The sequence below is a fragment of the Desulfonatronum sp. SC1 genome, assembly GCF_003046795.1.
GTDB lineage: Bacteria > Desulfobacterota > Desulfovibrionia > Desulfovibrionales > Desulfonatronaceae > Desulfonatronum.
Genome location: NZ_PZKN01000004.1, coordinates 113,901 through 161,786, shown reverse-complemented (window position 1 = coordinate 161,786; position 47,886 = coordinate 113,901). Strand labels below are relative to the sequence as shown.

42 protein-coding genes and 1 tRNA gene are annotated in these 47,886 nt (G+C 60.2%); 19 read left to right on the top strand and 24 right to left on the bottom strand.

What is annotated here, in order from left to right:
- Positions 1 to 509: 509 nt before the first annotated feature.
- Genes cimA through C6366_RS03745 form a run of 5 tightly spaced genes read right to left on the bottom strand, consistent with a single transcriptional unit; the run spans position 510 to position 5,959 of the window.
- On the bottom strand, positions 510 to 2,111 hold the full coding sequence (gene cimA, locus C6366_RS03765) for a citramalate synthase (protein ID WP_107736002.1): 1,602 nt from the start codon (positions 2,109 to 2,111) through the stop codon (positions 510 to 512).
- Positions 2,108 to 3,352, bottom strand: a complete 1,245-nt coding sequence (locus C6366_RS03760) for an aspartate kinase (RefSeq protein WP_107736001.1) — start codon at positions 3,350 to 3,352, stop codon at positions 2,108 to 2,110. The genes cimA and C6366_RS03760 overlap by 4 nt, the downstream gene beginning before the upstream one ends.
- Positions 3,340 to 3,888 (bottom strand): tRNA (adenosine(37)-N6)-threonylcarbamoyltransferase complex ATPase subunit type 1 TsaE, encoded by a 549-nt coding sequence (gene tsaE / locus C6366_RS03755; RefSeq protein WP_107736000.1) that lies wholly within the window; start codon positions 3,886 to 3,888, stop codon positions 3,340 to 3,342. The genes C6366_RS03760 and tsaE overlap by 13 nt, the downstream gene beginning before the upstream one ends.
- A gap of 55 nt (positions 3,889 to 3,943) precedes the next feature.
- Positions 3,944 to 4,402, bottom strand: coding sequence for a CBS domain-containing protein (locus C6366_RS03750; protein WP_107735999.1), 459 nt, complete (start codon positions 4,400 to 4,402; stop codon positions 3,944 to 3,946).
- A 30-nt stretch (positions 4,403 to 4,432) separates the two neighbouring features.
- Complete coding sequence (locus C6366_RS03745; protein ID WP_107735998.1) at positions 4,433 to 5,959, bottom strand: NAD(P)H-hydrate dehydratase; 1,527 nt, start codon at positions 5,957 to 5,959, stop codon at positions 4,433 to 4,435.
- A gap of 351 nt (positions 5,960 to 6,310) precedes the next feature.
- Here C6366_RS03745 and C6366_RS03740 point away from each other — a divergent pair, with 351 nt between their 5' ends.
- The 5 genes from C6366_RS03740 (at position 6,311) to folD (ending at position 11,459) form a co-directional block, all read left to right on the top strand.
- Complete coding sequence (locus tag C6366_RS03740; protein ID WP_107735997.1) at positions 6,311 to 6,784, top strand: NapC/NirT family cytochrome c; 474 nt, start codon at positions 6,311 to 6,313, stop codon at positions 6,782 to 6,784.
- Positions 6,777 to 8,327: an ammonia-forming cytochrome c nitrite reductase subunit c552 gene (locus C6366_RS03735; RefSeq protein ID WP_107735996.1), complete on the top strand. Its 1,551-nt coding sequence runs from the start codon at positions 6,777 to 6,779 to the stop codon at positions 8,325 to 8,327. Before C6366_RS03740 ends, C6366_RS03735 begins: the two co-directional genes overlap by 8 nt.
- A 164-nt stretch (positions 8,328 to 8,491) precedes the next feature.
- Positions 8,492 to 9,295 carry a type III pantothenate kinase gene (locus C6366_RS03730; RefSeq protein ID WP_107735995.1) on the top strand — a complete coding sequence of 268 codons (804 nt, stop codon included), beginning with the start codon at positions 8,492 to 8,494 and terminating at the stop codon, positions 9,293 to 9,295.
- Entirely contained in the window at positions 9,292 to 10,605 is a 1,314-nt protein-coding gene (eno, locus tag C6366_RS03725) for a phosphopyruvate hydratase (protein ID WP_107735994.1), read from the top strand. The genes C6366_RS03730 and eno overlap by 4 nt, the downstream gene beginning before the upstream one ends.
- Positions 10,606 to 10,610: 5 nt before the next feature.
- The gene (gene folD, locus C6366_RS03720; protein ID WP_255412076.1) at positions 10,611 to 11,459 is read left to right on the top strand and encodes a bifunctional methylenetetrahydrofolate dehydrogenase/methenyltetrahydrofolate cyclohydrolase FolD; all 849 of its coding nucleotides are present in this window, start codon (positions 10,611 to 10,613) and stop codon (positions 11,457 to 11,459) included.
- Between the two features lie 192 nt (positions 11,460 to 11,651).
- On the opposite strand, the gene C6366_RS03715 is transcribed toward folD, so the two are convergent.
- The 13 genes from C6366_RS03715 to C6366_RS03655 all read right to left on the bottom strand — a co-directional run bounded on the left by C6366_RS03715 (position 11,652) and on the right by C6366_RS03655 (position 24,546).
- Positions 11,652 to 12,008, bottom strand: coding sequence for a hypothetical protein (locus tag C6366_RS03715; protein ID WP_107735993.1), 357 nt, complete (start codon positions 12,006 to 12,008; stop codon positions 11,652 to 11,654).
- A 1-nt stretch (position 12,009) separates the two neighbouring features.
- Complete coding sequence (locus C6366_RS03710; protein WP_107735992.1) at positions 12,010 to 12,618, bottom strand: hypothetical protein; 609 nt, start codon at positions 12,616 to 12,618, stop codon at positions 12,010 to 12,012.
- 63 nt (positions 12,619 to 12,681) lie between these two features.
- On the bottom strand, positions 12,682 to 14,265 hold the full coding sequence (locus C6366_RS03705; protein WP_107735991.1) for a glycosyltransferase family 9 protein: 1,584 nt from the start codon (positions 14,263 to 14,265) through the stop codon (positions 12,682 to 12,684).
- Positions 14,266 to 14,334: 69 nt separating this feature from the next.
- Complete coding sequence (locus C6366_RS03700; RefSeq protein ID WP_107735990.1) at positions 14,335 to 14,916, bottom strand: Fe-S-containing hydro-lyase; 582 nt, start codon at positions 14,914 to 14,916, stop codon at positions 14,335 to 14,337.
- Positions 14,880 to 15,719 carry a fumarate hydratase gene (locus C6366_RS03695; protein WP_107735989.1) on the bottom strand — a complete coding sequence of 280 codons (840 nt, stop codon included), beginning with the start codon at positions 15,717 to 15,719 and terminating at the stop codon, positions 14,880 to 14,882. The genes C6366_RS03700 and C6366_RS03695 overlap by 37 nt, the downstream gene beginning before the upstream one ends.
- 10 nt (positions 15,720 to 15,729) lie before the next feature.
- The gene (locus C6366_RS03690; RefSeq protein ID WP_031388122.1) at positions 15,730 to 16,476 is read right to left on the bottom strand and encodes a fumarate reductase iron-sulfur subunit; all 747 of its coding nucleotides are present in this window, start codon (positions 16,474 to 16,476) and stop codon (positions 15,730 to 15,732) included.
- Positions 16,477 to 16,700: 224 nt separating this feature from the next.
- Positions 16,701 to 18,530: a fumarate reductase flavoprotein subunit gene (locus C6366_RS03685; RefSeq protein WP_107735988.1), complete on the bottom strand. Its 1,830-nt coding sequence runs from the start codon at positions 18,528 to 18,530 to the stop codon at positions 16,701 to 16,703.
- A gap of 12 nt (positions 18,531 to 18,542) precedes the next feature.
- Positions 18,543 to 19,199 carry a succinate dehydrogenase/fumarate reductase cytochrome b subunit gene (locus tag C6366_RS03680; protein WP_107735987.1) on the bottom strand — a complete coding sequence of 219 codons (657 nt, stop codon included), beginning with the start codon at positions 19,197 to 19,199 and terminating at the stop codon, positions 18,543 to 18,545.
- 104 nt (positions 19,200 to 19,303) lie between these two features.
- Positions 19,304 to 20,107, bottom strand: a complete 804-nt coding sequence (locus C6366_RS03675) for a tetratricopeptide repeat protein (protein ID WP_107735986.1) — start codon at positions 20,105 to 20,107, stop codon at positions 19,304 to 19,306.
- Positions 20,108 to 20,117: 10 nt separating this feature from the next.
- Positions 20,118 to 21,269, bottom strand: coding sequence for a glutamine-hydrolyzing carbamoyl-phosphate synthase small subunit (carA, locus tag C6366_RS03670; protein ID WP_107735985.1), 1,152 nt, complete (start codon positions 21,267 to 21,269; stop codon positions 20,118 to 20,120).
- 42 nt (positions 21,270 to 21,311) lie between these two features.
- Entirely contained in the window at positions 21,312 to 22,070 is a 759-nt protein-coding gene (gene kdsB, locus C6366_RS03665; protein WP_107735984.1) for a 3-deoxy-manno-octulosonate cytidylyltransferase, read from the bottom strand.
- Entirely contained in the window at positions 22,067 to 23,371 is a 1,305-nt protein-coding gene (locus C6366_RS03660) for a homoserine dehydrogenase (RefSeq protein ID WP_107735983.1), read from the bottom strand. The genes kdsB and C6366_RS03660 overlap by 4 nt, the downstream gene beginning before the upstream one ends.
- Complete coding sequence (locus C6366_RS03655; RefSeq protein ID WP_107735982.1) at positions 23,356 to 24,546, bottom strand: aminotransferase class I/II-fold pyridoxal phosphate-dependent enzyme; 1,191 nt, start codon at positions 24,544 to 24,546, stop codon at positions 23,356 to 23,358. Before C6366_RS03655 ends, C6366_RS03660 begins: the two co-directional genes overlap by 16 nt.
- A gap of 246 nt (positions 24,547 to 24,792) precedes the next feature.
- Here C6366_RS03655 and C6366_RS03650 point away from each other — a divergent pair.
- Positions 24,793 to 24,887, top strand: a tRNA-Ser gene (locus tag C6366_RS03650).
- A 258-nt stretch (positions 24,888 to 25,145) separates the two neighbouring features.
- On the opposite strand, the gene C6366_RS03645 is transcribed toward C6366_RS03650, so the two are convergent.
- The 5 genes from C6366_RS03645 to C6366_RS03625 form a co-directional block, all read right to left on the bottom strand.
- Positions 25,146 to 28,226 (bottom strand): efflux RND transporter permease subunit, encoded by a 3,081-nt coding sequence (locus C6366_RS03645; RefSeq protein WP_107735981.1) that lies wholly within the window; start codon positions 28,224 to 28,226, stop codon positions 25,146 to 25,148.
- 28 nt (positions 28,227 to 28,254) lie between these two features.
- Positions 28,255 to 29,259 carry an efflux RND transporter periplasmic adaptor subunit gene (locus C6366_RS03640; RefSeq protein ID WP_146164762.1) on the bottom strand — a complete coding sequence of 335 codons (1,005 nt, stop codon included), beginning with the start codon at positions 29,257 to 29,259 and terminating at the stop codon, positions 28,255 to 28,257.
- A 128-nt stretch (positions 29,260 to 29,387) separates the two neighbouring features.
- Positions 29,388 to 29,957 carry a TVP38/TMEM64 family protein gene (locus C6366_RS03635; RefSeq protein ID WP_107735979.1) on the bottom strand — a complete coding sequence of 190 codons (570 nt, stop codon included), beginning with the start codon at positions 29,955 to 29,957 and terminating at the stop codon, positions 29,388 to 29,390.
- Complete coding sequence (locus tag C6366_RS03630) at positions 29,954 to 31,138, bottom strand: AI-2E family transporter (protein WP_107735978.1); 1,185 nt, start codon at positions 31,136 to 31,138, stop codon at positions 29,954 to 29,956. Before C6366_RS03630 ends, C6366_RS03635 begins: the two co-directional genes overlap by 4 nt.
- Positions 31,139 to 31,200: 62 nt before the next feature.
- Complete coding sequence (locus tag C6366_RS03625) at positions 31,201 to 31,410, bottom strand: cold-shock protein (protein ID WP_028571366.1); 210 nt, start codon at positions 31,408 to 31,410, stop codon at positions 31,201 to 31,203.
- Between the two features lie 286 nt (positions 31,411 to 31,696).
- Here C6366_RS03625 and C6366_RS03620 point away from each other — a divergent pair, with 286 nt between their 5' ends.
- The 4 genes from C6366_RS03620 (at position 31,697) to C6366_RS03605 (ending at position 36,646) form a co-directional block, all read left to right on the top strand.
- Positions 31,697 to 32,920, top strand: coding sequence for a response regulator (locus tag C6366_RS03620; RefSeq protein WP_158269629.1), 1,224 nt, complete (start codon positions 31,697 to 31,699; stop codon positions 32,918 to 32,920).
- A gap of 29 nt (positions 32,921 to 32,949) precedes the next feature.
- Positions 32,950 to 34,590: an ATP-binding protein gene (locus C6366_RS20545; RefSeq protein ID WP_107735976.1), complete on the top strand. Its 1,641-nt coding sequence runs from the start codon at positions 32,950 to 32,952 to the stop codon at positions 34,588 to 34,590.
- A gap of 133 nt (positions 34,591 to 34,723) precedes the next feature.
- Positions 34,724 to 35,917: an HD domain-containing phosphohydrolase gene (locus C6366_RS03610; protein ID WP_158269628.1), complete on the top strand. Its 1,194-nt coding sequence runs from the start codon at positions 34,724 to 34,726 to the stop codon at positions 35,915 to 35,917.
- Between the two features lie 216 nt (positions 35,918 to 36,133).
- Positions 36,134 to 36,646 (top strand): nitroreductase family protein, encoded by a 513-nt coding sequence (locus tag C6366_RS03605; protein ID WP_107735974.1) that lies wholly within the window; start codon positions 36,134 to 36,136, stop codon positions 36,644 to 36,646.
- On the opposite strand, the gene C6366_RS03600 is transcribed toward C6366_RS03605, so the two are convergent.
- The gene (locus C6366_RS03600) at positions 36,601 to 37,752 is read right to left on the bottom strand and encodes a LeuA family protein (protein WP_107735973.1); all 1,152 of its coding nucleotides are present in this window, start codon (positions 37,750 to 37,752) and stop codon (positions 36,601 to 36,603) included. The two genes, C6366_RS03605 and C6366_RS03600, sit on opposite strands and share 46 nt — an antisense overlap.
- A 422-nt stretch (positions 37,753 to 38,174) precedes the next feature.
- Between C6366_RS03600 and nifH the strand changes: the two genes are divergently transcribed.
- The 9 genes from nifH to C6366_RS03550 all read left to right on the top strand — a co-directional run bounded on the left by nifH (position 38,175) and on the right by C6366_RS03550 (position 47,774).
- Positions 38,175 to 38,999 carry a nitrogenase iron protein gene (gene nifH / locus C6366_RS03595; RefSeq protein WP_107735972.1) on the top strand — a complete coding sequence of 275 codons (825 nt, stop codon included), beginning with the start codon at positions 38,175 to 38,177 and terminating at the stop codon, positions 38,997 to 38,999.
- A 248-nt stretch (positions 39,000 to 39,247) separates the two neighbouring features.
- Positions 39,248 to 39,607 carry a P-II family nitrogen regulator gene (locus C6366_RS03590; protein ID WP_107735971.1) on the top strand — a complete coding sequence of 120 codons (360 nt, stop codon included), beginning with the start codon at positions 39,248 to 39,250 and terminating at the stop codon, positions 39,605 to 39,607.
- Positions 39,604 to 39,978: a P-II family nitrogen regulator gene (locus tag C6366_RS03585; protein WP_107735970.1), complete on the top strand. Its 375-nt coding sequence runs from the start codon at positions 39,604 to 39,606 to the stop codon at positions 39,976 to 39,978. The genes C6366_RS03590 and C6366_RS03585 overlap by 4 nt, the downstream gene beginning before the upstream one ends.
- A 181-nt stretch (positions 39,979 to 40,159) precedes the next feature.
- Positions 40,160 to 41,803: a nitrogenase molybdenum-iron protein alpha chain gene (gene nifD, locus C6366_RS03575; protein ID WP_199221416.1), complete on the top strand. Its 1,644-nt coding sequence runs from the start codon at positions 40,160 to 40,162 to the stop codon at positions 41,801 to 41,803.
- A gap of 70 nt (positions 41,804 to 41,873) precedes the next feature.
- On the top strand, positions 41,874 to 43,253 hold the full coding sequence (nifK, locus tag C6366_RS03570; RefSeq protein ID WP_107735968.1) for a nitrogenase molybdenum-iron protein subunit beta: 1,380 nt from the start codon (positions 41,874 to 41,876) through the stop codon (positions 43,251 to 43,253).
- Positions 43,254 to 43,302: 49 nt separating this feature from the next.
- A complete protein-coding gene (locus C6366_RS03565; protein ID WP_107735967.1) occupies positions 43,303 to 43,602 on the top strand; it encodes a ferredoxin in 300 nt (99 codons plus the stop codon).
- A gap of 97 nt (positions 43,603 to 43,699) precedes the next feature.
- The gene (nifE, locus tag C6366_RS03560) at positions 43,700 to 45,115 is read left to right on the top strand and encodes a nitrogenase iron-molybdenum cofactor biosynthesis protein NifE (protein WP_107735966.1); all 1,416 of its coding nucleotides are present in this window, start codon (positions 43,700 to 43,702) and stop codon (positions 45,113 to 45,115) included.
- On the top strand, positions 45,112 to 46,482 hold the full coding sequence (locus C6366_RS03555) for a nitrogenase component 1 (RefSeq protein WP_107736014.1): 1,371 nt from the start codon (positions 45,112 to 45,114) through the stop codon (positions 46,480 to 46,482). The genes nifE and C6366_RS03555 overlap by 4 nt, the downstream gene beginning before the upstream one ends.
- 14 nt (positions 46,483 to 46,496) lie before the next feature.
- Positions 46,497 to 47,774, top strand: coding sequence for a radical SAM protein (locus C6366_RS03550; RefSeq protein ID WP_107736013.1), 1,278 nt, complete (start codon positions 46,497 to 46,499; stop codon positions 47,772 to 47,774).
- Positions 47,775 to 47,886: the final 112 nt, after the last annotated feature.

Below are 47,886 nucleotides of genomic sequence, written 5' to 3'. Positions count from 1 at the left end.
ACAATGCAGCAGATGCGCACACTCCATTCATGTCTTTGTTGGAATGCCGGGGCACGAAAAGCGACCCGCAAGCTTGAGGAACCAAGCGACGCCCAGGCCCAGATACTGAAGGCCATGGGCTACGGAGTGAGCAGTGGGGTCTTACAGGAATTGGCGACTTAACACACCGAAATCACTTGCGTTTTCAAAAAAAATGACGTTCAATCTGTTAAACTCCTGTGTGAAACTGGTTGGGATACTGCCAACTTGTTACCGAAGAGAATTCCATGGTCGCCCCATCTCGCCGTCTATATGGAGGTTTAGTTAATTATATTAATTTATTGCGATAAATGTGAGTCTCAAGGTTGACGAAAAAAATATGATTTTGGCCTTATTGTGAGTCAACTGGGGATAATATCGAAAGATCAAAAAAGGGCCGAGGAGATACACCCTCGGCCCTTTCTTTTCGCTATACTTCCACGTTGCAGGGGCACGGCGCGCCGTGCCTCTGCCATGCCAGGGAAAACACCCTATTTCCCCGTGGTGATCTGCTCCAGTTTGCGTTGGTCGTCCTTGAACAGCTTGTAGTTCATGGAATCTTCCAGGGCCTGCCAGCTGGCTTCGATGATGTTGTGGGACACGCCGATGGTGATCCAACTGGAATGGGCGTCCCCGGATTCGATGAGTACCCGGACATGGGAGGCCGTGCCGGAGCGTCCGGAGAGCACCCGGACCTTGAAGTCCACGAGGCGCATTTCCTTGAGGTTGGGATAGAAGCGTTCCAGGGCTTTGCGCAGGGCATGGTCAAGGGCGTTGACCGGGCCTTGCCCGGCGGCGGCGGTGTGTTCCACCACCCCACCCACCTTGAGCATGACCGTGGCTTCGGCCCAAGGCTGGGCCTGGTCCTCGTGGCGGGCGTCGATGACCCGGAAGCTGAGTAGGGAGAAGTAGCGGCGCATCCGGCCCAGGGTCTGGTTCAGGAGCAGCTCGAAGGAGGCCTCGGCCGCGGCGTATTCGTAGCCGGTGCTTTCCCGCTGCTTGATCTCGGCCAACAGCTCGGAGACGAACGGGTCGTCCTTTTCCAGGTGAAAGCCGAACTGTTTGGCCTTAAACAGGATGTTGCTACGTCCGGCCAAGTCCGAGAGCAGGATGCGCTGTTTGTTGCCCACCAGTTCCGGCTGGATGTGCTCGTAGGTCATGGGGTTGCGGGTCACCGCGCTGACATGGATGCCGCCCTTATGGGCAAAGGCGGAATTGCCCACGAAGGGCTGGCGCAAAAAAGGCTTCAGGTTGGCCACTTCGGAGACGAAATGGGCAGTGGCCGTGAGTTGTGCCAAGTGCCCTTCGGGCAGGCAAACGCAGCCCATCTTCAGTTCCAGGTTGGGAATCACGGAACAGAGATTGGCGTTGCCGCAGCGTTCTCCGTAACCGTTGATGGTTCCCTGGACCTGAACCGCGCCATTGCTCACGGCGATCAGCGAGCTGGCCACCGCGGTTTCGGAATCGTTGTGGGTGTGGATGCCCAGCTTGGCCTCGGGCAGGGCCTCTTGGACCCGTGTCACGATTTCCCCAATTTCCTGGGGCAGGCAACCGCCGTTGGTGTCGCAGAGCACCAGGATGTCCGCACCGGCCTCCCAGGCCTTGCGCAGGCAATGCAGCGCGTACTCGGGTTGGGCCTTGAAGCCGTCGAAGAAGTGTTCGGCATCGAAAAACAGCTCCTTGACCTCCGGGCGGACATGAGCCAGCGAGCCGGCGATGATTTCCAGGTTGTGCTCCAGAGTGGTGCGCAGGGCCTCCTGGACGTGGATGTCCCAAGTCTTGCCGAACAGGGTGACCACCTCGGTCCGCGCCTGGAGCACGGCCTTCAGATTGGGGTCATTGCCCGGAGTGCCCTTGGGGTTATGGGTGCTGCCGAAACAGGCCACCCGGGCGGTTTTCAGGTCGTAATTCTTGATGTCCTTGAAAAAAAGCAGATCCGTAGGGTTGGATACGGGCCAGCCGCCTTCAATGTAGGCAATGCCCAGCTCGTCCAGTTTCCGGGCGATGCGGATCTTGTCCTCTGTGGAGAGGTGCAGGTCCTCGGACTGGGCCCCGTCGCGCAAGGTGGTGTCGTAGATGCTGATGGTGGTCATGTCTGCTCACAGTGAAGAGAGGCTTCCGTTTTGTCCAAGCCAAAGGTCTCGTGCAGGGTGCGCACGGCCAGCTCGGTGTATTTTTCGTCCAACAAGATGGAAATTTTGATTTCCGATGTGCTGATCATCAGGATGTTAATGCCTTCGTTTTTTAATGCCGTGAAGGCCATGGCCGCAACGCCGGAGTGGTTGCGCATGCCCACGCCGATGATGGAGACCTTGCTGACATGGGCATCGGATACCACGGCCGGGGCGCCGATCTCGGTTTTCAGACGCTCCAGGATGCGGATGGTCCCGTCCAGGTCGCCCCGAGGCACGGTGAAGGTCATGTCCGTGCGGCCTTCCCGGCTGGGGTTCTGGACGATCATGTCCACGACGATGTCCGCGTCGGAAATGGGCGCGAAGATCGTCGCCGCCACGCCCGGTTCGTCGTACACGTCCATCAGGGTGACCCTGGCCTGATCCTTGTCGTAGGCGATGCTGGACACCAGCGCTTCTTCCATGCCTTCTTCCTCCTTGGTGACAATGGTTCCCGGTTCATCGGAAAACGTCGAACGGACATGCACCGGGACCGAATATTTTTTGGCGAATTGCACGGACCTGATTTGGAGCACTTTGGCCCCCATGCTGGCCATTTCCAGCATCTCGTCATAGGTGATCCGGTTGATCTTGCGGGCCTTGGGACAGATGTTCGGGTCCGTGGTGTACACGCCGTCCACGTCCGTGAAGATTTCACACAGATCAGCATGCAACGCGGCGGCCATGGCCACGGCCGAGGTGTCCGAGCCTCCCCGACCCAAGGTGGTGATCCGTTGGCGAATGTCACAGCCCTGAAACCCCGCGACCACCAGGACGTCGTGCTTTTCCAGCAGTTCCATGAGTCGCTCGGTGTTGATTCCTAGAATCCTGGCCCGACCCGCGGAGCAGTCGGTCAGGATTTCAGCCTGATGGCCGAGCACGGACCGGGCCCGGATACCGTGATCCTTGAGCAGCATGGCGAAAAGAGCCACGGAGACCTGCTCTCCGGTGGCCACCAATGCGTCCATCTCCCAGGGGTCGGGTCGGGTGCTCCATTGTTTGGCCATGCCCAGTAGGCGGTTGGTTTCACCAGCCATGGCCGAGAGAACCACGACCAGCTTGGCCCCCTGGTCCAGGACTTTTTGGTTTTTGGCCATGACCTGGCGCATGCACTCCAGGTTGGCCACGGACGTGCCGCCGAATTTTTGAACTACGATCCGCATCTCGGATCTCCTCCTTGCAGGGCGTCGTGAAAAAAATAATGCGTGGGCAGCAGGTCCCGCAACCGCCGAAGCACTGCCTCGGCCATGGTTCCGTGGGCCTGGACCGCGGCTTGACGACCGTCCGGGACCACGCTGAACCGCACGCCCAGATGGTCCGCCGGCAGGTCGTCGGGCCGACAATACGCGGTCCATTCCGCGATGATCAGCCGGGCCGGTTCGTGCAGGGCGCAGAATAATTCGTCGTCCACCCCCCGGCCTTGCAGTCGGTAAAAGTCGAAATGATACGTCTCCGGCTCGGTGGGGTAGACGTTCAGGTAATTGAAGCTGGGGCTGGCCACCTCGGCCTCATCTCCGCCGGGCAGGGCCTGAACCGCGCCCCGGGTGAACGTGGTCTTCCCAGCCCCCAACTCGCCGTCCAGCAAGAGCGCCGGATACACGCCCAAGGCGCGCATGACCTCGACGAAGCTGACGCCAAGGGCAATGGTGGCGTCGCTATCCTTGAGGTACAGATGAAGCGGAGTTGACGGTGAAGGCATTGGGCGCGCGCCTCGGTTTGAGGCGGGATACACGATTGGCTTGGATCTGATTGAGTTATTCCTCAGAACTGGCCAGAAGACGAAGAATGTCCTTCTTGCCCACCACGCCGACCAGTTTTTCTTCTTCCAGCACCGGGATAGTGTGATATTTCTTTTCGGCCATCAGGTCGGCCAGCTTGTTGACCGGCGTATTCGGGGAGACGCTGACCGGATCGGGGGTCATGGCCTGGCTGACCTTGGTGGCGGCCATTTTGTCCACGGCACGCTGGAGTTGGCTCAGGGAGGTCAGGGCCACGAAGCCGCCCAGCAGGGTGAAAAAGGAGGGCAAGGGGAATTCACGTTGTTGGACCACGAGATCGCTTTGGCAGAGTACGCCCACCAGCTTGCCTTGCTCATCCAGCACGGGCAGGCCGTTGAAGTCCTTTTCCAAAAGAATTTTGGCCGCTGCGCTGACGTCCGTATCCGGCGTAACGGTGACCACGTCCCGGGTCATGATGTCCTTGGCTGTCCGCATCCTGTGCGCCTCCTCTCTGCTCCGTATTGTTCAGGCCACTACATGTGGCAGCATATCCGCGATCTCCCGAGCCAGATTGCCTCGCCGGGGAAAGCGTTTCCTCAATTCCATACCCGTCAAGCCGTGCCAGTACACGCCCGCGTTGGCGGCGGACAGCGGGTCGAGTCCGGCGGCCAGCAGGGCGCCCAGGACGCCGCAAAGCACGTCGCCGGAACCTCCCACCGCCAAGTTTGAGCAGGCAAATGGTGATACATACACGGCCCCTTCGCGGGAAGCAATGACCGTTCCGGCACCCTTGAGCACCAGGATGACGTTCCATTTCCGGGCGTACTCCCGAGCTGTTTCAATTCGGTTTGCCTGGATCTGCTCGATGGTCAGCCCGCTGAGCATCGCCATTTCGCCAGGGTGGGGGGTGAGGATGGAGTTCAGCGGAAGTTGGGCAAAAAGGTCCGGATTTTGGGCCAAAGCGTAAAGGAAGTCCGCGTCGCCAACCAGAGGAGGCAGGTCGAGGGCTAAAAGGGCTTGGCAAAAGGCCGCCGCCTCCGGAGAGCGTCCGAGTCCCGGGCCGAGAATCAGCGAGTTGAAGCGGGCTAGAGCTTCGGACAGGTCGTCGACACAGTCCCGGCTCCAGGAGGTTCCGCAGCCCAGGGGCAGGAGCATCACCTCGGGCCATCCGGCCTTGATTTCACCCGCCAGTTGAGCCGGACAGGCCGCGGAGGACAGTCCGGCTCCGCAGCGCAGGGCGGCCAGAGCCGAAAGCAGGGGAGCCCCGGTCAACCCTGGAGACCCTCCGACCACCAGCACATGGCCGGCCGTGCCCTTGTGCAGTAGATCGTCCGAGTGCGAGAGGAGGCTCATAACGCTTGGCTCCAACAGGAATTGTCCCGGCGGCTGGGCCTGTTTGATCCGAAACGGAATCCCGATGGAACGGGCGTGTTCCCGGCCCACGAACAGGGTGGCTTCCGGCAAGGCCACGCCGAGCTTGGTTGCCTCGAAGCTGACCGTGGCCGAGGCCCGGACCGCGACCGGCGAGGGGCGTCCGGTCAGCCCGTTCAGGCCCGTGGGGATGTCCAGGGACAGGACGAAGACTTCTTTGGGCAGACGGTTGATGTATTCGACCCATTGCCGATAGTCCGGTCGAAGTTCGCCCTGGAAACCGGTGCCCAACAAGCCGTCCACCAGAATGTCCGGTCGGCGCAGATGGTCGATGTGGGCGTCGGGCAACGGGACCAAGGGCAGGCGCAGTTTGTTCAGCAGGTCCAGGTGGTAGGCCGACGCGCCGGTATAGGCCTCGGGCGGCTTGACGTGAAACGTGCTGACCCGGGCGCCGCGGTCTGCCAGATGCCGGGCCAGGGCAAAAGCGTCTCCGCCGTTGTTGCCCGGACCGGCCAACAGTACGACCTGTTTTCCCTCCACCGGTCCGTATTCTTGGAGCAGCACGCCCAAGGCCTCTCGGGCGGCGTTTTCCATGAGCAGTTCCTGCAACAAGCCGTAGTCGCGCTGGGCCGCGGCGTCCCAAAGGGCCATTTCATCCGGGGTGGGCAACGGACGGTACATGGTGATTTCTCCTGGCTTTGAAAAAGTCTGGAAAGACGGTGCGCTGGGGAGCATGTGCCAGTATGTAAGCCAATACGTTCGCTTGCTACTTTGCCGAAGATCGGCGCGCCTAACAAGCCCGGCGGGTGCCCCTGGCTCCCCAGGACCAGAGGAAGTTTGTCAAAATATCCAACGAGAAAAATGGCCGAGTGAAATAGAGGGTAAAATGGTTTGTACCAAATTTTCGATACTAAATTTCTCCTTGACCTACATTTTTGTTTCATGCTTAGTATTGAATAAACTGAAATTGAGTCGTCTGCTTTTGTCAATAGGCATGAGAATCATTTCACCCGTCATCCTTGGAGGTGGATCATGGTACAACCCCCCGGTAGAGGGAAGGTGGCCGTACTCGTGCTGCTGCTCGTCGGTGCCGGGCTGTATGCCGGTATGGCCTTTTCCATGAAGGTCACGGATCAGCCGGAGTTCTGCGGCGGTTGCCACGTGATGTACGAGGCCGTTCGGACGCATCAAGTCTCGCCCCACGCCAACCTGGCCTGCAACGAATGCCATGCCCCGGAGACGGGGGTGTCCAAGATTGTATTCAAGGCCAGAGCTGGGACCAAGGATTTTTATCAAAACACGTTGGGAGATGTTTTCGACGTCATCCACACAACGGACAAAACCAAGGACGTGGTCAACGACAGCTGCATCCGGTGTCACTCCATGACGATTTTGAACGTTTCCGAGAAGATGGTCGAAGCCAAGCCGTACTGCACGGACTGTCATCGCTCCGTGCCGCACATGTCCAAACTACCGATTTCCGAAAGGAGGGTGGCAGATGAATAAAATGCTTGTCGCAGCCTGTTGCGCGGCCGTGGTCCTTGGAGTCTTGGTTCTGGTGAGCTGTACCGAGGTGTCTGAGCCGGTCACGCCGTCTTACACGACCACGCTGGCGGCCACGGAAATCAAGAACAGCGCGTTTGAAGAGTTTTTCCCCGTTCATTACCGGACGTTTCTGGAAAACAACGACGATAGCCAGATGACCGAGTATTCCGGCTCGATCCCCCATGAAAAACACTTGTGCGAGGATCCGCCCAAAGGCTGGAAATACTGTCAGCCCTATCTGAAAAACCTTTGGATGGGCTATCCCTTCAGCTACGAATACAATCGGGCCCGCGGGCATACCTACGCCTTGCACGACGTTTTGGACATCGACCGGATCAACCGCTACAGCGAGCAAGCCGGGCTGCCGTCCACCTGCTACAACTGCAAGACCACCAAAATGGTGGAGTGGATTCCCGAGTACGGCGACGATTTTTGGGCCATGGAATTCCACCAGTTTCGCGAGGAAGTGGACATGGACGACCATACCATCGGTTGCGCCACCTGCCACGATCCGGAAAACATGGACCTACGGATCACCAGCGTCCCGTTGGACGAGGCCCTGAAGCGCCAGGGCAAGGATTGGCGGGAAGCCTCACGCAACGAGATGCGTTCCCTGGTCTGCGCCCAGTGTCACGTGGAATACTATTTCCAGGACAAGAAGTTCGGTGCTCCGGCCAAGCCGATCTTTCCTTGGGACCTGGGCATGGATCCGGAGAATGTCTACGAATACTACAAGGATCACGGCTCTACGACCCGCGAAGGGTTTGAAGGCCATTTCATCGACTGGACCCACACGGTTTCCGACACGCCAATGATCAAGATCCAGCACCCCGAGTACGAAAATTGGTATGACGGCCCGCATGGGGCGGCCGGCGTGGCCTGTGCCGACTGCCACATGAATTATCGTCGACTGGACGGGAAGAAGAAGATTTCCTCGCACCGCTGGACCTCCCCACTGAAATCTCCGGAAATGATCAAGAGCGCCTGCGGTCAGTGCCATGCGGATAAATCCCCAGAGTACCTGAAGGAACGGGTGATCTACACCCAGAAGCGGACTTGGGATCAACTGCTGGCTGCTCAGGAATTTTCGGTGAAAGCCCACGAAGCCGTGCGCTTGGCCAGTGAATACGAAGGCTTCAAGCGGCCGGATTTCGACCAATTGATGATCCAGGCTCGCGAGCGAGTCCGCAAGGGCGGCATGTTCTGGGACTGGGTCTCCGCGGAAAACAGCGCCGGCTTTCATAACCCGGCCAAGGCCCTGGAAACCCTGGCCCGTTCGCAGCAGGCCAGTCAACAGGCCGTGAACTACGCCATGCAGGCCACCAACTACGGCATAGCTCGGAACCTGGAAGGCGACATCAAGGACATCGTCCCGCCGATCAAGGAGCATAGCCGCAAGTTGCAACAAAGCCAGGAGCACCTAGATTCCCACAAATGGTTGGGGTATCTCCCGTTGCTTCCGGAAGCGGATCTGGTCTGGGATCTGAACCGTCGCGCACAATAAACGTGAGGCCCGACAATCGGGATTCATGAACCAGCGGCCTCGGCACGGTTTCGTGTCGAGGCCACTTTGTTTTGGCGTGTCCGAGGCGAGCCGCCCCTTGTCATTTCCCAGCTTTTCATTCATTGATTTTTCTTCCGCAACCATCAATCCCGCCCTCTTTCCCCATGCCTCATCTGCTTTTGCTGGACATCGGCAACACGAACACCAAGATCGGCGTGGTGCGCGACGATACGATCCTTGGGACTTACAGCCTACCCACCAGTCGTGACTCCACGGCCGACGCCTGGGGGTTGCGGATCGTGCAGATTCTTGGGCTGCACGGGTTGCGCTCGGGGGACGTATCGGGGTGGGTGGTCTGTTCCGTGGTTCCGCCGGTGGGCGAGTTGGTTCGGGCCGCCGGGGAGCGGTTCTGCGGCTGCCCGGTGTTCTTCGTGCCCGAGGACCTACCTTTGCCCCTGGAAAACCGTTATGCCCGGCCCCACGAGGTGGGCGCGGACCGGCTGGTGGCCGGGTACGCGGCCCGTTCGCTTTTTTCCAGCCGTTCGTTGATCGTGGTGGACTTCGGCACGGCCACGACCTTTGACTGCATTCAGGATAGCGCCTATTTAGGTGGGTTGATCTGTCCCGGGCTGTATTCCTCGGCTGCGGCCCTGGCTTCGAAAACCGCCAAGTTGCCGACCATCGCCCTGGACGACGTCCGGCACGGCCCGCGCATTGGCCAGAGCACCGCGGAAAGTTTGCGCAACGGGATGGTTTTCGGGTTCGCAGCCATGGTGGAGGGGCTCTGCGTCCGCTTGAAGGCCCAACTGGCGTCGCCCGTGGAGGTGGTGGTCACCGGCGGGCCGGCAAAGGCGCTGGTGGAGGTTTGTTCCGGGATCGATCACTACCAACCGGACTTGTTGATGCGAGGACTGATGAAGACCTCTTTGGATAATGCACACATGTTACGAAAAGGAGTATTTGTATGAGTAGCACCATTGTCGGCGTTTGGGCCAGGGAAATTCTTGATTCTCGCGGAAACCCCACGGTGGAGGTGGAAGTCTCCCTGGAGTCCGGTGCCACCGGGCGTTCGGCCGTGCCTTCCGGAGCTTCCACCGGTACCAGGGAAGCCTTGGAGATGCGCGACAACGACCCGCGCCGCTACGGCGGCAAGGGCGTAATGACCGCGGTGGAGCACGTGCGTGAGGAAATCGCGGACTCGGTGATCGGTCTGGATGCCTTGAGCCAGCTCAGGGTAGATCAGGCCCTGTTGGATCTGGATGGCACGGAGAATAAATCCCGGCTGGGGGCCAATGCCCTGCTGGGCGTGTCCATGGCCACAGCCCGGGCCGCGGCCAATTATCTGGGTCTGCCTCTGTTTCAGTACCTGGGCGGGGTGAACGCCAAAATTCTGCCGGTGCCGATGATGAACATCATGAACGGCGGAGCCCACGCGCCCAACAACCTGGACATCCAGGAATTCATGATTTTGCCCCTGGGAGCCGAGTCCTTTTCCGAAGCCCTGCGCATGGGCGCGGAAACCTTTCATGCCCTGAAGGGCATCCTGACCAAGGACAAGCACATCACCTCGGTGGGCGACGAGGGCGGTTTCGCACCGAATCTCAAGAGCCACAAGGAAGCCTTCCAGTACATCATGCGGGCCATCGATGCCGCCGGGTACCAGCCGGGCGTGGAGATCGCCCTGGCCATCGACTCCGCGGCCTCGGAGTTCTACAAGGACGGCAAGTACGTGCTCAGCGGGGAGAATCTGCGATTGTCCTCGGAAGAATTGATCGACTACTACAGTCAGTTTACTCAGGAATTTCCTTTGATCTCCATCGAAGACGGCCATGCAGAGGGCGACTGGGACGGCTGGCGGAAGATGACCCTGGCCTTTGAGGATCGAATCCAAATCGTGGGCGACGACATCTTCGTGACCAATCCGGATATCCTGGCCGAGGGCATTCAGGAAGGCATCGCCAACGCCATCCTGATCAAGCTGAACCAGATCGGCACGGTCACCGAGACCCTGGACACCATTGAACTGGCCAAGTCGGCTTCCTACGGCACGGTCATTTCCCACCGCTCCGGGGAAACCGAGGACGCCTTTATCGCCGATTTGGCCGTGGGCTTGAATTCCGGTCAGATCAAGACAGGCTCCCTGTGCCGCTCTGACAGGCTGGCCAAGTACAACCAGTTGCTGCGCATCGAAGAGGTGCTGGAAGAACAGGGCGCGTACTTCGGCCCGAGCATGATCGCCCAGTGGCTGGACGTTGAATCGGAAGAGGGCGACGCGTGAGCGCAGTGATTCTGGACGGCAAGCGCACGGCTGCGGCCATGCGTGAGGAATTGCGGCGGGAAGTGGCCGATCTGGCCGCTTCCCGCGGTTTATCTCCGGGTTTGGCCGTGATCCTGGTGGGCGACGACCCGGCCTCCCAGGTCTATGTGCGCAATAAGGAACGGGCCTGCGCCGAGGTGGGGATTGTTTCCCGAAGTCTGCGCCTGCCCGGGGACGTGACCCAGGATCACCTGGAAGGGCTGATTCGTGATCTGAACGCAGACCGGACCATCCACGGCATCCTGCTTCAACTGCCGTTGCCGCGAAGGCTGGAAGCCCAACGCTGTCTGGAGCTGATCGACCCGAAGAAGGACGTGGACGGGTTTCACCCAGAGAATATGGGCCGACTGACCCTGGGTCTTCCGGGACTGCGACCCTGCACGCCCGCCGGGGTTCTGGAGCTGCTGGCCCGGTATGACCTTAGCGTAGCCGGGAAAAAAGCCGTGGTCGTGGGCCGCAGCAACATCGTGGGCAAGCCGCTGGCCTTGCTGCTGGCTCAGCCTCATGCCCAGGGCAACGCCACAGTGACCTTGTGTCACTCCCGGACGCCTGATCTGGCGGGTGAAATGCGCAGGGCGGATTTTTTGTTTCTGGCCGTGGGTCGGCCCCGATTCGCCACCGCGGACATGGTCGCCCCCGGAGCCGTGGTGGTGGACGTGGGGATCAACCGCACGGATCAAGGGCTGGTCGGTGACGCGGATTTCGACGCGTTGCGCGACCAAGTCGCCGCGATCACCCCGGTTCCCGGCGGGATCGGCCCGATGACCATCGCCCAACTGCTGCGCAACACGGTTCAGGCGTACGCTGAAAAATGAGTTTTTGCAGAGCCTTTGCACTGTGAACGGAAGAATACCGTGCCCGTGAGATCGAAAAGTTCTTTCGGTTTTTGGAGGTTCTGGATTCTCGCCCGATCGGCAAGGGGGCCACTGAAGGCGTTTCTCCCGCGCATGCGGGAATCCAGACTTCTTTGCCCTCGAAACTTTTCGTAAGTCCGGGGCTGCTTCCAATTACCCCTTCATCTGAACGAACTTGGCCTCCGACGCCGCGGTGGGCATGCTGTTGCGATATCCGGAATATCCCTGGCTTTGGCGGCGGGTGCGGAGCAGGTCGTCCTTGAGCAGCTTGTGCAGTCGCCTAGCCTCGGCGCTGACTTGGTTATGCACGGCCTGCAACTTTTCCATCTTGTTCAGGAAGGTATCCTGGGATATCCGTCCACGACCGTTCCAGGCCATGTCCAGGAGTCGGCCCCGGTCATTGGCCAGGGCCTCGGCCTGTTCGATATTGCCCTCGGTGAGCATGTGTAGCTCGATTCGTCCGAGGTCCAGAGCCTCGTCCAGATAGGATTCAACTTCAGAAGTATGCATTTTAACCCTCTCGAATGGACTTGCGGACGTCTTCCCGGAGTTGGGCCACGATGCTTTTCCAGCGTTCCACCAGCGGATGAAATTCGTATTCCAGCAGGTCGGAGAGAAGAATCCAGTCTTCGTTTTCCTGGACTTCCAGCATTTCAGTGAACAGCTCGGAAAGCTCGTTGATCGCGTCCTCGAACTGCGGGTTGGCCGAAAGGGCGAACTCGTCGCGCAACGCGCCGATCATTCCCAGGAAATCGCGGGTTACGTCCAGAAGGTCCTGGTACATTTCCAGGGCTTCGGCGTCGTCGGCCCGGCGAAAGAGGTCGGCGACTTGCTTGGAGCCATCGCTCATCAGGCGAATGACCTTGTAAAGTTCGCGGGCGATGTTCACGCCCATCTCCGGGACGCCCATGGTCTTGATCTCAACCTTCTGAATGTCTCGGCAATCCACGTCTTCGGCCTGATGGGGATAGATCTCCGAGAACGCCTCGTCGTTGACGAGCACGTCGGTTACGATCCGATTGTCCAGGTGCTTCATGCTCATCAGACCGATGAGCAGTTCATCCAGATTGGTAAAATTTGTGATGTTGAAATCAGATTTTTGACCGTCGATAATAATCATCGCAGGAACCTCCTTGAAGGTGGGTAGGGATTTCTCACTCCAATTCAAGATTCGTGCCGAGAGTTATTGACGGTCGAAGGCATCCTTCCAGGCCAAAGTCAGGGTCAGGTAGCGGCGTGTGAGCCGGAGGATCTGGGCGATGTCCCGGCCTTGATCCTGTGACTCCGTCAGCCATAATCGGCCCAGGACCGCAAAGAACGGGTCTGCTTGCCAGTGGGCTTGAAGGCGTTCCCAATAGGCCATGAATTTTTGCTTGATCTTGGGCAGGGGGGCCGTGGCCAGCACCTGGGCCTGGCTTTCCAGAATACGCAACATGGCCACGGCCTGTTCCAGGGAGGCCAGAATTTGGGCCCGGGCTTCGGAGGGCAGGGAAACAAGGTGGTCGGGGGGGCGAATGTCGGACTGTTGGTCAAGAAATTGACGATAATAGTGTCGCTGGATGCGGATCCATTGGGTGCGCGGGTCTGTTTCCTGGCCGGTGAGTGCCGTTAAATCCAAAAAAACGTGTGCGTCCCGACAGGTTTTCCAGGCTCGGACGGATTTCGGATGAGCCGTGGCTGGTTGGTCCTCATCTGATTGGGGCAGGAGATGGGCGCGGATGAGCTCAAAGGCTTGTTCCGGAGTGATGGCGTGGCGGCATTCTTCCTGGCGGTCACAGGTTGTACCGAAGGCGCAGGGGTGGCAGTCCAGGTTCGGTTCCAGGCAAAGGCTGTTTTCTTGGTACGGCCCGGTGTCCCAAGGTTGGGCCGTGGCCAGGAAAATGGCGGCCACGGGGCGGCCAAGACCAGCGGCCAAATGCATGGTGCCGGTGTCGTTGGTCACCAGCAGATCGGCGTGACACAGGGCCGCGGCCAGTTCGGGCAGGCTGGTTCGGCCGGTTAGGTCGATGAACGGGGCGGACGTCTTGGCCGCGTAACCGTCCACAAGACGACGCTCCGCTGCCGTGCCCAGGAGCACCGGGCAGAGTCCAAACCGCTCCCAGAGCAAACCGCCGAGCTGGGCAAAATATTCCTCCGGCCACTGCCTGCGCGGCTCGCTGGCCCCGAGTTGCAGGGCCACGTAGCCCCGGCGGGAGGAAGCGGCGGTGGTCGAAGCGGCCCCCTCCAGCATGGCTTGGAGGTGATCCAGGACATCCTGGTCAGGGCGGGCCAACTCCAGGTCGCGGCCTGATATTGGCAAATCCGCCCCGCGCAGCATCAGGTCCACCAGGTTGAATGGGCTGCATCCCCGGTTCATGGTGGAAGTTTGCAAAAAAGCGGCCCAGGCGTTGCCGTAGTATCCGAAGCCTTGGTCATCCAGGCCGAAGCCGGAGACTGGAGCTGTGGTCAGGACTCGGGCCAGCAGGCGAGCGCTTTGGACAGGAGTCAGGTTCAGCAGCGGCGACGCGGAATGATCTCCGACAACCGTCCGTTTCCAGGCGGCGAGGCGCTCCAGGGCCGTGGGCCAGCTGCGGTCCAGGTCCGCCAGTAGGCCGGCCCCGGGCAGGGCGAAGACCTCTTCCGCATCCGGCAAAAACTGAGTCGCCCCGGCAAAGTTGTCCAGACAGATCAGGGCCGCGGAACGCCCTTGGTCCCGCAACCCGGCAATGACCGGCTGCGTCTGCAACAGGTCGCCGAAGCGGGTCAGATTCATGACCAGGGTGCGCATGGCTGGAATGAGAGTCCGGCGTGGACCTCTTTTTTGACGTCCATGGGCGACCCTCCGAATGATGAAAGGTTAGTCGGGCAGGTTCGGCTTGGCGTAGAGTTCGCCGCCAAAGGCGTCGTTGACCACCAGCAATGGAAAGTCCCGAACCACCAGTTCGCGGACGGCTTCCGGGCCGAGGTCTTCGAAGGCGATTATCTTGGAGGATTCAATACGTTGGGAGAGCAGGGCCCCGGCTCCGCCGGTGGCCCCGAAGTAGACCGCGTTGTGACGGACCAGGGCGTCTTTGACGTCCTGACCGCGTTTGCCCTTGCCGATGGTCGCCTTGACCCCGAGGCTGTGCAGCCGGGGCGTATAGCTGTCCATGCGGTAGCTGGTGGTGGGACCGGCGGAGCCGATGGGTCGGCCTTCCGGGGCCGGGGATGGGCCGACGTAATAGATGACCGCGCCCTTGAGGGGGAAGGGCAGCTCCGATCCGCTTTCCAGGGCCTGGATAATTTTTTTGTGCGCCGCGTCCCGGGCCGTGTAGATAATGCCGGAAAGCAGCACCCGATCCCCTACCTTGAGTTGGATCACGTCCTCGTCGCGTAGAGGGGCCTGCAATCGATATTCCTTGCTCACAGTTCCACCTCCTCGTGGCGTGCGGAATGACATTGAACGTTCACGGCCAGGGGCAGGCTGGCGATATGGCAGGGGGCCATGCTGATGCGCACTCCCAGGCAGGTGGTGTCCCCGCCCAGGCCCATGGGGCCGATGCCCAGGGTGTTGATCTCGTCCAACAGTTCCTGTTCCATTCGGGCGATTTCCGGATCCGGATGGAGCTGGTTCAGAGGGCGGAGCAAGGCTTGCTTGGCCAGCTTGGGGGCTAGCTCGAAGGAGCCGCCGATGCCGATGCCGAGCATGGTCGGCGGGCAGGGGTTGGGACCGGCCTCGGCCACACGGCCCAGGACGAAGTCCTTGATGCCTTTCCAACCCTGGGCCGGGGAGAGCATGGTCACCCGGGACATGTTTTCACTGCCCCCGCCCTTGGCCATGAAGGAAATTTTCAGGCCGTCCCCCTCCACGATATCCACATGAATCACGGCGGGGGTATTGTCGCCGGTGTTCTTGCGGGTCAGGGGGTGGCACATGGATTTGCGCAGCAGGCCGTCCTGGTAGCCGCGAACCATGCCTTGGGTAATGGCCTCGCGCAGGCTCGCGCCGTCCACACGGCACTGTTCGCCCAGTTCCACGAAAAAGACGGCCATGCCCGTGTCCTGGCAAAGCGGCAGGCCGCTTTCCCTGGCCAGGGCCGCGTTTTCCTCGAGCTGTCCGAGGATTTCACGCCCCGCAGGGGAGCTTTCCTGCTCCTTGGCCTGGCTGATGGCGGTCAGGACGTCCGGAGGCAGAATGCGGTTGGCCCGGACCACCATTTCCGCGACCCGGTCCGCGATGTCGGATGATTTGACGGTACGCACGGCTGTCTCCTTATTTCCTTTTCCACGGCAACAGATTCATTATCCCGGCCCAACCCATCTTCCAGCGCAGCATACCCAACTGGTCCTGCAATGGCAGGTGCTTGGGGCAGACGTCCTCGCAGGCCAGCAGGCCCATGCAGCCGAAAATACCCTGGTCGTTGCCCACAATGTCGAAATAGTCCTGTTCCGTGCGCTTGTCCCGCGGGTCGAGAACAAAGCGGGCCAGGCGGTTCAGCCCGGCGGCGCCCAGAAAGTCGGGACGCATGATCGCGGTGCCGCAGGCGGCCACGCAGCAGCCGCACTCGATGCAGCGTTCCAGTTCGTAGATTTCCTCGGCCACGGCGTTGTCCATGCGTTCTTCCAAGGCCTTGGGGTCGAATTCCTTGTCCGTATGCACCCAGGAGCGGACCCGCTGAGCCATGTTCCGAAACCACGTTCCGGTGTCCACGGACAGATCGCCCACCAGGGTGAAAAAAGGCAGAGGCATCAAGGTGATGGCATCCGGGAGATCCTTGGTCTTGGTATGACAGGCCAAACCTGGGCGACCATTGACGACCATGGCGCAGGCCCCGCAGATTCCGGCCCGGCAACAGAAATCAAACTGCAGGCCGGGGTCTTGTTCTTCACGGATTCTGTTCAGGGCGATGAACAGAGTCATGTGATTGGTCTCGTCCAGGACAAAGGTGTCCGTGTGCGGCACGGAAACCGGGTCCTGGGGATTGTAACGGAAGATGGAGAAGGTCAGATTCCTGGCCATGCGGTTCCTCGTTTTACGTGATGAAAGTATGGATGCGGCCTTGGGCGTTGTTGAGAAGCGATTTTCAGCCTAGCTGAGTGTTGAAAAAGTCCTTATCCATCAGTCCGTTCAAAAACCCCAAGTGCAAGGAGCGAAAAAAGTTCAAGGTCGAAGCGTATTTATTCATACGTGAGAGTTTGAACTTTTTGCAGCGACGCAGCAATTGGGAGTTTTTCAACGGACTGCTATTCCTTGGGGTCCGCCGGGATGATCTTGCCGCCGCCGTAGCCGCGTTCGCCCGGGGGGATGGACCAGACTTGGGAGACCGGTTCATAGTTCAGGGTCGGTAGGGGCGCGCCGGGTTGCCAGGTGGCCAGGGTGCGCACCAGCCAGTCGCGGTCGTTGCGCTCCGGGTAGTCTTCCCGGGCATGGCTGCCCCGGCTTTCCGTGCGTTGCAGGGCGCCCTGGGCCACGCACAGGGCTAGGCGGACCATGCCCGGCAGGCGCAGGGCCAGCGCCAGTTCCGGGTTCGCGCCCCGACCGTTGGAGCGAAGACCGATCTTGTTGGTCCGCTCATGGACTTCCTGGAGGGTTTGGACGCAGGCTTCCAGATCCTTGCCGTTGCGGAAGATGCCCGCGCCGTGCATCAGAGCGTCGTACATGGCGTTGCGCACGGTGAAGACGTTTTCCTTGCCGTCGGCCTTGGAGATCAAGCGTTTGATCCGATCTTGCTGGTTGGCGGCAAAATCCCGGATCAGGCCGGTGGGATAGGAAACCTGATGGTCTCGGAGATAGTCCACGACCTTTGCGCCGACGATCATTCCGGCGACCACGGTTTCGGCCAAGGAGTTGCCGCCCAGGCGATTGAAGCCGTGCATGTCCCAACAGGCCGCCTCTCCGGCGGAGAACAGGCCTTTCAGACCGTAGGCCAGACCGTCCTTGTCCGTGCGCACGCCGCCCATGCTGTAGTGCTGGGTGGGGCGGACCGGGATCAGGTTTTTGGAGGGATCGATACCCAGAAAATTTTTGCAGATTTCATCCACTTCCCGCAGCTTGGTAGCCAGGTGCTGGCAGCCAAGATGGCGGATGTCCAGCCAGAGGTGGTCGCCGTAGGGGCTGGGAACGCCCAGGCCTTGACGCATGTGGTGGGTCATCCAGCGGGAGACCACGTCCCGTGAGGCCAGTTCCGACTTGTCCGGCTCGTAGTCGGGCATGAAGCGGTGCTCGTTCTTGTCCAGCAGGGTCCCGCCGTCGCCGCGGCAGCCTTCGGTGACCAGGATGTCCGTGGGCACGATGCCCGTGGGATGGAACTGGACCGCCTCCATGTTGCCCAGGGGGACGACTCCGGTGTCCAGGGCGATGATCAGGCCGCCGCCGTCGTTGATCACGGCGTTGGTGGATTCTCGGTAGATTCGGCCGAATCCACCGGTGGCGATGAGCGTGACCCGGGCCAGATAGACGCGCAGCTCGCCGGTCTTCAGGCAGCGGACCACCGCGCCCAGGCAGTTTTCTCCGTCGTGGATCAGGCTGAGGGCCTCGACCTTGTCATGGACCACGACGCCCAGCTGCACGGCCCGATTGTCCATGGTGTAGAGCACGGTATGGCCCGTACCGTCGGAAGTGTAGCAGGTCCGCCATTTAGCCGTGCCGCCGAAGGCCCGGGCAGTGATTAACCCCTCCTTCTCCTGCTTTTCTTCCTTTTCGAACAGCTTGCCGCCCTTGAAATAGGTGGACTTGCCCGGCACGACCCGGTTCCAGGGTACGCCCCAGGCCGCCAACTGGCGCATGGCAATGGGCGCGTTGTCGCAGAACAGCCGGGCCACTTCCTGGTCGCAACCCCAGTCCGAACCTTTAACCGTGTCCTCGAAATGAACGTCCGGCGAGTCACCCTCGCCCATGGCACAGTTGCCCAGGGCCGCCTGCATGCCACCCTGGGCCGCGGAGGAGTGGGAGCGGCGGGCCGGGACAAGGCTCAGGCACGTGACGTCGAACCCGGCGGCCGCGGCTTCGATGGCCACGCGTTCACCGGCAAGTCCGGCACCGATGCACAGAAGGTCGGTTTGGAAGGTCTGCATATGGTCTTTCCTTTATATCGTGAGAAAATAAAACCGGAGCAGGGCAATCAGGCCGATGAAGATGAACCCTCCGGTGACGATGTACTCGACACGCTGCATTCTGGGGCGATCAGCCCGACCCACGAATCCCCATTTCACGGCGATCCGGTACAGGCCCACGCCCACGTGCAGCTCTACCAGGGGCAGCAGGACGAGGTAGAAGCCCATCCAGAAACCGTCCTGAATCCGGGCCGCGCTTTTCTCCGCGGTGATGGGCAGGTCCGTAAGCACCACCCACATGTGGATAGCCCCCATGATCAGGATGATCATGGCCGTGACCACCTGGACGAGCCAGAGCCAGGTGTCCTTGTGGGCCAGCATCCGGGAGTGCTTCCAGATTTTGGACTGCTGTTCGGCCCGGAAGGGGATCTTACGGGCCGCCAGAACAAAGTGCAGGAGAAAAACAAGGCCAATCAGCGGACCGCCCACTTGGGCCATGTATGTGGCCTCGAAAAAATGGGCAATGGCGTTCATCACACCCGGACCGATGATCACGCTGGCCACCAGAAGCATGTGCGCCCACATGAACAGGATCAGGCCAGCGCCGGTGAGCATCTGCAGCCAGTCGAGACAGGCCGAAGCGCGGGAGGGGCTGGGGACGAAGACGGCGGTATCGATGGAAGTGGACATGGAACGTCGTCCTTTGGCGAAATGGGGTGTACGGGATCGGGCCGAGACAAAACTCGGATTGATAGAGAGTTTTGAGGACAATTGTCAACGCATGGGGAAAATGATCAGCCCTTTCGTTTGCGTTGGGCGAAATCCCGCATTTTTTTGGCCTGCTCCAGGTCGGGGTTGAGGGCCATGGCCTTGGAAGCGGCTTGCTCGGCCTTATCCCATTGGGCACGGTCGACATAGACGCGCCCAAGGTTGAAATAGAGCCGTTCGTCGTCCGTGGACAGCTTCAGGGCCTGCAGGAAGCATTGTTCCGCCTCCTCGAACTTGCCCAGCTTGCGCAGGCCCATGCCGATGCGGTTCAGCAGGTGGACGGATTCCGGGTTGTTCCGCATGGATTCGAGCAGATAGGTGAAGGCCTGGTCGAACTGGCCAGCCTCAAGGAACAGTTCGCCGATGTCCACCCGTAGTTCTTGATCGTCGTGAAAATACTTGAGCATCTTGTCGAAGAACTGGCCCGCGGGATCGTATTGGCCTTCCAGGATCAATTGCCGGCCTTTGGCAAAGCCCTCCTGTTTGCGGCGCTCCTGTTCGGCCAGCATTTTTTTGGCGTCCTGGACCGCGCTTTCCTGCAGTTCGTTCAGCAACTCCCGAAGCATGCCCTGAAGCGCGGCTTCCTCGCCGGGAGTGTATTGGAGCAGGATCGGGTAGATTTTGCGTAGATTGGCGTCGCCGTTGAGCCGAAAAACGGCGTTTTCCAGGGAACGCTCAAAATCCGCGCGTTCGCTTTTCATCAAAGGCGTGCGGATGATCAGGCCCAGGGCGTCGTGCAACGCCAGGACCGCGGGCAGGACCTTTTGCTGCTTGAGCAGAGTGTTGATGCCCGCCAGCGCTGAGCGGGCCTTGATCAATTCCGTGGACATGGAGGCTCTCCTATCGTTTGCCGACTACGTCGTCCAACATGGAGATGAAGCGGTCGAAGAACGAGCGACAGTCGTGGGGGCCGGGACCGGCTTCAGGATGGTGCTGGACGGCCATCAGCGGCTTGGTCTTGTGCCGGAAGCCTTCCAGAGTGTTGTCGTTGAGATTGACGTGGGTGGGTTCGTAAAAATCGGCCTGGCCGAAATCCACGCAAAAACCGTGATTCTGGGAGGAAATCTCCACCCGGCCCGTGGCCAGTTCCTTGACCGGATGGTTCAGGCCGTGGTGGCCGAATTTCAGTTTGAAGGTGGTCCCGCCCAGGGCCAGGCCCATGATCTGCTGGCCCAGGCAGATTCCGGCCATGGGCAGCTTGTCCGTAAGCGCCGCGACGGTCCGCACCGCCTCGGTCACCGCCGCCGGATCGCCCGGTCCGTTGCCCAGAAACACCGCGTCCGGCTTCAGGGCCATGACCTGCTCCGCCGTGAAGGTGGACGGGACCATTAGCAGGTCCAGTCCCTTTTCCCGGAGAATGCGCAGGATGCTCCACTTGATGCCGAAATCAAAGACCACAACCCGGTATCCCCGACCATATTCACGGCCATATTCACGGTCGGTCCAGGAAAAGCCCTGGTCGATGTTCACCGGTTTCGGCCTTTGACCGTCCCAGACGTACGGGCCGGGTACGTTGACCCGCTGGACCAGGTTCGCGCCCTCCATGGAGGGCAGGGCCTGGGCCTGTTCCACCAGTTCCTGGACCGGGACGTTTCGGGTGGAGATCACGCCGCGCTTGGCTCCGTGGATGCGCAGATGCCGGGTCAGGGCCCGGGTGTCGATGCCTTCCAGACCGACCACCCCGGCGTCGCGTAGATAGCCCGGCAGGGTCTGGGTGGCTCGCCAGTTGGAGGGTTGCTTGCAGCACTCCTTGACGATCATCGCCTCCACCTGGACCCGGTCGGACTCCACGTCCTCGGGGTTGACTCCGTAGTTGCCCATCAGCGGATAGGTCATGCAGACCATCTGACCAATGTACGAGGGGTCGGTGAGCACTTCCTGATATCCGGTCATGCCGGTGTTGAAAATCACCTCGCCGCCGGCTTCGCCTTCGCCGGTAAAGGAGCGTCCGGCGAACCAAGTGCCATCTTCAAGAGCTAATATCGCGCGCATGTCGTGCCTCATGTGGGTTGTCGTGATGATCGCGGTCGAAAGTCAGGCTAATCCTTGTTCCCGAAGGAGTACGCAAACCTTGGGGACGTCCTCGGGCCGGTCCACGCCATGGGTGCAATGCTCCGTGCGCAAAACGCGGATGGGAATGCCTGCTTCCAGAAGCCGTAGTTGTTCAAGTTTTTCAATATGTTCCAGCTTCCCCGGGCCGAGGCCGACGAAGGTGCGCAGGGTGCGCATCCGGAAGGCGTACAGTCCGATATGACCCAAAAAGTCGCCGGGGCCTTCCCTGGGATAAGGGATGAGGGCGCGGGAAAAGTAGAGTGCCCGGTCTTGGGCGTCGGTGACGACTTTGACTACGTCGGGACTTTGGGCTTCTTTGTGAGTAAGCGGTCTGGCCAGCGTGCTCACCTGGACGGTTGGGTCGTCGAAGGGGCTGAGCAGCACGGTCAGCAGTTCTGGGTGCAAGGCCGGTTCGTCGCCCTGGATGTTCACCACCACGTCGTCCGCGGCGACCCCCAGTCGTTCAGCGGCCTCCAGGACCCGGTCAGTGCCGCAGGGGTGGTCGTCGCGGGTCATGGTCGCCGGGATGTCCAACTTTCGGGCCGCTTCCAAAATCCGTTGGTCGTCCGTGGCCAGGGTCACGCCGCACAGATCCGGACAGGCCCGGGCCCGCTGGTACACGTGCCAGATCATGGGCTTGCCCAGGATGTCGGCCAGCGGCTTGCCCGGAAAGCGGGTAGAGGCGAAGCGGGCCGGGATGATGCCGTGGCACCGTGGTCGATCGCGGCAAACAGCGTTCATGCCGGGGAGGGGAGTATCCTGTGATGCACAGTGGGGGCGGTGATAAAGCTTTGCCGATCGATTTCGCCGACAGCTGCCTGGACGTCCTGGGCCTGGGCCTTGTGGGTGATGATAACCACCGGGACGCTGCGTCCCGTCGGTGACCCCTTCTGGACCACCTGGGCGATGCTGATGTTGCGTTGTCCGAGCATCCCGGCAATGCTGGCCAGGACGCCGGGGCGATCCTGGACGGAAAATCGGAAATAGTGCCGGGAACGAACCAGTTCGGGGGACAGAATGCGGGCCGGGGGCAGGGTGGCGTTCTGGAAACCGGTATTGTCCGGCCCCTCCCCGCCACGAACCAGGTTCATGATGTCCGCGAGCACGGCGCTGCCCGTGGGCAGGTCTCCGGCGCCCTGGCCGTAGAGCATGATCGGCCCCACCGCATCGCCGTCCAGGAGGATGGCGTTGAACGGGCCGTCCACCTTGCCCAGAATGGCCTCCCTCCGGACCAGGGCCGTGAACACCCCTGCGTCCAGCAGGCCGTCGGACTCCCGGACCTGGGCGATGAGCTTGATTCGGTAGCCGAATTCCTCGGCAAAGGCGATGTCCTGAGGATCCACGTGGGTGATGCCCGTGACCGGCAGACTGGTCAGAGGATAGTCCTGACCGTGGGCCAACCGGATCAGCAGAATCAGCTTGTGGGCCGCGTCCATGCCCTCGATGTCCAGAGTGGGGTCGGCCTCGGCATAGCCCTTGACCTGGGCCTGGCGCAGGGCGGTCTGGAAGTCCAGCCCCCGGGAGGTCATTTCCGAAAGGATGAAATTGGCCGTGCCGTTGAGTATGCCGGTGAGCACCTTGATCCGATTGCCGGCCAATCCCTCCTTGAGGGTTTGGACGATGGGAATGCCCCCGGCAATACTCGCCTCGAAGCCCAGACCCACGCCCTTTTCCGCTGCCAGGGCGAAAAGTTCGTTGCCCCGTTCGGCCAGCAGGGCCTTGTTGGCCGTGACCACGTGCCGACCCGAACGCAAGGATTTGGTGATCAGTTCGTAGGCGGTGTCCTGGCCACCCATGAGTTCCACTATGACGTCCAGTTCCGGGTCGTCGAGCAAATCCTGGATGTCGGAGGTCAGCCGGATGGGCATGTCCGCGGGAACATCCCTGGGTTTGGATGGGTCGCGGACCAGAGCGGTCTTGATCGTCACGCGACGGCCCAGCCGCCGCTCGATCCAGTCCGCGTTGGAAGCCAGGATTTTGGCCAGCCCCGTGCCCACGGTGCCAAGCCCGGCCAGTCCCAGGCGGATCAGGTCTCCGGACATGATTCCCCCGAGATGACTTTTCGCAATCCGCGAATTGCTTGATTGATGCGGTGACGGTTTTCCACCAGGGCAAAGCGGACGTGGTCGTCGCCGTAGTTTCCGAAACCGAGGCCCGGAGACACGGCCACCTTGCCTTCCCGCAGGAGCAGCTTGGAAAACTCCACCGAACCCATGCTTCGAAATTCTTCGGGAATCTGAGCCCAGACGAACATCGTGCCCTTGGGCGAGGGAACGTCCCAGCCGATGCGGTGCAGGCCTTCGATCAATGCGTCCCGGCGATCCTTGTAGGTGCCCACGATTTCCTGGACGCAGTCCTGAGGACCGTTCAGGGCGATGATCGCCGCGATCTGAACGGGCTGGAACATGCCGTAGTCCAAGTAGCTTTTGATCCGGGTCAGGGCCTGGACCATGTCCCGGTTGCCCGCGCAGAACCCAACGCGCCAGCCGGCCATGGAATAGCTCTTGGAAAGGGAGAAAAATTCCACTCCCACGTCCTTGGCGCCTTTGGCCTGCAAAAAGCTGGGGGCCTGATAGCCGTCGAAGGTCAGGTCGGCGTAGGCCAGGTCGTGAATCACATACATCTTGTGTTCTTTGGCAAAGTCGACGATCTTCTCGAAAAAGGCCAAGTCCACGCACTGGGTGGTGGGGTTGTGCGGGTAGGAGATGATCAGCACTTTGGGCTGGGGCCAGGTCTGGCGGGTGGCCACTATCAGGTCCTCGAAAAAGTCTCGGTCTCGGCCGATGGGGATGCGCCGGACATCCGCGCCGGCGATGATCGCCGAATAAGGATGGATGGGATACGTCGGGTCCTGGGCAAAAACCACGTCACCGGGGCTGAGCATGACCATGGCCAAGTGGGCTAGGCCTTCCTTGGCGCCCAGAGTGACCACGGACTCCTGGTCCGGGTTCAGCTCAACCCCGAACCGTCGCCAGTACCAGTCGCAGATGGCCAGGCGCAGCTTGGGAATGCCCTTGGAGGCGGAGTAGCGATGGTTCGTGGCCTTGTGCGCGGCCTCGCAGAGCTTGTCCACGATGTGTTTGGGCGTGGCCAGGTCCGGATTGCCCATGCCGAGATCAATGATGTCCTCCCCTTGATGACGCATCCGGGCCTTGAGTTCGTTGACCACGGCGAAAACATAAGGGGGCAGTCTGTGTACGCGAGGAAATTGTTCCATGAAGGGCCTGCCGTTAAGGTAAGATGTCCAGAAAAAACCGGTCGTGGAATGTATCCGGGGGGCGTGATTCTGTCAAAGGCGGGCTTTCTGGAGCATCTTTTCAAGAGCGCTTCTTTAAAAATGCTGGGAGAGCGGGCGGGGGGTGGATCGAGGAACTCTACAGATGTGAGGACGTTGGGGTGATAATACAGGGGCGACGAAAAGCTTGACCCGAGCCGGAGATTGAGGTAAAAGTCGTCGCTTTGGGGAGAGGTGGCCGAGGCGGTCGAAGGCGCTCGCCTGCTAAGCGAGTATAGGGGCTAAAACTTCTATCGAGGGTTCGAATCCCTCCCTCTCCGCCAACGCATTGTTCGACATAGTTCCTGAAAGCCGTTTAAGCTGGTAAAATCTAGCTTGAACGGCTTTTTTGTTCGTTTTAGACCGTTGCCTTTCGAGCCGTCAGGTTTCAAAGCTGGTACAATAAAATTGATGCCCAACGCGCTGAGCCATTTCATTCAGAAAGAACCTTTCCGCATTTTTTCCTTTGTTTTTCTTCCTCGTTTTCCTGCCACAACTGACGAGATTCATATTCGATTCCGGACGGCTTTGCCGCCCCAGGCTCACGACTTCGCGAACCGCACCCTGAAGAACGCGGCGTAGAGCACCGGGCAGAGGACCAGGGTGAACAGGGAGGAGAAGGCCAGGCCGAAGATCAGGACATTGGCCATGGGCCGCCACATGTCGCCGCCGAGCACGGCCAGGGGAACCAGGCCCATGATCGTGGTGGCCGCGGTCAGGAAGATGGCCCGCAGCCGTTCCAGGACGGCATCCACCACAAGTTCTTGCGGCTGTTTGCCTTCGGCCCGTTCGATCTCCATCCGGTCCAGGATCAGGATGGCGTTGTTCACGATGATCCCCACCAGACTGATCATGCCCAGCATGGCCATGAACCCGAAGGGCTCCCGGGTCAGCAGCAGTCCGGCGCTGATCCCGACCATCATCGGCGGGATGGTCAGCATGATGATCAGGAAGCGGCGGATGGAATTGAACTGTACGATGAGCACCAGGGCCAGCAGGCCCATGGCCAGGGGCACCCCGGCCATAACCGATGCGTTGGCCTCGGTGCTTTCCTCCACCTCTCCCCCGTACTCCACGAAATAGTGATCCGGCCATTCGGGCCCCTGGGCGATCCGGTCCACCTCGGCCTGGACCTCGGTCAGGACGTCCGCGGCGTAGCGCCCGGAGATTTCCACCTTTACGGTCATAGTCCGGGTCTGGTCCCGGCGGCGAATGTCGCTGGGCTGCCAGACCAGCCGGGTGTCGGCCAACTGGAGCAAGGGCACGCCGCGGACCTGGGCATTGTCGGCGCTAAACCCATAGACGTTGAGCCCTTCGATGTTGCCCAGATCTTCCCGAAAGCTTTCCTGAGCCCGGAGCACTATCGGCACCAGGTTGTCGCCTTCCCTGTACTGGGTGGCCGTGAGACCGGAAATCTGGGTTTGCAGGGACAGGGCGATGTCCCGGGTGCTTAGTCCGGTGCGCTTGGCCTGTTCCTGGTTCACGTCCACGACCAGTTTCTTGGTCCATTCGCCCCAGTCGTCGTAGATGGAGGTGATGCCCTCAATCGGGGCGATGGCCAGGACGATATTGTCCCGCAGCCGGTACAGGGCGTCGATTTCCGGACCGGAGACGCGGATCTGGATCGGCGCGCCCACGGGCGGGCCGAGTTCCAGGCGGCTCACCGTATGCCGGGCGTCAGGGAAGTGGTCGTCCAGATAGCCCCGGGTGGACCGGATCAGCGGGGCGACGTCCTCCAGGCTTTTGGTGTTCACGATGACGAAGGCGTAGTTGGGATTGGTCTGCTCCGGATTCAGGGAGAGGTACCAGCGCGGTCCGCCGGAACCGATGAACGCGCCCAGGGAATCCACGCCGGGTTGATCGAGCAGGTGGGCTTCCAGTTCGGCCAGCCGATCCGCGGTGGAGCGGATATCCGTGCCAAAGGGCTGCCAGAAGTCGATGGTGAACATTTCCCGGTCATTGGGCGGGAAGAAGATGGTCGGCACCTGGCGGAAGGCCGCGGTCCCGCCAATGGTCAGCAGCAGGGCGAAGGCCAGAAAAAGCGCGCGGCGGCGCAGGCAGAACAGCAGCAGAGCCCGAAATCCCCGGTACCAGAAGCCGGAAAAGGGTTCGCGTCCGTTTTGCCCTTCCCCCAGGCGCTCTCTTTGGCGCGGCTTCTGGAAGTAGTAACTGAGCAGGGGAACCATGGTCAGGGAGTAGATCCAGGACAAGAGCAGGGTCAGGCTGACCACGATGAACAGGGACATGGTGTATTCCCCGGTCTCGGACTTGGCCATGGGAATGGGCATGAAGGCGAAGATCGTGGTCAGGGAGGAGGTCAGCAGGGGAAACCAGAGCTCGCGCACCGATCGCACGGCCGCATCCCGGCGGTCCTCGCCCCGGTTCAGGCGGACCAGGATGTTCTCGCTGACCACCACGCCGTTGGCCACCAGCAGGCCCAGGGCGATGATGAACGAGGCGATGGAGACCCGCTGCAGGTCCACGCCGAACAGGGGCATCAGGGCGATGCAGGTCAAGATGGACATGGGGATGATCAGCCCGGCTACGATGCCGGTGCGCAAGCCCGTGAACACGAACATGGCCGCGACCACGAAGACGAAGGCCAGAAACAGGTTGACCATGAAGTCGTCGATGGCCGTGCGCACGAAGTCCGGCTGGAAAAGCAGGATGTCCAGTTCCAGGCCCATGGGCAGGTTGGCCCGCAGCTCGGTCAGCCGTTCCTGGACCCGGTCGCCCAGGTCCGTGATCTTGCCGCCCTGGGCCATGCTCACGGCCAGGATCAGTGTGCGCTGCCCGTTGAACCGGGCCATGGGGTCGGGCGGGTCCACGTAGTCCCGGGAGATGGCGGCGAAGTCCCGCAGGGCGATGGCGTCGGTCCGGCCCGGCAGGCGGAAGGTGGCATTGGCCAGATCGTCCAGGGAAGTGAATTCGCCGGAGGGCTCGATGACGATCCGCTCGGCGCCGGCCAGGGCCACGCCGCTAGGTTGGATGGCGTTCTGGGTCTGAAGCAGGTGGACCACATGGGCCGGGCTGAATCCGAACTCGGCCAGCCGGGCATTGGAAAAATCCACATAAATGCGTTCTTCCTGGACGCCATGCAGGGACACCTTGCCCACGTCCTCCAAGCGCAGGAGCTGGTCCCGGACCTGGTCCGCGGTGTCCTTCATCTCCCGGTAGGTGTAGCCGTCCCCGGTCAGGGCGATGAGAATGCCGAACACGTCGCCGAACTCGTCGTCAACCATGGAGGGCAGGACGCCGTCGGGCAGGTCCGGGGCCGCGTCGGCCACCTTGTTGCGCAGGTTCTGCCAGATCGGACCCAGATCCTTGAACCGCTGCTGGATGTTCACCTCAATGATGGACAGGCCGGACATGGACTGGGAGGTAATGTAGTCCACCTCCGCGATTTCCCGGATGCGCTCCTCCAGCTTGTCCGTGACCAATTCCTCCACACGCTGGGGGGAAGCGCCGGGAAAGGGGGTGATCACCAGGGCGACGCGCACGGTGAATTCAGGGTCTTCCAGGCGGGGGATGTTCAGATAGGTGGAGAACCCGAGAAAAGCCAACAGGAGGAAGACGACGAGGGAAGTCCGGTTGTTCTGGATGCACCAGGAGGCGATGTTCATGAGGAGGTCAAGGGACAGAGGTCAGAATTCAGGAGGCGTTTTGGGGGAGGCGGACTTTTTGGCCTTGTTCCAGGCGGTGGACGCCGCGGATGACGACGGTTTCGCCGCCAAGCAGGCCGTCCAGGATTTGCAATCCGCCCGGGAGCAGGCGGCCCGCGATGACGTGCTGGCGGTGGACGGTGCCGGAATTGGTGCCGGAATCAGTGCCGGTTTCGGTATTCACCAGCCAGACGGCCTGTTCCCCGGAAGGCAGGCCGAAGACCGCTTCCACGGGAACCACGGTGAAAGGCCGGGAGTTTGCGTGGGAAAAGGTGAACCGGGCCATGCCGATCATGCCGGGACGAACTTGCGACGCGGGCTCGGCCAGGCGCAGCTTGACCGGAAAGGTGCTCACCGGTCCGGGGGTGATTCCGACCTCGCTGACCGTGGCGGCGAAGGGCCGGTCTGGAAGCACGTCAAAGATCACCTGGGCCGGGTCGCCCAGTTGAACCTGGTGGATAAGCTGATCCGGCAGGCCGACCTCGAATTCCAGATCGTCGTTGGTGCTGAGTATGGCGATGGGGTGTCCCGAGGAAACGGTCTGAAAATTTTCCACCGGCACTTCGGAGAGGGTTCCGGCCATGGGCGCGGTCAGTCTGGTGTAGGAGAGCTGCTGGCGGACCAGTTCCAGGCTTTTGCCCACCGCGGCCAGTTGGGCCTGGGACGTCTCGAATCCGGCCCGGGCCTGGTCCAGCTCGCTCTTGCTGACGCTGTCCGCGTCATACAACGCCTGGAACCGCTCGTAATCCGCCTTGGCCCTGGTGAAGGTCGCCCTGGCATGCTCAGCCTGGGCCTCCAGTTCCATGACCTGCAGCTCAAAATCCGTGGGGTCCAATCGGGCGATCAGCTCTCCAGGGCGGACCCGCTGGCCCATCTGGACGGGGAGTTCCTGAAGCACTCCGGAGACCCGAAAGCTGAGCGCCATGTCCCGGGAGGCGCGGGCCATGCCGGAAAAGCTTCGCACGACTTGGCTCTGGGGTGGTTCCACGACCATGGTCTTCACCGGCCGCGGTCCCGGCGCATATATTTGCTCGGGTTCGGTGCAACCGGTGAAAAGGAGCAGGGCACAAAGAAAGATTATTGGACGGAGAAAAAGCAAGATATGGATCTCCTGATAGATGGTCAAAGCGAGTGATCTGGTCGCGGACGTTTTCGCGGCCGCTTGAAAACATCATAGGCCAGCCATACGGCCAAGACAACCAGGATGATTTTGCCGGCAGTCTGGAACCGGGTGACTTCAAGCACGACGTAGGCTTCCATGAGCAGGGCCGGGATCTTGCCCAGGGTGGAGGCCGCGGCGAAGAGCGGCAGAGAAACTTTGCCCACGGCCGCGCCCAGGGTTGAGACAAGGGCCGGGGCAAAGGGCAGCAGGCGGAGCAGGAAGATGAGTTTAAAGGCTTCCCGGCCCTGGGCGTTGATCAGGGCCTTGGCCCTGGGGTAGCGGTTCAGGGCCGTCTGGGCCGGGGACCGAAACCCGGCCCGGTAGAGCAGGAAGGCCGCGATCGCGCCCAGGGATTCGCCCAGAAAGGAGACGAAGGCGCCCGTCCAGAAGCCGAACAGGACGATGTTTGCCGCGGTGATGAAGAACGTGGGAAAGACACCGCTGATGGTGGCCAGGACGTTTAGGCCGATGCTGACCAGCGCGGCGTACATGCCGTAGTGGCGCAGCAGCTCGATAAGAGATTCGGTCATGACGAGGTTTCGGCCTCAGGGGGCGACCGGTCCCGATCCGTCGCGACGGCGAGGTATTTTTTGCGTATCAGTCGCCAGACCACCACGAAAAAGGCGGTCAGCGGGATGGCCAGGATCATGCCCAGGATGCCGCCAAGAGCCTTGCCCCAGAAAAAGATGGCGATGATGATCACCAGCGGGTGCAGCCCGGTGCCTCGAGACATGATCCGCGGGGTGAGCAGGTAGCTTTCCAGGAGCTGGACCGCGACGAAGACCGCCAGCACCAGGGCCAGGAGGAAAAAACCGCCGTCCTGTTGCAGGTAGGCCAAAGGCAGGACCGTGATCAGCCCCAGGAGGCTGCCCAGGTACGGAATGATGTTCAGCAGGCCGATGACAATGCCCAGCAGGGTCCCAAATTTCAGGCCGGCCAGGGTAAAACCGGCGGCCATGAGCACGCCCATGATCAGCCCGATCAGTATCTGGCCCCGAAAAAAGGCGACCATGATCCGGGCGAACTCGCCGGTCAGAAACGTGATGTCCTCCCGCAGCCAGGGCGGGATGAAGGACAGTTGTTCGTCCAGGGCCCGCAACGGGTCCTTGTCCGTGAGCAGGAAGAAGAACAGATAAACCGGGATGATCGCCGTTCCGGCCACCAGGGTGAAGGTGCGGCTCAGGAATTCTCCCAGGGTGTTCAGGGCGGGCAGGGAGGTCTGGATGATCTTTTGCAGGTGTTCGGTCCAGGATTGCAGGTGTTCGCGGAGGACTTCCGGGTTCAGTGATTCCTCGGCCCAGGTCGCGGCGTCCGGGAACAGGCGGGCGATCAAGCGGGAGAGCTGTTCGGCGAGGACCGGAAGGTGTTCGATCAGCGAACGGACCTGGGAGAGAATTTCCGGCAGGATCAAGGCCCCCAGCAGAGCCAAGGTCAGCAGGACGATGCCGTAGAGCAGGAGAATGGCCGTGATCCGTCCGAGATGCAGGATGCGCTGGAACCAGTGAACCAGCGGCTTGAGCAGCAGGGCCAGGATGCCGGCCACGGCCAGGGGCCAGAGTACGTTGGAAAAGTAGACCACCAGGCCTTGGAGCAGGAGGAAGACGCCGAAAAAAAACGCGCCGATCAGGTTCAGCGCCAGGACCACCAGGGCCACGCTGATCAGTCGACGTTGCAGGGGCGTCAAGTAGTCGGAGATATCGGGACGAGACATGGTCGAACCAACAAAAAAGGCCGCTGGACAAAGCGGCCTTTTTTGCTATATGTTGCGTTAATTTAGTCGAGTTCCTGGACGTTCGAGGCTTGCAGGCCCTTGTCGCCGTCGACGATCTCGAAGGAAACCCTGGCTCCCTCCCGCAGCGTCTTGAACCCGCCGCCCTCAATGGCCGAGAAATGAACAAAGACGTCCTTGCCGTCTTCCTGACCATCCGGAGTGATGAAACCGTAGCCTTTCTGCTTGCTGAACCACTTTACAACACCTTCCATAAAAAAAAGACCTCCTTAAAGAAATACAGAGAGTTGGCCCTAGGAATGGCCTGAGCGGCGCGATGCACGCTCTTTCTTTGGTTGGCGGATACTCTCGTTTGCCCGACGGGTCAAGTGAAATATGGAGCGAACGCTAAGGCAAGGCTGGCGATATCGCTCTTGTCCTATACGATTCAAAAGCCCTTGCGTCCGATTCCGGGCAAACCATATTGACACGCCGCCGAGAACATGGTGCTGAGTAATGAAAGGGTGGTTGAACAGTATACTGCGACCTCAAGGAGCAGCCATGCAGAAGCGCATTTTGTTCGTGGACGACGAGCCCCAGGTTTTGGAGGGGTTGCGACGGATGTTACGCAGTCAGGTCAGAGACTGGGAGCTGCATTTCGCTCCCGGGGGCGCGGAGGCTTTGGAACTGATGGCCACGACCCCCGTGGACGTGGTGGTTTCGGACATGCGCATGCCGGGCATGGACGGGGTCCGGTTGTTGACCGAAGTCAAGAAGCGTTATCCGCACGCCGCCAGGTTGGCCTTGTCCGGGCACATGGACGAGCGGATGATCATGGATTCCACCAAGGTAGCCCATCAGTATCTGACCAAGCCCTGCAACGCTGAAAAGCTTGTGGACGTGATCCAGCGGCTTCTGGCCTTGCGCCGCTACCTGGCCGCCGAGGGTCTGGCCTGTCTAACCTCCAGCCTGGAGCATATCCCCAGTTTGCCAAAGCTGTATATGGCCATTCAGGAAGAGCTGACCTCTCCCCTGTGTTCCCTCAAAAAAATCGGCGAGATCATCTCCACGGACGTGGGCATGTCGGCCAAGATCCTCCAACTGGTCAATTCGTCCTTTTTCGGAATGTACACCAAGGTGACCAGCCCAGCTCAGGCCGTGAATCTGCTGGGAACGGAAACGGTCAAGGCCCTGGTGCTCCACGTTCAGGTTTTTTCCCAGTTCGACCCTAAGAAATGCCCTCGGTTTTCCCTGGCCCGACTGTCGCGGCACGGGTTGTTGACGGCTACCCTGGCCAAGCGGATTTGCGTCGAGGAAAAGGCGTCCAAGGACGTTCAGGACGACGCGTTTCTGGCCGGGATTCTCCACGACGTGGGCAAGCTCCTCTTCGCGGTAAACTGCCCCACTCTGTACGATGAAGTCCTGGAACTGACCGCGGACAAGGACATCCCTCTGACCACCGTTGAGGAGGACGCCCTGGGGACGGATCACGCCCGGCTCGGGGCCTATCTGCTCGGGCTGTGGGGCATGGCCGATCCGGTGGTCGAGGCCATCGCCTTTCACCATCGACCCGGGTTGTGCGCCATGAGCGGATTCATCCCCTTGACCGCCCTGCACACCGCCAACGCGTTGATCGTCCAGTTGCAACCGGAAGGCCCTACCGGAAAGCCCGAAGGGCTGGACGCGGACTACCTGGCTTCCTGCGGTCTGACGGACCGGATCCCCGTTTGGGAAGAAATGGCCAGAGATCTCTTCGGGATGACCGAAGTCGAGGGCGCAACCTGATCAATGGTGGTCAAGGAGGATCAGCGAAAATGAGCGAAACGGATTCCATTTTGATCGTTGACGATGAAGAAATTCTGCTGGAACTCTATGCGGAGATCCTCACGTCCCAAGGGTACGAGGTGAGCCTGGCGAAAACAGCCGCAGAGGGGTTTGCCCTGGCACGGGAACTGCGACCGGACCTGGTGCTGCTGGATGTGGGCCTGCCCGACGGCAACGGCGTGGACGTGTGTCGGCGGATCAAGAACGATCCCTCCTTGTCCGGAACGTCGGTCTTTCTCTTTTCCGGCAAGTACGTCGATTCGGAAAGCCAGGCCGACGGGTTGGAGATCGGGGCCGACGAGTTTCTGGTCAAACCGATGAAGACCAGGGAATTCCTGGCCCGGATCGCGGCTTTGTTCAAAATGAAAAAAGCCGAGCGGGAGGTGCGCCGCTCGCACATGGAAGTTTACCAGATTTTGGCCTCCATCCAGTCCATGTTGGTGGTCATCGACGAACGGGGAAGGATTTCCCGCTGGAACCACATCGCCACGAAACTGTTTGGCCTGCCCTATGATCACGTCAAAGGCCGCGCGCTGGAGAATTTGGGCCTGAGTTGGGAGTCCGAACGGATTTTGGAGGGGATTCGCTCCTGTCGGGAGACCATGGGCAGCGTTCGCCTCGAAAACGTTCGGTTCACGCGTCCGGAGGGCCGCGAAGGCCGCGAAGGCTATCTGACTATCAATGTCGATCCGGTCTTCTCCACTTTGGAGCGAGGCTTGGGCGGAGTGGTCCTGCTGGGAGAGGACATTTCCGAGCGCCGTCTGCTGGAAGCCCAACTGCTGCAAGCCCAAAAACTGGAATCCATCGGTCAGCTCGCCGCCGGAGTGGCCCATGAAATCAACACCCCCATTCAGTTTATCAGCGACAACGTCCTTTTTCTGAAAAACGCCTTTCAGGATTTGCGAGACGTGATTCAAGACTGTCACGCAATGCTCCGGGATGCCGAAGCCGTCGCTCCGAGCCCGGCCCGGATCGCCGAACTGCTCGGCCGGTACGAGAAAAACGAGGTGGCGTACCTGCTGGAGGAGATTCCCCAGGCCATTGACCAGTCCCTGGACGGACTGGAGCGGGTGGCGCACATTGTCCGGTCCATGAAGTCCTTCGCGCATCCGGGAGAGAAAACCATGGTCCTGGCGGACATCAACAAGGCCCTCAAGGACACGGCCACGGTATCCCGGAATGAATGGAAGTACGTGGCCGAGATGCACATGGATCTGGATCCGGAGCTACCCATGATTTCTTGCTATCCGAGCGAACTGAACCAGGCCTTTTTGAACATCATCACCAACGCGGCCCAGGCCATTGCCGAGGCTTACGGCGAAAGCGCTCAGGAGAAGGGCTTGATCGCCGTCTCCACCCGGCGCGACGGGGAGTGGATGGAAATCCGGTTCACGGACAACGGACCCGGAATTCCGGACGAGATCAAGCCTAGGCTGTTCGATCCGTTCTTCACGACGAAGGAAGTGGGCAAGGGTACCGGCCAGGGGCTGGTCATCGCCCGCAACGCCGTGGTCAAACGCCATGGCGGGACCATTGCCGCGGATTCCGAAGTGGGCCGGGGGACGACCTTCATCATTCGATTGCCCATGGCCTCCGCCGTGGAGGAGCATGATCAAGGGGCGAGCGCATGAATCCGGAGCGCAAGACCATCACGTTGAGGGACGACCAATTGCTCAATGGGTTGGAGTTGTTGTGAAATGACAAAGCGAAACATCAACCACAATTCAAGAGCATGTGGAAACGGATAGAAAAAGGATGGCGTTCATGAGCGATACATGTACCATGCGTGAGAAGATTTTGTTCGTAGATGACGACCAGAACATCCTGGACGCCTTTCGTCGAAATTTCCGCAAGGACTACGCCTTGGAAACCGCCACCAGCGCCCGAGAAGCGGCCGGGGTCATCGCCCGAAAGGGGCCTTTCGCCGTGGTGGTCTCGGACATGCGCATGCCCGGAGTGGACGGGGTGCAGTTTTTGGCCCGGCTCAAGGAGATCAGCCCGGACACGGTGCGGATCATGCTCACCGGCTACGCGGACGTTCAATCTTCCATCGCGGCGGTGAACGAGGGCAGTGTTTTTCGATTTCTGACCAAGCCGTGTTCAGCCCAGCACATGAAGCGGGTTTTGGAGGACGCTCTGCGCCAATATCGGCTGGTGACCGCGGAAAAACAACTCCTGGAGCAGACCCTCAGCGGGAGCATCAAGGTGCTCACCGAATTGCTGGCCCTGGTGAACCCGGACGCCTTTGGCCGGTCCAATCGGATCCATCGCCTGGTCCGCCAGATCGCCCTGTATCAGGGCGTGACCAAGACCTGGGAGATGGAGAACGCGGCCTTGCTCTCCCAGATCGGCTGCATGCTCCTGCCCTCCATGGCTATTCAGCGCATCATTCAAGGACAGACCCTGGATGGCGAGATGCAGCAGGTCTATGACATGCATCCGGCCATCGCCGCGGATCTGTTGAGCCATATTCCCCGGCTGGAAAATGTTCGGGAAATCATCCTTTATCAAGAAAAACACTATGACGGGGAGGGAGCGCCCATTGGCGGGAAAACCGGGTCGGACATTCCCCTTGGCGGACGCATCCTGAAAATCCTGGTGGACTTCGACCAATTGGAAAACTCCGGCAAGTCCGCGGAAAAGGCCTTGAACATTCTGCGCGGCCGGGAAGGATGGTACGATCCTCAGGTGCTGGACGCTCTGGAAAAGGTGCTCAGCCGCAAGACCGTGTATGAACTGCGGGAGGTCCGGGTGGACCAGTTGGAAAGCGGGATGCTCCTGGCAGAGGACGTTCAAAGCCAAAAGGGCATGCTGCTGGTAGCCCAGGGTCAGGAGGTCACTCCGGTGCTGATCACCCGCTTGCGTACCTATGCCGGGATCAGCGGTGTGCACGAACCGATCAAGGTCCTGGTACCGCCGATGGAAGAACGCGACAAACAGGAACAAGAGCAGTGCTGAAGCCGTTTAGGGGTCTGGCTGTTTCTGAATTGCCGTTTGTGAATCGTGGGACAGGCAGGATGCCTGTCCCACGATCTTGACTGCCTACTGCTGCCCATTCACGGCAGAAAAAGCACGGGTGATGAAAACGGTGAATCGAGACCAGCCAACTCCCTGAGGGGCTCGCGGAGTGTATCCGAACGGACGCACCTTGACAATTTAAGGAGGGAACAAGGTATGGACGTCTTTGAAACAATGCATACCCGACGCAGCATCCGCAAGTTTGACCCGGACAAGCCAATCTGCGAGGCGGATTTGGAAAAGATGCTGGCCGCGGCCATGACCGCCCCCAGCGCGGGCAACGCCCAGCCCTGGCATTTCGTGGTGGTCACGGACCCGGGCTTGAAGGACGTGCTGTCTCGGATTCATCCCTATGTGGGCATGCTTCGTCAGGCTCCAGTGGGCGTCGTGGTCTGCGCGGAACTCGGCTTGGAAAAATATCCCGGCTACTGGGTCCAGGATTTGGCCGCGGCGGTCCAGAACCTGCTCCTGGCCGCCAGGGGCTTGGGGCTGGGCTCGGTCTGGACCGGGGTAGCTCCGATCCAGGAGCGGATGGACGCCGTGCGCCGGATTCTGGGTCTGCCCAGCGGAGTGGAACCCCACGCCATCGTCCCCCTGGGCTGGCCCGCTCAGGAGTTCACGCATCAAGATCGATTCAGGAAGGATCGTGTCCACGTCAATGGATGGTGATCCTCCGCTGATCCCGAGACCAACACGTGAAATTCCGCTTCACGCAACGGCCGAGCCAACTTACGAGAAAGTAAGCGGATACGCCGGATCAGATTATTTATCTTGTCATCGGGCAAGGTGAAGCCCTCAAGGTGAGCGGCGTGGCGGACGGCTGACTTTCCGATTTTGTCGCCCAGACCCTGCTTTCTGCTTGCGCCGATTTTTTCCGGGGCATAGGGTTCGAACAGGCTTTGGTCTTTCGACAACCCTTGCAGGTGCAACCCGGTTTCGCAGGCGAACAGATCCTCCCCGACCAGGGCCTTGTTCCGGGCCAGGGGCACCTGGGCCGCCTCGGCGACCATACGGGCCAGGCGGATGCACTGCTTCAAATCATAGCCGGCTCCTCGCCTGAGGTTCAGGTGACCGGCGACCTCTTCCAGGGCCGCGATCCCGGCCCGTTCCCCGATTCCCAGCACGGACACATCCACGCTTTCGGCTCCCGAAGCCAGGGCGGTGATGGCGTTGGCCGTGGCCATGCCGAAGTCGTCATGGCCGTGAAATCCCACGGCAAGCTCGGTCCGATCCGTGAACCAGCGCACAAGTTCCGCGGTTTCCAGCGGTGTGAGCAGACCCACGGTGTCTGAAAGGCGGATCCGTCCGCCTCCGCATTCCTCCACTACCCGAACGACTCGCAGGGCGAAATCTTTGTTCGCACGGGACACATCCTCCAGCCCGATCCCGACAAACGCCATCCCCAGCTCCGACGCCCGGCGCAAGATGTTTTGAAGCCGAAGCAAAAGGCCATCCCGATCAGTGCCGAGGCGGTGCTCAATGTGGGCGTCCGAAACCGGGACGCCGAAATGGATGCGCTGAACGCCCATGGCGGCCAAGCGATCCAGGTCCAGGAGCCGCAACGGCGACCAGACCGTCAGCCTGGCCCGCTCAGACGGATCTTCCTTTCGTCCGTGCCGGAGCAGGTCCGTCAGCCCGTCCTGCCCGGCCCAGCCTATCTCCACCTCATCTATCCCCGCCTGGATCAATCCGGAAAGGATGTCCCGACGCAGCGCGTCTGAAAAATAGACGCCGAACATCTGCGCACCTTCGCGCAACGTACTGTCGATGAGCATGTGGTTTCCTTGTCGTTGTTTCGGGAGTGGCTATCACGCCCTTTGACCGGAACAAGCAGGATCGGTGCCATGGTACGTTTCTCGCGTTTCCATCGCCAACCTGTAGGGGCACGGCGCACCGTACCCCTGCGGAATTCCGTGCCCTGGCCATCACCCCGCGACATTCTCGCCAACCTGTAGGGGCACGGCGCGCCGTGCCCCTACATAATCACGGGCCCCTACAAAACCGTGATGACCTACAAAATTGTCGTTCACCTTTGTCTTGTTTGTATGGGCGGCCAACTGCTTTCATTTCGACAAAATATTATTACAACTAATTGAAATAATTTATTTTAATTCATTCAGGTAATCCAATTTCAGTCCCTGGCATGCTCCTTGCCCTATGCCTTCCATTCTCAACACTCAATCTTCGGGAGGAATGTATGCGCAAGGTTGCTATTTATGGAAAAGGTGGAATCGGAAAATCCACGACAACACAGAATACCGTCGCCGCTCTCGCTGAGATGGGGCGCAAGGTGATGATCGTGGGATGCGACCCCAAGGCGGACTCCACACGCTTGCTGCTGCACGGTCTGCATCAGCGTACGGTCTTGGACACTCTTCGTGAAGAGGGCGAGGACGTGGAGTTGGAAGATGTTCTCCTGGGCGGATTCGGTGGGACGCTCTGCACGGAGTCCGGCGGTCCCGAGCCCGGTGTGGGCTGCGCCGGCCGGGGCATTATTACCAGTATCAATTTGCTGGAGCAGCTTGGCGCGTACAAGGAAGACAAGAATTTGGACTATGTTTTCTACGACGTTCTGGGCGACGTGGTCTGCGGCGGGTTCGCCATGCCCATTCGCGAAGGCAAGGCTCAGGAGATTTACATCGTCGTCTCAGGGGAAATGATGGCCATGTATGCGGCCAACAATATCTGTAAGGGCATTGTCAAGTTTGCCGAGGCAGGCGGCGTGCGGTTGGGTGGACTGATCTGCAACAGCCGAAATGTGGACAACGAGCGGGAGATGATCCTGGAGTTGGCCAAACGCTTGGGAACCCAGATGATCCACTTCGTGCCTCGCGACAACATGGTTCAGAGGGCCGAAATCAACCGCAAGACGGTCATCGATTTCGAACCGACGCATGCTCAAGCCGATGAATACCGAGCCCTGGCCAAGAAAATGGACGGCAACGAAATGTTCGTCGTGCCCAAACCCATGGAGATCGAAGAACTGGAGACACTGCTCATTGATTACGGCATCGCCAACTAGTTTTCATCCGAAAACGGCCTTTTTCCCTTTTGGCTGCGTCACTCATCACAATTATTCGTCAACGTATTGAAATACGCCTCCTCATAATTGCTTGAGTTCCTTGCCAAAAGAAAAAAATCCTCGTTTTCGGATTGAAAACTGCCAGTTTCATTATCTGAAAAAGAGAGTTTTCGGATGAAAAACAACGAGATTTCAGTTTTTCAACCCAGTGTATTCCACATTTCAACCAACCATAAGGGAGAAGCGATATGTTGATCATGGTCAGGGCGATTGTGCGGCCCGATAAAGCGGATGATGTTTTGAAGTCCCTGATGGATGCCGGCTATCCGGCGGTGACCAAGTTTTCCGTGGCCGGTCGCGGCAAACAGCGCGGCATCAAGATCGGGGAGGTCACCTACGACGAGATCCCCAAGGTGTTGCTGATGAGCGTTGTCGGCGTCAATGACAAGGATTTCGTAATCAAGACCATCATGGAAGCCGCCCGGACCGGTGAGAAGGGCGCGTTCGGCGACGGCAAAATTTTTCTGAGCCCGGTAGAGGAGATGTACACCATAAGCTCCGGGATCAAGGAGACCGAAGGAGCGGACTTGAAGGGGGTCGGAGTATGAAGGAGATCATTGCCGTCATTCGGATGAACATGGTTAACAAGACCAAGGAAGCCTTGGCCGAGGCCGGGGTACCGGCGTTTTTCGCCCTGGAGGCCCAGGGCCGGGGCAAGGGATTGATCAATTCCGCTCTGCTCAAGGGCGCGGAGAAGGGCTACGAGGAAGCCGCCGAGCTTCTGGGAGAAAAGGGTCGCCTGTATCCCAAGCGCGTTTTTTCCGTGGTCGTCACGGACGACCAAGTGGAGGACGTGGTGAACACGATCATGGACGTGAACAAAACCGGCAAGCCCGGAGACGGGAAGATTTTCGTCAGTCCGGTCTTTGACTCCGTCCGGGTGCGCACCGGGGAGAAAGGGAACAAATCAATCGACTAGCAGTCCGTTGAAAAACTCCCAATTGCCGCGTCGCCGCAAGAAAATCAAACTCTCACGTATGAAGAAATTCGCTTCGACCTTGATTTTCTCTTGCTCCTTGCTCTTGGGGTTTTTGAACGAACTGTCATGTGAGGACTGTCTCAAAAATGAGTAGGTAAGCTTGGCCTTGCCAGGAGGAAACATGACCGCCATCACGAAGAAAAAAAAGTTCGTCCAGATAGATCCAACCGATTTGGTTCAGGATCTTCTGAAAAAATATCCGACCAAGGTGGCCCGGAAGCGGGCCAAGCAGATCATGGTCAAGGAGGCCGAAGGCGCGGCGACTCCGGAAATGGGCGCCAATGTCCGGACCATTCCGGGCATCATCACCATGCGCGGTTGCACCTACGCCGGTTGCAAGGGCGTTATTCTCGGCCCGACCCGGGACATCGTGAACATTACCCACGGACCCATCGGCTGCGGGTTCTACTCCTGGTTGACCCGGCGCAACCAGACCTACACTGAGACGGACGCCGATGAAAATTTCATGACCTACGCTTTTTCCACGGACATGAACGAAAACGACATCGTTTTCGGCGGGGAAAAGAAGCTCAAACAGGCGATCAAGGAAGCCTACGAGCTGTTCCATCCCAAGGCCATCGCCATCTTCTCCACCTGCCCGGTGGGCCTGATCGGCGACGACGTGCATGCCGTGGCCAGGGAGATGAAGGAAGCGCTGGGCATCAACGTCTTCGGTTTCAGCTGCGAAGGGTACAAGGGCGTCAGCCAGTCCGCGGGCCACCACATCGCCAACAACCAGATTTTCAAGCACGTGGTCGGCACCAAGGACGAGATCAAGGTTGGGGAATTCAAGATCAACCTGCTGGGGGAATACAACATCGGCGGGGACGGCTTCGAGATCGACCGGATTCTGGACAAGTGCGGAATCACCGTAATCTCCACCTTCAGCGGCAATTCCACCTACGACCAGTTTGCCACGTCCCACGCCGCTGATCTGAACACGGTCATGTGCCACCGCTCCATCAACTACGTGGCCGAGATGATGGAGACCAAGTACGGGATTCCGTGGATCAAGGTGAACTTCATCGGCGCGGAGGCCACGGCCAAGTCCCTGCGCAAGATCGCCCAGTACTTCGACTCGCCCAAGCTGACCGAGCGGGTGGAAGCGGTGATCGCCGAGGAAATGCCGACGGTCAAGCTGGCCGTGGACATGGTCCGCCCCAGGACGGAGGGCAAGACGGCCATGCTCTTCGTGGGCGGCTCCCGTGCCCACCATTATCAGGAGCTGTTCAAGGAACTGGGGATGCGGACCATTTCCGCGGGATACGAGTTCGCCCACCGCGACGATTACGAAGGACGCCACGTGATCCCGGAGATCAAGATCGACGCGGACAGCCGGAACATTGAGGAACTGGAAGTGGAGCCCTGCGCTGAGAGCTATAATCCGCGTAAAACACCGGAAGAAATCAAGAAGTTGGAAGAGTCCGGTTTCAAGTTCAAGGAATACGAGGGAATGATCCCGGATATGCCGACCAAGTCCCTGGTGATCGACGATCTGAACCAGTACGAGGCCGAGAAGCTGATAGAAATCATGAAGCCGGACATCTTTTGCGCCGGAATCAAGGAAAAGTACTCGGTCCAGAAGCTGGGCATCCCCCTGAAGCAGTTGCACAACTATGACATCGGCGGCCCCTACGCCGGGTTCAAGGGGGCCGTCAATTTCTACCAGGACATCGATCGGATGGTGAACAGCAAGGTCTGGTCCTATCTCAAGGCCCCCTGGCAGGAAAAACCGGAATTGTCCGCGACCTATGTCTGGGAATAGTCCCGAGGCGCGATGAGCAAACCAATGACGCGATTGTTTTTAAGGCATCGCATTAAGAGAGGAACGGAACATGACGCTGCTTCGACATACACCCACTGAAATCAAGGACCGCTCCGCGCTGTCCATCAATCCGGCCAAGACCTGTCAGCCGGTGGGGGCCATGTACGCGGCCCTGGGGATTCACGGCTGTCTGCCCCACAGTCACGGTTCGCAGGGCTGTTGCGCCTACCACCGTAGCGCTCTGACCCGGCACTACAAGGAGCCGGTCTCCGCGGCCACCAGCTCGTTCACCGAAGGCGCTTCCGTGTTCGGCGGCCAGGCCAACCTGCTTCAGGCCATCAACAACATCTTTACCGTGTACGAGCCGGACGTGATCGCCGTACACACTACCTGCCTGTCCGAAACCATCGGCGACGACGTGCCCCAGATTACGGAAAAGGCCCGTCAGGAAGGCAAGATTCCCGACGGCAAGTTCGTGGTCAGCGCCTCCACGCCCAGCTACGTGGGCTCCCATGTGACCGGTTTTTCGAACATGGTCATGGGCACCCTGAAGGGCTTTGCCGCAAAAACCGGCAAGAAAAACGGCAAGGTAAACATCATCCCAGGGTTCGTGGAGCCCTCGGACATGGAGGAGATCAAGCGTCTGGCCGCGGCCATGGGCGTGAAAACGATCCTCTTCCCGGACACCTCCGGCGTGCTCAACGGCCCCCTGACAGGCGAATACAAGATGTTCCCGGACGGCGGCACGACCGTCGAGGAATTGCGCTCCACCGGGGATTCCGTCGGCACCTTGGCCCTGGGCGAATGGGCCTCGGCGGACGGAGCCAAGTACCTGGATTCCACCCACAAGGTTCCGTGCAGGATTCTGGATCTGCCCATCGGCCTGAAGGCCACGGACCGGTTTGTCGACGCCCTGCGCCTGATCTCCGGATGCCACGTCACGGACCTCGTGGCTCATGAACGCGGCCAGCTGGTGGACCTGATTTCGGACATGCACCAGTACTTCTACCACAAGAAGGTGGCCCTGGTGGGCGACCCGGACCAGGTCATCGCCCTGACCGAATTTCTGACCTCCATCGACATGTGCCCGGTGCACATCGTCACCGGCACTCCGGGCAAGAAGTTCGAGGCCCGGATCAAGGAAATCACCGCGGACAGTCCGTTCCCGGTCAACGTCAAGGCCCACGGGGACATGTTTCTGCTGCACCAGTGGATCAAGAACGACCCGGTGGATCTGCTCATCGGCAACACCTACTGCAAGTACATGGCCCGGGACGAGGACATCCCCCTGATCCGCCACGGCTTCCCGATTCTGGACCGCGTCGGCCACCAGTATTTCCCCACGGTGGGCTACAAGGGCGGATTGCGGCTGCTGGAGAAGATTCTGGATGCGTTGCTGACCCGCATTGATCGGGATGCCACGGAGGATCAGTTCGAGTTGGCGATGTAGGGAGTTTTGGTAGGTATCGACCTGAACGTTGAAATCAAGGAGAGAGAGCGTGGAAAAGCCGAAACATCATTTGTTCGTCTGCGCCAGTTTTCGGACCAAGGGCGAACCCAAGGGCGTGTGCCACAAGAGCACCATCGGCTTGCTGCCCTATATTGACGAGGAAATTCTGGACAGAGGCCTGGACGTGTTGGTGACCAGCACCGGTTGCCTGAAGCAATGCGAGAACGGACCGGTCATGGTGGTCTATCCCGAAGGATGGTGGTTCGGCAAAGTGGACGGCGAAGACGCCGTGGACGCCATCCTGGACGGCCTGGAACAGGGCGAGCCGGCCCAGGACTATCTCCTTTAGGGCGCACCAGAATTCCCATAAATCCCATACCTCCCATCCACTCCCAAGCGCCGCCTCCCTTTGGGGAGGCGGCCAAAAGAACCCAACGAGGTCAACCATGGAACCCGTGATCTTTGAAGAACGAAAAACGCAGATACATCGCAAGGGAGCGGAGCCGTTCTCCATTTCCTGCAACAAGAGCAGTCTGGCCGGGGCCGTGAGCCAGCGGGCCTGCGTGTTCTGCGGATCCCGGGTGGTGCTCTATCCCATTGCCGACGCCCTGCACCTGGTGCACGGCCCCATCGGCTGCGCGGTGTACACCTGGGACATTCGCGGGGCCTTGTCCTCCGGGCCGGAGCTGCACCGGCTCAGTTTTTCCACGGACCTGCGCGAAAAAGACGTGATCTTCGGCGGTGAAAAAAAACTCCACCAGGCCTTGATCGAACTGATCGACCTGCACAAACCCAATGCGGCCTTTGTCTATTCCACCTGCATCGTGGGGATCATCGGCGACGACTTGAAGGCCGTGTGCAAGAAGGTGCAGGCGGAGAAGGGCATCCCGGTGATTCCGGTCCAGTCCGAGGGGTTCAAGGGCAACAAGCGCGAGGGCTATCTGGCGGCCTGCGAGGCCATGTTTCAATTGGTGGGTACCGGGGACGTCTCGACCATTTCGCCCCTGAGCGTGAACATCCTGGGCGATTTCAACCTGGCCGGGGAGATCTGGATCATCCAGGACTACCTGAAGCGGATGGGCGTGGAGGTGGTGGCCAACATCACCGGCGACGGCCGGGTGGCGGACGTGCGCCGGGCCCACGGCGCGGCGTTGAACCTGGTTCAGTGTTCCGGAGCGACCATGGATTTGGCCAAGATGATGCAGGAAAAGTATGGCATTCCGGTCATCCGGGTGTCCTACTTCGGCATCGAGGACATGTCCGACGCGCTCTACGACGTGGCCAAGTTTTTCCAGGACAAGGATCCGGAAATCATGACCCGCACTCAGGAGTTGGTCAGGGAGGAGCTTATGGCTTTGTATCCGAAGCTGCAAACATTTCGCAAGGATCTGGAAGGCAAGAAGGCCGCCATCTACGTGGGCGGGGCGTTCAAGGCTTTTTCCCTGATCAAGTCCTTCCGGCATTTGGGCATGAACGTGGTCATGGTCGGCTCTCAGACCGGCACCGAGGAGGACTACCGGGAACTGGCCGAGATCACGGACGAGGGCACGATCATCGTGGACGACACCAACCCTCTGGAGCTGTCCGCCTTTATCAAGGAAAAGGACGTGGACATCTTTGTGGGCGGGGTCAAGGAGCGGCCCATCGCCTTCAAGCTGGGCGTGGGCTTTTGCGACCACAACCATGAGCGCAAGGAGGCCCTGGAGGGGTTTCTGGGCATGTACAATTTCGCCAGGGAAGTCCACGCCACGGTGACCAGCCCGGTCTGGAACTTCACCCCGAGACGGCGCAAATCGCCCATCACCGTGCCAGGTGCCTCTCAGAGCACCGAGGCATGCACGGGGAAGGGGAGGGCGTCATGAAAAAAGCCGAACCTTTCGTCTCCACCACCAACGCCTGCAAGATGTGTACGCCCCTGGGCGCGGCCATGGCTTTCAAGGGCCTGGAAGGCTGTGTGCCATTTCTGCACGGCTCCCAAGGCTGCGCCACCTATATGCGCCGGTACATCATCAGTCACTTCCGCGAACCCATGGACATTGCCTCCTCCAGCCTGGGCGAAAAGGATGCGGTCTACGGCGGCAAAGCCAATCTGATGCAAGGCCTGCTCAATGTCATCGGCAAGTACAAGGCCCCTGCCGTGGGCATCGCCACCACCTGCCTGACCGAGACCATCGGCGACGACGTGCCCACGATCCTGCACGAGTTCAGGAAAGAGCACCTGACCAGTCTGAACGGTCAGATGCCCGCACTGATTCACGTCAGCACCCCGTCCTACGGTGGATCGCACATGGAAGGCTTTCACGCCGCGGTCCGGTCCATGGTCGCTCAGTTGGCCGACCCGGAGACCGCAAAGCACCGTGGGATCAATCTCTTTTCCGGCTTTGTCTCGCCGGAGGACATCCGGCATCTCCAGGATATTTTCGCCCATTTCGGCCTTTCTGCGACCCTCCTGCCGGACTACTCCGAAACCCTGGATGGCCCGGCCCTGGAAGACTACCAGAATATTCCCGGAGGCGGGACACCTTTGGACGCGGTTCGGGCCATGCCCGGAGCCGGGGCGAGCATCGAGTTCGGGCGGACCATCAAGCCCGAGCGCAGCGCCGGGGCCGTGCTCCGAGATATGTACGGCGTGCCGCTGCACTCCCTGGGCCTGCCCATCGGCCTGCGGGAAAGCGACGCTTTGTTCACTACCCTGGAAACCCTGGCCGGATGCTCGGCCCCACGACGGTACGCCTTGGAACGGGGCCGGCTTTTGGACGCCATGGTCGACGGCCACAAGTACGTGGCCGGGAAAAAGGCCATTATTTACGGCGAAGAAGATCTGGTGGTGGGCTTGACCTCGTTTTTGAGCGAGATCGGCATCAAGCCGGTCCTGGTGGCCTCCGGCGGGGAATCCGGCTTGTTGGCCGAAGCCGTGGCCGCGGTGACCGGGGAATTTCCCGGCGACCCGCCCCTGGTCCGCGACGGGGTGGATTTCTACCAGATCGTGGCAGAGGCCGAAGCCCTGGAGCCGGACCTGGTGGTCGGCAACAGCAAGGGCTACCGCGAGCTGGCCCGGGCCAGAAACATCCCCCTGATCCGCGTCGGCTTCCCCATCCACGACCGCTTCGGCTCCCAACGCGTCCTGCACCTGGGCTATAAGGGAGCACTCAATCTCTACGACCTGATCGTCAATGCGCTGATCGAGAAAAAACAGGAAGATTCGCCCATTGGGTACGGGTATATATGAAAAAAGGATACGCCATGAACACTCCAGATAGCACAAAGCACCCTTGTTTCAACATCGCCGTGAAAGGCGAATGCGGGCGGATTCATCTTCCGGTCGCGCCTAAATGCAATATCATGTGCAATTACTGCAATCGGAAATACGACTGCATGAACGAATCCCGTCCAGGAGTGACCTCCGCGGTGCTCAAGCCGCATCAGGCCGTGGAGTATCTGGCCCGGGTTCTGGAGAAGGAGCCGCGAGTCACGGTGGTGGGCATCGCGGGCCCCGGGGATCCTTTCGCCAATTCCGAGGAAACGCTGGAAACCCTGCGTTTGATCAGAGAGCGCTTTCCCCAGATGCTGTTCTGCTTGTCCAGCAACGGGCTGGGCGTTCCGGCGCACTTGGACAGGCTGAAGGACCTCGGCGTGACGCACATGACCATCACGGTCAATGCCGTGGACCCAGAGATCGGCAAGGAATTTTACTCCTGGGTCCGGGACGGGAAAAAAATATATCGCGGCCTGGACGCGGCCAAACTGATGTGGCGGCGGCAGGAGGCGGCCATCCGGGGGCTCAAGCAGCGGGGCATCACGGTCAAGGTGAACACCATCGTCACCCCGGGCGTCAACGACCAGCACGTGGAGGCCATCGCGGCCAAGATGCGCGAACTGGACGTGGATCTGCTGAACTGCATGCCCTTGTATCCGACCGCGGAAACCATTTTCGAGGATGTTCGAGAACCCAGCAAAGAGGAGCTGGAGCGTATCCGGACCATGGCCGAAGTCTACCTGCCCCAGATGCGCCACTGCAAGCGCTGCCGAGCCGACGCCGTGGGCCTGCTGGATCAGGACAAATCACCGGAATTCGCCTCCTGTCTGAGTGCCTGCTCCAAGACCCTGCCTCCCATGCGCACCGAGGACAGGCCCTATGTGGCCGTGGCCAGCATGGAAGGCGTGCTGATCAATCAGCACCTGGGCGAAGCCCCGTCCCTCCAAATTTGGGGCCGGGAAAACGGCCGTTACACCATGCTGGAGGTTCGCACCGCTCCGCCCAAGGGAGGTGCGGCCAATCGCTGGTACGCCCTGGCTGATCTGCTCAAGGACTGCCGGGCCGTGCTGGTCTCCGGAGTAGGAGACACGCCCATGGCTATCCTCAGCGAAGAGGGAGTCACCCCGCTGGAAATGAGCGGATTCATCCAGGAGGGCCTGGAAGCGGTCTACGCCACCGGAAACATCACCGCGTTCAAACGCCGTCGCGAAGGCAAGGCCTGCAAGACCATGGCCTGTACCGGAGACGGGGGAGGCTGTGGCTGATTATTTGCTGTTTTCTGGGTAGGGGCACGGCGCGCCGTGCCCCTACAATGTGGACGGTGCCACGTTCGAATGCGTATTCATGGCCGCTCAGCGGCCAAGTTCAATGTTGTCG

Bases quoted from the DNA above. Each gene is read 5' to 3' on its own strand.
- C6366_RS03645 (WP_107735981.1), bottom strand. From the start codon at position 28,226: ATGAACATCGCCTCCTGGTGCATCCAGAACAACCGGACTTCCCTCGTC.
- carA (WP_107735985.1), bottom strand. From the start codon at position 21,269: ATGCGCGCGATATTAGCTCTTGAAGATGGCACTTGGTTCGCCGGACGC.
- nifD (WP_199221416.1), top strand. From the start codon at position 40,160: ATGACCGCCATCACGAAGAAAAAAAAGTTCGTCCAGATAGATCCAACC.
- C6366_RS03730 (WP_107735995.1), top strand. From the start codon at position 8,492: ATGCCTCATCTGCTTTTGCTGGACATCGGCAACACGAACACCAAGATC.
- nifH (WP_107735972.1), top strand. From the start codon at position 38,175: ATGCGCAAGGTTGCTATTTATGGAAAAGGTGGAATCGGAAAATCCACG.
- tsaE (WP_107736000.1), bottom strand. From the start codon at position 3,888: ATGCCTTCACCGTCAACTCCGCTTCATCTGTACCTCAAGGATAGCGAC.
- C6366_RS03600 (WP_107735973.1), bottom strand. From the start codon at position 37,752: ATGCTCATCGACAGTACGTTGCGCGAAGGTGCGCAGATGTTCGGCGTC.
- C6366_RS03555 (WP_107736014.1), top strand. From the start codon at position 45,112: ATGAAAAAAGCCGAACCTTTCGTCTCCACCACCAACGCCTGCAAGATG.
- C6366_RS03635 (WP_107735979.1), bottom strand. From the start codon at position 29,957: ATGACCGAATCTCTTATCGAGCTGCTGCGCCACTACGGCATGTACGCC.
- C6366_RS03640 (WP_146164762.1), bottom strand. From the start codon at position 29,259: ATGGTCGTGGAACCACCCCAGAGCCAAGTCGTGCGAAGCTTTTCCGGC.
- C6366_RS03740 (WP_107735997.1), top strand. From the start codon at position 6,311: ATGGTACAACCCCCCGGTAGAGGGAAGGTGGCCGTACTCGTGCTGCTG.
- C6366_RS03680 (WP_107735987.1), bottom strand. From the start codon at position 19,199: ATGTCCACTTCCATCGATACCGCCGTCTTCGTCCCCAGCCCCTCCCGC.
- C6366_RS03700 (WP_107735990.1), bottom strand. From the start codon at position 14,916: ATGTCATTCCGCACGCCACGAGGAGGTGGAACTGTGAGCAAGGAATAT.
- kdsB (WP_107735984.1), bottom strand. From the start codon at position 22,070: ATGAACGCTGTTTGCCGCGATCGACCACGGTGCCACGGCATCATCCCG.
- C6366_RS03605 (WP_107735974.1), top strand. From the start codon at position 36,134: ATGGACGTCTTTGAAACAATGCATACCCGACGCAGCATCCGCAAGTTT.
- nifE (WP_107735966.1), top strand. From the start codon at position 43,700: ATGGAACCCGTGATCTTTGAAGAACGAAAAACGCAGATACATCGCAAG.
- C6366_RS03660 (WP_107735983.1), bottom strand. From the start codon at position 23,371: ATGTCCGGAGACCTGATCCGCCTGGGACTGGCCGGGCTTGGCACCGTG.
- C6366_RS03625 (WP_028571366.1), bottom strand. From the start codon at position 31,410: ATGGAAGGTGTTGTAAAGTGGTTCAGCAAGCAGAAAGGCTACGGTTTC.
- cimA (WP_107736002.1), bottom strand. From the start codon at position 2,111: ATGACCACCATCAGCATCTACGACACCACCTTGCGCGACGGGGCCCAG.
- C6366_RS03655 (WP_107735982.1), bottom strand. From the start codon at position 24,546: ATGGAACAATTTCCTCGCGTACACAGACTGCCCCCTTATGTTTTCGCC.
- C6366_RS03760 (WP_107736001.1), bottom strand. From the start codon at position 3,352: ATGCGGATCGTAGTTCAAAAATTCGGCGGCACGTCCGTGGCCAACCTG.
- C6366_RS03610 (WP_158269628.1), top strand. From the start codon at position 34,724: ATGAGCGATACATGTACCATGCGTGAGAAGATTTTGTTCGTAGATGAC.
- nifK (WP_107735968.1), top strand. From the start codon at position 41,874: ATGACGCTGCTTCGACATACACCCACTGAAATCAAGGACCGCTCCGCG.
- C6366_RS03675 (WP_107735986.1), bottom strand. From the start codon at position 20,107: ATGTCCACGGAATTGATCAAGGCCCGCTCAGCGCTGGCGGGCATCAAC.
- C6366_RS03685 (WP_107735988.1), bottom strand. From the start codon at position 18,530: ATGCAGACCTTCCAAACCGACCTTCTGTGCATCGGTGCCGGACTTGCC.
- C6366_RS20545 (WP_107735976.1), top strand. From the start codon at position 32,950: ATGAGCGAAACGGATTCCATTTTGATCGTTGACGATGAAGAAATTCTG.
- C6366_RS03710 (WP_107735992.1), bottom strand. From the start codon at position 12,618: ATGATTATTATCGACGGTCAAAAATCTGATTTCAACATCACAAATTTT.
- C6366_RS03630 (WP_107735978.1), bottom strand. From the start codon at position 31,138: ATGTCTCGTCCCGATATCTCCGACTACTTGACGCCCCTGCAACGTCGA.
- C6366_RS03750 (WP_107735999.1), bottom strand. From the start codon at position 4,402: ATGCGGACAGCCAAGGACATCATGACCCGGGACGTGGTCACCGTTACG.
- C6366_RS03705 (WP_107735991.1), bottom strand. From the start codon at position 14,265: ATGCGCACCCTGGTCATGAATCTGACCCGCTTCGGCGACCTGTTGCAG.
- C6366_RS03585 (WP_107735970.1), top strand. From the start codon at position 39,604: ATGAAGGAGATCATTGCCGTCATTCGGATGAACATGGTTAACAAGACC.
- C6366_RS03745 (WP_107735998.1), bottom strand. From the start codon at position 5,959: ATGTACCGTCCGTTGCCCACCCCGGATGAAATGGCCCTTTGGGACGCC.
- C6366_RS03550 (WP_107736013.1), top strand. From the start codon at position 46,497: ATGAACACTCCAGATAGCACAAAGCACCCTTGTTTCAACATCGCCGTG.
- eno (WP_107735994.1), top strand. From the start codon at position 9,292: ATGAGTAGCACCATTGTCGGCGTTTGGGCCAGGGAAATTCTTGATTCT.
- C6366_RS03735 (WP_107735996.1), top strand. From the start codon at position 6,777: ATGAATAAAATGCTTGTCGCAGCCTGTTGCGCGGCCGTGGTCCTTGGA.
- C6366_RS03690 (WP_031388122.1), bottom strand. From the start codon at position 16,476: ATGGCCAGGAATCTGACCTTCTCCATCTTCCGTTACAATCCCCAGGAC.
- C6366_RS03590 (WP_107735971.1), top strand. From the start codon at position 39,248: ATGTTGATCATGGTCAGGGCGATTGTGCGGCCCGATAAAGCGGATGAT.
- C6366_RS03620 (WP_158269629.1), top strand. From the start codon at position 31,697: ATGCAGAAGCGCATTTTGTTCGTGGACGACGAGCCCCAGGTTTTGGAG.
- C6366_RS03715 (WP_107735993.1), bottom strand. From the start codon at position 12,008: ATGCATACTTCTGAAGTTGAATCCTATCTGGACGAGGCTCTGGACCTC.